The sequence below is a fragment of the Klebsiella sp. GW_Kp181 genome (assembly GCF_040062315.1).
Classification (GTDB): domain Bacteria; phylum Pseudomonadota; class Gammaproteobacteria; order Enterobacterales; family Enterobacteriaceae; genus Klebsiella; species Klebsiella oxytoca.
In genome coordinates this window covers 115,343-171,120 of sequence record NZ_JBEAFR010000083.1, presented here as the reverse complement: position 1 = coordinate 171,120, position 55,778 = coordinate 115,343, and the positions used below count along the sequence as shown (strand labels likewise).

At 56.1% G+C, this 55,778-nt stretch carries 54 protein-coding genes (2 of these 54 running past the window's edge); 36 read left to right on the top strand and 18 right to left on the bottom strand.

Annotated elements, in window-relative coordinates; genetic code table 11:
• The 4 genes in view from ulaC to ABLV11_RS24095 are tightly spaced (at most 12 nt apart) and all read left to right on the top strand, a layout consistent with a single transcriptional unit that may run on beyond the window.
• A protein-coding gene (gene ulaC, locus ABLV11_RS24110) for a PTS ascorbate transporter subunit IIA (RefSeq protein ID WP_004109090.1) crosses the window boundary here: on the top strand, positions 1 to 315 show its 3' portion. It extends 153 nt beyond the left edge of the window; only the last 315 of its 468 coding nucleotides appear in the window; its start codon lies beyond the left edge, outside the window; the stop codon is at positions 313 to 315.
• 12 nt (positions 316 to 327) lie between these two features.
• Complete coding sequence (gene ulaD, locus ABLV11_RS24105; RefSeq protein ID WP_126488236.1) at positions 328 to 978, top strand: 3-keto-L-gulonate-6-phosphate decarboxylase UlaD; 651 nt, start codon at positions 328 to 330, stop codon at positions 976 to 978.
• Positions 979 to 987: 9 nt separating this feature from the next.
• Positions 988 to 1,842 (top strand): L-ribulose-5-phosphate 3-epimerase UlaE, encoded by an 855-nt coding sequence (gene ulaE / locus ABLV11_RS24100; protein WP_016809363.1) that lies wholly within the window; start codon positions 988 to 990, stop codon positions 1,840 to 1,842.
• Positions 1,842 to 2,528 (top strand): L-ribulose-5-phosphate 4-epimerase, encoded by a 687-nt coding sequence (locus tag ABLV11_RS24095; RefSeq protein WP_017145080.1) that lies wholly within the window; start codon positions 1,842 to 1,844, stop codon positions 2,526 to 2,528. Before ulaE ends, ABLV11_RS24095 begins: the two co-directional genes overlap by 1 nt.
• A 62-nt stretch (positions 2,529 to 2,590) precedes the next feature.
• Here the strand turns inward: ABLV11_RS24095 and ABLV11_RS24090 are convergent, their stop codons facing one another.
• Both ABLV11_RS24090 and ABLV11_RS24085 read right to left on the bottom strand, forming a co-directional pair.
• Positions 2,591 to 3,784, bottom strand: coding sequence for an MFS transporter (locus ABLV11_RS24090; protein ID WP_004117432.1), 1,194 nt, complete (start codon positions 3,782 to 3,784; stop codon positions 2,591 to 2,593).
• A gap of 258 nt (positions 3,785 to 4,042) precedes the next feature.
• Positions 4,043 to 4,318, bottom strand: a complete 276-nt coding sequence (locus ABLV11_RS24085; RefSeq protein WP_004109070.1) for a DUF1471 domain-containing protein — start codon at positions 4,316 to 4,318, stop codon at positions 4,043 to 4,045.
• Positions 4,319 to 4,655: 337 nt separating this feature from the next.
• Here ABLV11_RS24085 and rpsF point away from each other — a divergent pair, with 337 nt between their 5' ends.
• The 5 genes from rpsF (at position 4,656) to ABLV11_RS24060 (ending at position 7,191) form a co-directional block, all read left to right on the top strand.
• Positions 4,656 to 5,051: a 30S ribosomal protein S6 gene (gene rpsF, locus ABLV11_RS24080; protein ID WP_004098001.1), complete on the top strand. Its 396-nt coding sequence runs from the start codon at positions 4,656 to 4,658 to the stop codon at positions 5,049 to 5,051.
• A 5-nt stretch (positions 5,052 to 5,056) separates the two neighbouring features.
• Entirely contained in the window at positions 5,057 to 5,371 is a 315-nt protein-coding gene (gene priB / locus ABLV11_RS24075) for a primosomal replication protein N (RefSeq protein ID WP_004098002.1), read from the top strand.
• 4 nt (positions 5,372 to 5,375) lie between these two features.
• Positions 5,376 to 5,603: a 30S ribosomal protein S18 gene (gene rpsR / locus ABLV11_RS24070; protein WP_000135199.1), complete on the top strand. Its 228-nt coding sequence runs from the start codon at positions 5,376 to 5,378 to the stop codon at positions 5,601 to 5,603.
• Between the two features lie 41 nt (positions 5,604 to 5,644).
• Positions 5,645 to 6,094 carry a 50S ribosomal protein L9 gene (gene rplI, locus ABLV11_RS24065; RefSeq protein WP_004109068.1) on the top strand — a complete coding sequence of 150 codons (450 nt, stop codon included), beginning with the start codon at positions 5,645 to 5,647 and terminating at the stop codon, positions 6,092 to 6,094.
• 146 nt (positions 6,095 to 6,240) lie between these two features.
• Entirely contained in the window at positions 6,241 to 7,191 is a 951-nt protein-coding gene (locus tag ABLV11_RS24060; RefSeq protein WP_126488238.1) for a DMT family transporter, read from the top strand.
• A gap of 18 nt (positions 7,192 to 7,209) precedes the next feature.
• On the opposite strand, the gene ABLV11_RS24055 is transcribed toward ABLV11_RS24060, so the two are convergent.
• The gene (locus tag ABLV11_RS24055) at positions 7,210 to 7,872 is read right to left on the bottom strand and encodes a LysM-like peptidoglycan-binding domain-containing protein (RefSeq protein WP_004117442.1); all 663 of its coding nucleotides are present in this window, start codon (positions 7,870 to 7,872) and stop codon (positions 7,210 to 7,212) included.
• A gap of 329 nt (positions 7,873 to 8,201) precedes the next feature.
• Here ABLV11_RS24055 and fklB point away from each other — a divergent pair, with 329 nt between their 5' ends.
• Positions 8,202 to 8,822, top strand: coding sequence for an FKBP-type peptidyl-prolyl cis-trans isomerase (fklB, locus tag ABLV11_RS24050; RefSeq protein ID WP_004109064.1), 621 nt, complete (start codon positions 8,202 to 8,204; stop codon positions 8,820 to 8,822).
• A 305-nt stretch (positions 8,823 to 9,127) separates the two neighbouring features.
• On the top strand, positions 9,128 to 10,531 hold the full coding sequence (gene cycA, locus ABLV11_RS24045; RefSeq protein WP_004109063.1) for a D-serine/D-alanine/glycine transporter: 1,404 nt from the start codon (positions 9,128 to 9,130) through the stop codon (positions 10,529 to 10,531).
• A 141-nt stretch (positions 10,532 to 10,672) separates the two neighbouring features.
• Here cycA and ytfE read toward each other — a convergent pair whose 3' ends face one another.
• The 4 genes from ytfE to ABLV11_RS24025 form a co-directional block, all read right to left on the bottom strand.
• Positions 10,673 to 11,335, bottom strand: coding sequence for an iron-sulfur cluster repair protein YtfE (gene ytfE / locus ABLV11_RS24040; RefSeq protein WP_004109062.1), 663 nt, complete (start codon positions 11,333 to 11,335; stop codon positions 10,673 to 10,675).
• Between the two features lie 82 nt (positions 11,336 to 11,417).
• Positions 11,418 to 12,389, bottom strand: coding sequence for a DMT family transporter (locus ABLV11_RS24035; RefSeq protein ID WP_070557043.1), 972 nt, complete (start codon positions 12,387 to 12,389; stop codon positions 11,418 to 11,420).
• Between the two features lie 75 nt (positions 12,390 to 12,464).
• Positions 12,465 to 13,289 carry an AraC family transcriptional regulator gene (locus tag ABLV11_RS24030; RefSeq protein ID WP_004109060.1) on the bottom strand — a complete coding sequence of 275 codons (825 nt, stop codon included), beginning with the start codon at positions 13,287 to 13,289 and terminating at the stop codon, positions 12,465 to 12,467.
• An 80-nt stretch (positions 13,290 to 13,369) separates the two neighbouring features.
• Complete coding sequence (locus tag ABLV11_RS24025) at positions 13,370 to 14,218, bottom strand: SDR family oxidoreductase (RefSeq protein WP_049593784.1); 849 nt, start codon at positions 14,216 to 14,218, stop codon at positions 13,370 to 13,372.
• 90 nt (positions 14,219 to 14,308) lie between these two features.
• On the opposite strand from ABLV11_RS24025, the gene ABLV11_RS24020 reads away from it, so the two are divergent.
• Complete coding sequence (locus ABLV11_RS24020; RefSeq protein ID WP_004098015.1) at positions 14,309 to 14,686, top strand: helix-turn-helix domain-containing protein; 378 nt, start codon at positions 14,309 to 14,311, stop codon at positions 14,684 to 14,686.
• A gap of 52 nt (positions 14,687 to 14,738) precedes the next feature.
• Here the strand turns inward: ABLV11_RS24020 and ABLV11_RS24015 are convergent, their stop codons facing one another.
• Positions 14,739 to 16,682: a bifunctional 2',3'-cyclic-nucleotide 2'-phosphodiesterase/3'-nucleotidase gene (locus ABLV11_RS24015; protein ID WP_064343640.1), complete on the bottom strand. Its 1,944-nt coding sequence runs from the start codon at positions 16,680 to 16,682 to the stop codon at positions 14,739 to 14,741.
• Positions 16,683 to 16,874: 192 nt separating this feature from the next.
• Between ABLV11_RS24015 and cysQ the strand changes: the two genes are divergently transcribed.
• Positions 16,875 to 17,618, top strand: a complete 744-nt coding sequence (cysQ, locus tag ABLV11_RS24010) for a 3'(2'),5'-bisphosphate nucleotidase CysQ (protein WP_004109048.1) — start codon at positions 16,875 to 16,877, stop codon at positions 17,616 to 17,618.
• Here the strand turns inward: cysQ and ABLV11_RS24005 are convergent.
• A complete protein-coding gene (locus ABLV11_RS24005) occupies positions 17,608 to 18,165 on the bottom strand; it encodes a YtfJ family protein (protein WP_348855899.1) in 558 nt (185 codons plus the stop codon). The genes cysQ and ABLV11_RS24005 overlap by 11 nt on opposite strands.
• 322 nt (positions 18,166 to 18,487) lie before the next feature.
• On the opposite strand from ABLV11_RS24005, the gene ABLV11_RS24000 reads away from it, so the two are divergent.
• Complete coding sequence (locus ABLV11_RS24000; RefSeq protein ID WP_004098023.1) at positions 18,488 to 18,694, top strand: DUF1107 domain-containing protein; 207 nt, start codon at positions 18,488 to 18,490, stop codon at positions 18,692 to 18,694.
• A 220-nt stretch (positions 18,695 to 18,914) separates the two neighbouring features.
• Here the strand turns inward: ABLV11_RS24000 and ABLV11_RS23995 are convergent, their stop codons facing one another.
• Positions 18,915 to 20,258 carry a hemolysin family protein gene (locus ABLV11_RS23995; protein ID WP_004109043.1) on the bottom strand — a complete coding sequence of 448 codons (1,344 nt, stop codon included), beginning with the start codon at positions 20,256 to 20,258 and terminating at the stop codon, positions 18,915 to 18,917.
• A gap of 185 nt (positions 20,259 to 20,443) precedes the next feature.
• Entirely contained in the window at positions 20,444 to 21,082 is a 639-nt protein-coding gene (gene msrA, locus ABLV11_RS23990; protein WP_126488244.1) for a peptide-methionine (S)-S-oxide reductase MsrA, read from the bottom strand.
• Between the two features lie 208 nt (positions 21,083 to 21,290).
• On the opposite strand from msrA, the gene tamA reads away from it, so the two are divergent.
• Genes tamA through ABLV11_RS23975 form a run of 3 tightly spaced genes read left to right on the top strand, consistent with a single transcriptional unit; the run spans position 21,291 to position 27,144 of the window.
• A complete protein-coding gene (gene tamA, locus ABLV11_RS23985; protein WP_004109036.1) occupies positions 21,291 to 23,024 on the top strand; it encodes an autotransporter assembly complex protein TamA in 1,734 nt (577 codons plus the stop codon).
• The gene (gene tamB / locus ABLV11_RS23980; protein WP_049593785.1) at positions 23,021 to 26,797 is read left to right on the top strand and encodes an autotransporter assembly complex protein TamB; all 3,777 of its coding nucleotides are present in this window, start codon (positions 23,021 to 23,023) and stop codon (positions 26,795 to 26,797) included. Before tamA ends, tamB begins: the two co-directional genes overlap by 4 nt.
• 2 nt (positions 26,798 to 26,799) lie before the next feature.
• Positions 26,800 to 27,144 (top strand): gamma-glutamylcyclotransferase, encoded by a 345-nt coding sequence (locus tag ABLV11_RS23975; RefSeq protein ID WP_004098039.1) that lies wholly within the window; start codon positions 26,800 to 26,802, stop codon positions 27,142 to 27,144.
• Positions 27,145 to 27,292: 148 nt separating this feature from the next.
• On the opposite strand, the gene ppa is transcribed toward ABLV11_RS23975, so the two are convergent.
• Positions 27,293 to 27,820, bottom strand: coding sequence for an inorganic diphosphatase (gene ppa, locus ABLV11_RS23970; protein WP_004109025.1), 528 nt, complete (start codon positions 27,818 to 27,820; stop codon positions 27,293 to 27,295).
• A 403-nt stretch (positions 27,821 to 28,223) separates the two neighbouring features.
• Here ppa and ytfQ point away from each other — a divergent pair, with 403 nt between their 5' ends.
• The 5 genes from ytfQ to ABLV11_RS23945 all read left to right on the top strand — a co-directional run bounded on the left by ytfQ (position 28,224) and on the right by ABLV11_RS23945 (position 33,518).
• A complete protein-coding gene (gene ytfQ / locus ABLV11_RS23965; RefSeq protein ID WP_004117462.1) occupies positions 28,224 to 29,180 on the top strand; it encodes a galactofuranose ABC transporter, galactofuranose-binding protein YtfQ in 957 nt (318 codons plus the stop codon).
• A gap of 186 nt (positions 29,181 to 29,366) precedes the next feature.
• On the top strand, positions 29,367 to 30,869 hold the full coding sequence (ytfR, locus tag ABLV11_RS23960; protein WP_004109019.1) for a galactofuranose ABC transporter, ATP-binding protein YtfR: 1,503 nt from the start codon (positions 29,367 to 29,369) through the stop codon (positions 30,867 to 30,869).
• 10 nt (positions 30,870 to 30,879) lie between these two features.
• A complete protein-coding gene (gene ytfT / locus ABLV11_RS23955) occupies positions 30,880 to 31,905 on the top strand; it encodes a galactofuranose ABC transporter, ATP-binding protein YtfT (protein WP_017145075.1) in 1,026 nt (341 codons plus the stop codon).
• Positions 31,892 to 32,893: a galactofuranose ABC transporter, permease protein YjfF gene (gene yjfF, locus ABLV11_RS23950; RefSeq protein WP_004109013.1), complete on the top strand. Its 1,002-nt coding sequence runs from the start codon at positions 31,892 to 31,894 to the stop codon at positions 32,891 to 32,893. Before ytfT ends, yjfF begins: the two co-directional genes overlap by 14 nt.
• A gap of 112 nt (positions 32,894 to 33,005) precedes the next feature.
• Positions 33,006 to 33,518 (top strand): DUF2569 domain-containing protein, encoded by a 513-nt coding sequence (locus ABLV11_RS23945; protein ID WP_049593786.1) that lies wholly within the window; start codon positions 33,006 to 33,008, stop codon positions 33,516 to 33,518.
• Between the two features lie 36 nt (positions 33,519 to 33,554).
• Here ABLV11_RS23945 and fbp read toward each other — a convergent pair whose 3' ends face one another.
• Positions 33,555 to 34,553 carry a class 1 fructose-bisphosphatase gene (gene fbp, locus ABLV11_RS23940; RefSeq protein WP_004109008.1) on the bottom strand — a complete coding sequence of 333 codons (999 nt, stop codon included), beginning with the start codon at positions 34,551 to 34,553 and terminating at the stop codon, positions 33,555 to 33,557.
• 175 nt (positions 34,554 to 34,728) lie between these two features.
• On the opposite strand from fbp, the gene mpl reads away from it, so the two are divergent.
• Positions 34,729 to 36,102, top strand: coding sequence for a UDP-N-acetylmuramate:L-alanyl-gamma-D-glutamyl-meso-diaminopimelate ligase (mpl, locus tag ABLV11_RS23935; RefSeq protein WP_004109005.1), 1,374 nt, complete (start codon positions 34,729 to 34,731; stop codon positions 36,100 to 36,102).
• 56 nt (positions 36,103 to 36,158) lie between these two features.
• Entirely contained in the window at positions 36,159 to 36,758 is a 600-nt protein-coding gene (locus ABLV11_RS23930) for a GNAT family N-acetyltransferase (RefSeq protein WP_047720435.1), read from the top strand.
• Between the two features lie 192 nt (positions 36,759 to 36,950).
• On the opposite strand, the gene ABLV11_RS23925 is transcribed toward ABLV11_RS23930, so the two are convergent.
• The 5 genes from ABLV11_RS23925 to yjgA form a co-directional block, all read right to left on the bottom strand.
• Positions 36,951 to 38,159, bottom strand: coding sequence for an aldose 1-epimerase family protein (locus ABLV11_RS23925; RefSeq protein WP_049593787.1), 1,209 nt, complete (start codon positions 38,157 to 38,159; stop codon positions 36,951 to 36,953).
• A gap of 325 nt (positions 38,160 to 38,484) precedes the next feature.
• The gene (locus ABLV11_RS23920) at positions 38,485 to 39,627 is read right to left on the bottom strand and encodes an iron-containing alcohol dehydrogenase (protein WP_004117483.1); all 1,143 of its coding nucleotides are present in this window, start codon (positions 39,625 to 39,627) and stop codon (positions 38,485 to 38,487) included.
• 261 nt (positions 39,628 to 39,888) lie between these two features.
• On the bottom strand, positions 39,889 to 41,400 hold the full coding sequence (locus ABLV11_RS23915; RefSeq protein WP_016809344.1) for a CoA-acylating methylmalonate-semialdehyde dehydrogenase: 1,512 nt from the start codon (positions 41,398 to 41,400) through the stop codon (positions 39,889 to 39,891).
• 108 nt (positions 41,401 to 41,508) lie between these two features.
• Positions 41,509 to 44,175 carry a bifunctional acetaldehyde-CoA/alcohol dehydrogenase gene (adhE, locus tag ABLV11_RS23910; protein ID WP_126488245.1) on the bottom strand — a complete coding sequence of 889 codons (2,667 nt, stop codon included), beginning with the start codon at positions 44,173 to 44,175 and terminating at the stop codon, positions 41,509 to 41,511.
• Between the two features lie 528 nt (positions 44,176 to 44,703).
• Complete coding sequence (yjgA, locus tag ABLV11_RS23905) at positions 44,704 to 45,255, bottom strand: ribosome biogenesis factor YjgA (RefSeq protein WP_016809342.1); 552 nt, start codon at positions 45,253 to 45,255, stop codon at positions 44,704 to 44,706.
• Positions 45,256 to 45,349: 94 nt separating this feature from the next.
• Here yjgA and pmbA point away from each other — a divergent pair, with 94 nt between their 5' ends.
• From pmbA to ABLV11_RS23845, 12 genes are all read left to right on the top strand, one after another.
• Positions 45,350 to 46,702, top strand: coding sequence for a metalloprotease PmbA (gene pmbA, locus ABLV11_RS23900; RefSeq protein ID WP_004108992.1), 1,353 nt, complete (start codon positions 45,350 to 45,352; stop codon positions 46,700 to 46,702).
• A gap of 36 nt (positions 46,703 to 46,738) precedes the next feature.
• Complete coding sequence (gene cybC, locus ABLV11_RS23895; RefSeq protein WP_004108991.1) at positions 46,739 to 47,125, top strand: cytochrome b562; 387 nt, start codon at positions 46,739 to 46,741, stop codon at positions 47,123 to 47,125.
• Positions 47,126 to 47,531: 406 nt separating this feature from the next.
• Entirely contained in the window at positions 47,532 to 47,870 is a 339-nt protein-coding gene (locus tag ABLV11_RS23890; protein ID WP_004108984.1) for a glycine dehydrogenase, read from the top strand.
• Between the two features lie 11 nt (positions 47,871 to 47,881).
• Positions 47,882 to 48,244 carry an SFCGS family glycine-rich protein gene (locus ABLV11_RS23885; RefSeq protein ID WP_004098072.1) on the top strand — a complete coding sequence of 121 codons (363 nt, stop codon included), beginning with the start codon at positions 47,882 to 47,884 and terminating at the stop codon, positions 48,242 to 48,244.
• Positions 48,245 to 48,246: 2 nt separating this feature from the next.
• Complete coding sequence (locus tag ABLV11_RS23880) at positions 48,247 to 48,546, top strand: DUF4312 family protein (RefSeq protein ID WP_004108982.1); 300 nt, start codon at positions 48,247 to 48,249, stop codon at positions 48,544 to 48,546.
• 21 nt (positions 48,547 to 48,567) lie between these two features.
• The gene (locus ABLV11_RS23875; protein WP_004098075.1) at positions 48,568 to 49,344 is read left to right on the top strand and encodes a DUF4311 domain-containing protein; all 777 of its coding nucleotides are present in this window, start codon (positions 48,568 to 48,570) and stop codon (positions 49,342 to 49,344) included.
• Positions 49,345 to 49,356: 12 nt separating this feature from the next.
• Positions 49,357 to 50,001 carry a DUF4310 family protein gene (locus ABLV11_RS23870; RefSeq protein WP_004098076.1) on the top strand — a complete coding sequence of 215 codons (645 nt, stop codon included), beginning with the start codon at positions 49,357 to 49,359 and terminating at the stop codon, positions 49,999 to 50,001.
• A gap of 42 nt (positions 50,002 to 50,043) precedes the next feature.
• Positions 50,044 to 51,177 (top strand): amidohydrolase/deacetylase family metallohydrolase, encoded by a 1,134-nt coding sequence (locus ABLV11_RS23865; RefSeq protein WP_134883213.1) that lies wholly within the window; start codon positions 50,044 to 50,046, stop codon positions 51,175 to 51,177.
• Positions 51,161 to 52,279 (top strand): DgaE family pyridoxal phosphate-dependent ammonia lyase, encoded by a 1,119-nt coding sequence (locus ABLV11_RS23860; RefSeq protein WP_004108979.1) that lies wholly within the window; start codon positions 51,161 to 51,163, stop codon positions 52,277 to 52,279. Before ABLV11_RS23865 ends, ABLV11_RS23860 begins: the two co-directional genes overlap by 17 nt.
• Complete coding sequence (locus ABLV11_RS23855; RefSeq protein WP_004108976.1) at positions 52,276 to 53,016, top strand: KDGP aldolase family protein; 741 nt, start codon at positions 52,276 to 52,278, stop codon at positions 53,014 to 53,016. Before ABLV11_RS23860 ends, ABLV11_RS23855 begins: the two co-directional genes overlap by 4 nt.
• Positions 53,017 to 53,183: 167 nt before the next feature.
• The gene (locus ABLV11_RS23850) at positions 53,184 to 54,335 is read left to right on the top strand and encodes a lactonase family protein (RefSeq protein ID WP_134883216.1); all 1,152 of its coding nucleotides are present in this window, start codon (positions 53,184 to 53,186) and stop codon (positions 54,333 to 54,335) included.
• Between the two features lie 22 nt (positions 54,336 to 54,357).
• Positions 54,358 to 55,778, top strand: the 5' portion of a protein-coding gene (locus ABLV11_RS23845) for a PRD domain-containing protein (protein WP_032728793.1). It continues 490 nt past the right edge of the window; the window shows 1,421 of its 1,911 coding nt (coding positions 1-1,421); its start codon is at positions 54,358 to 54,360; its stop codon lies beyond the right edge, outside the window.

The window sequence follows — 55,778 nt, the reverse complement described above, 5'->3', positions numbered from 1 at the left end:
GCTCAGCACGGCCCTTATTTTGTGATAGCTCCCGGCCTGGCGATGCCGCACGGTCGCCCGGAAGAGGGGGTCAAGAAAACTGGCTTTGCGCTGGTCACGCTGAAAACGCCGCTGGTTTTCAATCATGAGGATAACGACCCGGTCGACATCCTGATCACCATGGCGGCCGTGGATGCCAATACCCATCAGGAAGTGGGCATTATGCAGATCGTCAATCTGTTTGAAGACGAAGCCAATTTTGACCGTTTACGCGCCTGCCGCACCGCGCAGCAAGTGCTGGATTTAATTGATAACGCCACGGCGGCGGCCGTTTAAAAGGAAGAGAAAATGTCATTACCTATGTTGCAGGTTGCGCTCGATAACCAATCCATGTCTTCCGCGTATGAAACGACGCGCCTGATAGCCGATGAAGTGGACATTATTGAAGTCGGTACCATCCTTTGCGTGGCTGAAGGCGTTCGCGCCGTTCGCGACCTGAAGGCGCTCTATCCCAACAAAATCGTGCTGGCGGACGCTAAAATCGCCGATGCCGGTAAAATCCTCTCCCGCATGTGCTTTGAAGCCAACGCCGACTGGGTAACCGTGATCTGCTGTGCGGACATCAACACCACCAAAGGCGCGCTGGACGTGGCGAAAGAGTTCAACGGCGACGTTCAGATTGAACTGACCGGCTACTGGACCTGGGAGCAGGCGCAGGAGTGGCGCGAAGCGGGTATCCAGCAGGTAGTCTATCACCGTAGCCGCGACGCCCAGGCGGCCGGGGTGGCATGGGGCGAGGCGGATATTAACGCTATCAAACGCCTGTCCGATATGGGCTTTAAAGTCACCGTCACCGGCGGCCTGGCGCTGGAGGATTTGCCGCTGTTCCAGGGAATTCCGATCCACGTCTTTATCGCCGGGCGCAGCATTCGCGACGCCGCTTCGCCGGTGGAAGCCACCCGGCAGTTCAAACGTTCTATCGCCCAACTGTGGGGCTAAGGAGCGGCTATGCTGTCGAAACATATTCCGCTCGGCATCTATGAAAAAGCGCTCCCCGCCGGGGAGTGCTGGCTGGAACGCCTGCAGCTGGCTAAGGCGCTCGGTTTTGATTTCGTCGAAATGTCGGTCGATGAAACTGACGCCCGCCTGGCCCGACTCGACTGGAGCCGGGAGCAGCGCTTCGCGCTGGTTAACGCGATTGCCGAAACCGGGGTGCGCGTGCCCTCAATGTGCCTGAGCGCCCATCGGCGCTTCCCGCTCGGTAGCGAAGACGACGCGGTTCGGGCGCAGGGCCTGGAGATTATGCGCAAAGCGATTCAACTGGCTCAGGATGTCGGCATTCGCGTTATTCAACTGGCGGGCTACGATGTTTACTACCAGGAAGCCAACAACGAGACGCGCCGCCGCTTCCGTGACGGGCTGAAAGAGAGCGTCGAAATGGCAAGCCGCGCGCAGGTAACGCTGGCGATGGAAATCATGGACTATCCGCTGATGAACTCGATCAGCAAGGCGCTGGGCTATGCTCATTATCTGAATAATCCGTGGTTCCAGCTCTATCCGGACATCGGCAACCTTTCCGCCTGGGATAACGACGTGCAGATGGAGCTGCAGGCCGGGATGGGGCATATCGTGGCGGTGCATATAAAAGATACGAAACCCGGCGTATTTAAAAACGTGCCGTTCGGCGAAGGCGTCGTCGATTTTGAACGTTGTTTCGAAACGCTCAAGCAGACGGGCTACTGCGGCCCGTATCTAATTGAAATGTGGAGCGAAACGACCGACGATCCGGCCGCCGAGGTCGCGAAAGCACGCGATTGGGTGAAGGCGAGGATGGCCAGCGCCGGTCTGGTGGAGGCAGCATAATGCAAACACTAAAACGGCAGGTATTTGAAGCCAATATGGATTTACCGCGCTACGGCCTGGTCACTTTTACCTGGGGTAACGTCAGCGCTATCGACCGCGAACGCGGGCTGGTGGCGATTAAGCCCAGCGGCGTCGCCTACGAGGCCATGAAAGCGGACGATATGGTGGTCGTGGATCTGGAGGGGAGAGTGGTAGACGGGCGGTATCGTCCCTCTTCCGATACCGCCACGCATCTGGCGCTGTATCGCCGCTACCCGAGTCTGGGGGGCGTGGTACATACTCATTCGACGCACGCAACGGCCTGGGCGCAGGCGGGTCTGGCCATTCCCGCGCTGGGAACGACCCATGCGGACTACTTCTTTGGCGATATCCCCTGCACCCGGGCGTTGAGCCCCCGGGAAGTGGAAGAGGCTTATGAGCTGAATACCGGCCACGTGATTATCGAAACGCTGGGCGACGTTGAGCCGCTGCATACGCCGGGCGTCGTGGTCTATCAGCACGGGCCTTTTGCCTGGGGCAAAGATGCGCACGATGCGGTGCACAACGCGGTGGTGATGGAAGAAGTGGCGCGGATGGCGTGGATTGCTCGCGGGATCAACCCGCAGCTGAAGCCCATCGATAGCTGGCTGATGGACAAACACTTCATGCGTAAGCACGGGCCAAACGCCTACTACGGGCAAAAGTGAAATACGTGCTCCGGAGCATTTCATCTTTATGATGAATCAACCGGTCTGCTCCGGAGCCTTTTTTAACGTTGTTGATAAGCCGACGGCATACAGCGCATACCTATCAGCGTCACGACGCAAATTATCGCGCCAGCATAAAACGTCGAGGCGGCGCCCAACATTTCCCACAGCACGCCTGCACCGGCGCTGGCCAGCAGTAGCGCGATTCCGCTCATCAGGTTGAACATTCCGAACGCAGTGCCGCGCAGTTCAGGCGGGGCGGTATGCGCCACCATTGCCGCCAGTAGACCCTGCGTCATGCCCATATGAATACCCCACAGCGCGACGCCGGCTAAAAGCGTGCTCCAGTGGCTACTCAGCGCCAGCACGATATCTGCGGCAATCAGCACCAGCAGGCCCCACTGCAGCATTTTGCTGTGGCTCATCCTGTCCGATAATTTCCCGAAAGGATAGGCAGTCAGGCTGTAGACCAGGTTCATGGCGACCATTACTAGCGGTATGGCGAATAGCGGGATCGCCATTTGCTGGGCGCGTAGCACCAGAAAGGCTTCGCTGAAGCGGGCGAGGGTGAAAATCGAGCCAATAGCCACCACCCACCAGTAAGCGGCGGAAAGCTTCTTGAGATTCTCGCGGCGCAGGGGATTGGTACGTTTCTGGACGACCGATGTGTTGGGTTCTTTTAACCCAAAGCCCAACAGAGCGATTGAGAGGACGGCGGGAATCGCCGCGACCCAGAAAATCGACTGGAAATCGTTATCCCAGAGAAACATCAGCGCGACGGCAAGTAGCGGGCCCAGAAACGCGCCGATGGTGTCCAGCGCCTGGCGCAGCCCGTAGGCGGCCCCGCGAATTTCCGGGGGAGTGACGTCGGCAACCAGCGCATCCCGCGGCGCACCGCGTATTCCTTTGCCGATGCGGTCGATCATTCGAGCGCTAAACACCATGCCGGAGGTAGGGGCGATAGCAAAAAGAGGCTTACTCAGCGCTCCCAGACCATAGCCGAGCAGCGCCAGCCCTTTACGTTTGCCGACATAATCGCTGATGACGCCGGAAAACACCTTCAGCATCAGCGCGGTGGCTTCCGCCACGCCTTCGATAATGCCGATAATAATCACGCTGGCTCCCAACGTGGTGGCCATAAATAATGGGAGCAGGCTGTGGATCATTTCTGAGGAAACATCCATCAGCAAGCTAACGCCGCCCAGCACCCAAACCCCTTTTGGGATACGGCTGAGCGTGGCAAAACGCGGAACCATGAATCACTCCAGAGAATCATGCAGTTAAAGAGAGATTAAATCAGGTTACGCGCAGGCTGATAAGTCACGAGGAAAAATAATTCTCAATTGCATTAAGCAACGCTCTCTTCCGCGACGCGGCGGACGCCTTACTCAGTCAGGAAACGCCAGTCAAACATCAGGTTCTGTGTTTTGTGTCGAATTGAGCAACGTCGGCGGGCCGGGCAGGAGCATCGCTGACTTCCCCTGTTATTGGAAGAAGTCAGCGCTCCGGAGGCGTTAGCGGTAAATGACGGCGCTGGCGTGAATTTGCCCATCGCTTCCCGGTTCATGAATAAGGATTGGCTGGAAGTATTTCGCTCCCTGAACATCGCTCTGCTGGCTAAGCGCCTGGTCAGCTTCCTGCTCGGTGGCGATGTTATGGTTGATATAGATAACGCCGAGGCTCTGCACATCATCCATATTGCGGGCCTGGCGGGCATCGATTTTAATAGCAGCCAGCGCGTTGGCGCATAACAAAAGCGCTGCCATCATGGTTATGAGGATGTATTTCATCATCTACGCTCCTTATGACAGTCCTGACGTTCACCCGCTTCCCTGGGGTATGGATTGCTTCTGATCTAATTGTAATCGCTGCCTCTCTGGCGCATCGCGACCATTTCTGATGCAGTTGTTCAAAAAATTGTCGCTTCCGCTGTTGATTAATTTTAAATCACGGGCTTAGGGCCACTTTACGCTTAGTGCGAATTATTTGCACAATTCACTTGTCTTAAACCCCGCTCGCCCGTATTATGACGCGTCAATTTTTCAGCCGCCCTTTAACACGTTCCTTGCCTCCATGGGCCGCGGCTGACCCAGACAGGAGGCTGAATAATCCGTAAGGAGCAATTCGATGCGTCATTACGAAATCGTTTTTATGGTCCATCCTGACCAGAGCGAACAGGTTCCGGGCATGATCGAACGTTACACTGGTGCAATCACTGCAGCAGAAGGTACGATCCACCGTCTGGAAGACTGGGGCCGCCGTCAGCTGGCTTATCCGATCAACAAACTGCACAAAGCTCACTACGTTCTGCTGAACGTTGAAGCGCCGCAGGAAGCGATCGATGAGCTGGAAACTAACTTCCGCTTCAACGACGCCGTTATCCGCAGCATGGTAATGCGTACTAAGCACGCTGTTACCGAAGCATCTCCGATGGTTAAAGCGAAAGACGAGCGCCGTGAGCGTCGCGAAGATTTCGCTAACGAAACCGCAGATGATTCTGAAGCTGGGGATTCTGAAGAGTAATCCTGATGACCAATCGTCTGGAGCTGTCCGGCATTGTTTGCAGGACTCCACTTCGTAAGGTCAGCCCGTCAGGAATTCCACACTGCCAGTTCGTGCTTGAGCATCGTTCAGTGCAGGAGGAAGCCGGTTTTCACCGGCAGGCGTGGTGCCAGATGCCCGTGATAATCAGCGGACACCAGAACCAGGCCATTACTCACAGTATAACGGTCGGTAGCGCAGTAATCGTTCGAGGGTTCATCTCTTGCCACAAGGCAAAGAACGGCTTGAGCAAAATGGTTCTGCATGCCGAGCAGATTGAATTGATAGATTCTGGAGACTAGCCATATGGCACGTTATTTCCGTCGTCGCAAGTTCTGCCGTTTCACCGCGGAAGGCGTTCAAGAGATCGACTATAAAGATATCGCTACGCTGAAAAACTACATCACCGAAAGCGGTAAGATTGTCCCGAGCCGTATCACCGGTACCCGTGCAAAATATCAGCGTCAGCTGGCACGCGCTATCAAACGCGCTCGCTACCTGTCCCTGCTGCCGTACACTGATCGTCATCAGTAATCGGTCACGGTCCATTAATACGACTTTGAGAGGATAAGGTAATGCAAGTTATTCTGCTTGATAAAGTAGCAAACCTGGGTAGCCTGGGTGATCAGGTTAACGTTAAAGCGGGCTATGCTCGTAACTTCCTGGTACCACAGGGTAAAGCTGTTCCTGCTACCAAGAAAAACGTTGAATTCTTCGAAGCACGCCGTGCTGAACTGGAAGCCAAACTGGCAGAAGTTCTGAGCGCTGCTAACGCACGTGCTGAAGCAATCAACGCACTGGGCACCGTTACCATCGCGTCTAAATCTGGCGACGAAGGTAAACTGTTCGGTTCCATCGGTACTCGCGACATCGCTGACGCTGTAACTGCAGCTGGCGTTGCCGTTGCTAAGAGCGAAGTTCGTCTGCCGAACGGCGTTCTGCGCACCACCGGTGAGCACGAAGTGGACTTCCAGGTTCACAGCGAAGTCTTCGCTAAACTGGTTGTTAACGTTGTAGCTGAGTAATTTATTACTCAACTCACGTCGAGACGCCGGCCCTGTGCCGGCGTTTTGCTTTTCTGTATTTGCCTAATCTTTTCCTGGTATGGTGGCTATTCTTAGCAACTTTCTGGATAATAAAATAAAACACTATTTTATTTCTGGTAAAGTGAATGGACGCACCCTCAATATTTTCCCGCAAGAATGTGGCTTATGCCTGCGCAACCCTCTGCTGCCTGCTGTGGGGAAGCTCCTATCCGGCGATTAAAAGCGGCTATGAACTGTTTCAGATTGCCACTGATGATGTGCCGTCAAAAATCGTTTTTGCTGGCTATCGCTTCCTGTTTGCCGGAACCCTGCTGCTGCTCTTCGCGCTGGTGCAACGTAAGCCGATTGCTCGCTTAAATCCGCGTCAGTGCGGGCAGCTGGCGATACTGGGCGTTACGCAAACGTCTATCCAGTACGTTTTCTTCTACGTGGGCCTGGCGTTTACCACCGGCGTGAAGGGCTCGATTATGAACGCTACCGGAACCTTCTTCAGCGTCCTGTTGGCGCACTTCATCTATCAGAATGACAAGCTGAGCTATAACAAGGCCATCGGCTGCATTCTCGGTTTTGCCGGCGTCATGCTGGTGAACTTTAATCATTCATTGAGCGATTTTAGCTTTGCCTGGCAAGGTGATGGTTTTGTGGTGCTGGCGGCTTTTATTCTGTCGGCGGCGACGCTATATGGTAAACGCATTTCACAAACGGTTGACCCAACGGTGATGACCGGCTGGCAGCTGGCGTTTGGCGGTCTGGTGCTGGTTGGCGGCGGTTACCTGACCGGCGGAACCCTCGAGGTTCACAGCTCCGCAGCGGTGCTGGTTCTGGCTTATTTGACGCTGCTCTCTTCCATCGCTTTTGCTTTGTGGAGCGTGCTGCTGAAGCATAATCGCGTGAGCATGATCGCGCCGTTCAACTTTGTCATCCCGGTAGCCGGAACCGTGCTGTCGGCCATCTTCCTCGGCGAGAATATTTTTGAACCGAAATATGCGGTTGCGCTGGTGCTGGTGTGCGCCGGGATCTGGTGGGTAAATAAGCCGGGGGCAACATCCGGAAAATCTTCACAGCAGGCCGGGTAAGCTACCCGGCCGGAACGCTTAACGGACGCGAATAAAGCTACCGTTCGACTGGCGGGTAAACAGCACCTGCTGCCCGCCGCCGGTATCGATAGTCAGCCCGGTGACCACGCCGCTGGCATTCTGGCGGATCTGTACCGTCTGCCCGGTTTGCAGCGAGCTTAGCGGCTTACCGGCACCTTCAACCTGGGCCATGGCGTAAACGTCGGTCGGCGGCAGGTTGTGGTCGCGGAACAGCTGCGCGAGGGTTTTGCCGGATTCAATGCGGTAGGTCCGCCACTGCTGCTCAATGCCGGGAGTCGACTGCGGCTCCTGATAAGGCTGGGAAGCGGTCTGCTGCTGCGGCTGATCCGGCTGCTCATCCTGAATGGGCTCCGGCGCGACCGGCGCCACCTGATCGGCATCGTTGACCGGCGGCGTGTTGGTGATGGGCGGCAGTGGGACGGCCTGATTACCTGAAGACTGCGGCTGCGACTGAGATTGCAGGTCGAGATTCGCCTCGCGGCTGGCCTGAACTGAACTGCCGTTATCCTCTGAAGGGAGCAGAACGCCGATAACCACCAGCAGCGCTCCGGCAATAATACCGCGGCGATGCATCGGCGGTAGCGGATCCATGAGGCGAAAATGATCCGGGGCATGCCAGATCTTCTCCAGGGTAGATTTCAGTTCAAAGCGCCCGGGCATGGCTTTCCTCCTGCTCCGCATATTTTTATCCTGCTGTCTCTAGAGTATAGATGGCTAACTTTCTGAAGGACGAGACAAAGATATGTTTCGTGAGGTTAACCTTATCTCTCTATTGTTTCTGTTTCCGTCAGATTTGTCATCATCCTGCCGACAAAGTTTTACCCGTCGTGCTGTGGCTGATATGCTGCCCACCTCTTTATACCCGTCATACTTCAGGTTGCAGATGCGTTGGCTGCAGCTCGAATTATTTAGGGTATATGTTCCGGCTTTTCTGCTTATGCTGCGTGAAGCCGTGGAATATGAAATTCTCACCCAAAAAAGGAACAAAGATGGCAACCCCTACTTTTGACACGATTGAAGCACAGGCAAGTTACGGTATCGGCTTGCAGGTTGGACAACAGCTGAGCGAATCTGGCCTGCAGGGGCTGCTGCCGGAAGCGCTGGTCGCGGGTATTGCTGACGCGCTGGAAGGTAAACAGCCGCAGGTGCCGGTGGAAGCCGTTCACCGCGCGCTGCGTGAAATTCATGAACGCGCTGACGCCGTGCGTCGCGAACGTTTCCAGGAAATGGCCGCGGATGGCGAGAAATACCTGGAAGAAAACCGCGAGCGCGAAGGCGTGAACAGCACCGAATCTGGCCTGCAGTTCCGCGTACTGACCCAGGGTGAAGGCCCGATCCCGGCGCGTACTGACCGCGTTCGCGTTCACTACACCGGCAAACTGATCGATGGCACCGTCTTCGATAGCTCCGTTGCGCGCGGCGAACCGGCTGAGTTCCCGGTGACCGGCGTGATCGGCGGCTGGATTGAAGCGCTGACCCTGATGCCGGTAGGCTCTAAATGGGAACTGACGATTCCGCACAACCTGGCCTACGGCGAGCGCGGCGCGGGCGCATCCATTCCTCCGTTCAGTACCCTGATTTTTGAAGTTGAACTGCTGGACATTATTTAAACAGCAGGTGCTTCCTCTTCCGTATGGGGGAGGGAGCCGCTTTAAATAGTGTAAAACCCTTAAGTTGAGCATTTGCTGGAGCTTTATATTGCATATCTGCTGAATGGGTGTATTTTTGTGAGCTGTTTCGCGTAACCGGAGTGATATAACACTCACTTTAAACATAAAATTAACATTATCTCTAAATCATAGTATTCATCCCTCCGATTCTTACCTAATATCGATAAACCCTCGTTCCGGGGTTAATACGAATGAAGGGCCAATAGAGCCCGAACAACACAGACAGGTACAACAGGAAAAATCACATGGTAGATCAGGTAAAAGTCGTTGCCGACGAACAGGCGCCGACTGAACAGTCGCTGCGGCGAAATCTCACTAACCGGCATATTCAGCTTATCGCTATCGGTGGTGCGATAGGCACCGGGCTGTTTATGGGGTCAGGCAAAACCATCAGCCTTGCCGGGCCGTCAATTATTTTTGTTTATATGATCATCGGCTTCATGCTGTTTTTCGTCATGCGCGCCATGGGTGAATTACTGCTGTCGAATCTCGAATACAAGTCATTCAGCGATTTTGCCGCCGACCTGCTGGGCCCCTGGGCAGGTTATTTCACCGGCTGGACCTACTGGTTCTGCTGGGTGGTGACCGGGATGGCGGACGTGGTGGCGATCACCGCCTACGCGCAGTTCTGGTTCCCGGGACTCTCCGACTGGGTCGCCTCGCTGGCGGTCATCCTGCTGCTGCTGGGTCTTAACCTCGCCACCGTGAAGATGTTCGGCGAGATGGAATTCTGGTTTGCGATGATCAAAATCGTCGCTATCGTGGCGCTGATCGTGGTCGGCCTGGTGATGGTGCTGATGCACTTCCAGTCACCGACCGGCGTGGAAGCCTCTTTCGCCCATCTGTGGAATGACGGCGGCTGGTTCCCGAAAGGCATCAGCGGATTCTTTGCCGGCTTCCAGATCGCCGTCTTCGCCTTCGTGGGCATCGAACTGGTGGGAACCACGGCGGCGGAAACGAAAGATCCTGAGAAATCCCTGCCGCGGGCGATTAACTCGATTCCCATTCGTATCATTATGTTCTACGTCTTTGCGCTGATCGTCATTATGTCGGTGACTCCGTGGAGCTCAGTCGTGCCGTCAAAGAGCCCGTTCGTTGAGCTGTTTGTGCTGGTCGGGCTGCCGGCGGCGGCGAGCCTGATCAACTTCGTGGTGCTGACCTCGGCGGCTTCTTCCGCTAACAGCGGCGTATTCTCTACCAGCCGTATGCTGTTTGGTCTGGCGCAGGACGGGCAGGCGCCGAAAATGTTCGCCAAGCTGTCGAAACGCGCGGTACCGGCGAAAGGCCTGACCTTCTCCTGCATGTGTCTGCTGGGCGGCGTGGTCATGCTGATGGTCAATCCAAGCGTCATTGCGGCGTTTACCATGATTACCACGGTGTCGGCGATCCTGTTTATGTTCGTCTGGACGATTATCCTGTGCTCGTATCTGGCCTATCGCAGGAAACGTCCGCAGCTGCATGAGCAGTCCAAATATAAGATGCCGCTGGGCAAACTGATGTGCTGGGTGTGCATGGCATTCTTCGTCTTTGTGCTGGTGCTGCTGACGCTGGAAGCCGATACCCGCGAAGCGCTGATGGTGACCCCGCTGTGGTTTGTACTGCTCGGCGCGGGCTGGCTGTTTGCCGGCAAGAAGCGTCTGGCGAAATAAAAAATCTTCGGGAGAGATGTTTAACGTTGCTTGCAACGGCCCGAAGGGGGGGCAGGACGCCCGTCATAAAAAAGGCCACCCGGGGTGGCCAATAAGACTGACAATGTCGAGGGCGCCTGCGGGCGCCTTTTTTATTACTTGCTATTTACCTGCGAGGGCACGCGGGAACAGCACGTTATTTTCAAGGCTGATGTGCTCCATCAGGTCATCAATCAGCTCGTTGATACCGTTGTACATCGCTTTCCAGGTGGTGCAGGCTTCCGCCGGCGGCGTCACGTTCTGCGTGATGTGCTTAATCACCTCCAGCAGCTCGCCCGCTTCATCATGCTCGCTTTCCATCACGCTGATAGGACCGCCGGCCTGCGTTCCCATGCCCTGTTTGATCATCGGGAACAGAATCTGCTCCTCTTTCATCATATGGCTGGAAAGCTCCTGGTGCAGCATGGTCAGATACTTGGTTAAGCCTTTCGGAACGTTGGGCTTGTCGGCGTGAACGCGCTCGACTTTAGTGGCCTGTAAAATCAGCTCCGGCAGCTGCTCGCGATGCCTGTCGTGATAGCGAACGATAATGTGATCGATAATTTCCGCATAGGGCGCAACCCGCCAGTCGCGCTCTACCGGCTCTTCCGCCAGTTTTGCCAGCTCGGCTTCAATCACCGCGACATCCAGCTCTTTGCGAGATGCCGCGCGATCCAGCGTCTGTTTGCCGCCGCAGCAGTAGTCCATATCGTACTTACGGAACAGCGCGGAGGCGCGCGGAATCGTCAGCGCCAGCTCGCCTAAAGGTTGGTCACGGAAAGCCATAGCAGTTACCTCGTCATCAAGAATATAAGTTGTATTTTAAATGCATCTTATGTTCCAGGGAATACCCCTTTAGGGTACCAGGCTATTTTTTCTCGCTGACCAGTTTCTGCAGCACGGGTTTTTCCGGACGAGCACGCACGGCAGACACCACGCCGATCACCAGCAGCAGAATACCGCTTAGGGTCAGAAGCGGGGGCAGGCTCTGGCGCAGAATAAAGGTATACAGCAGTCCGGCAAGGGTTTCGAAGACGATCAGCGGCCCGAGGATCACCGTTGGCAGACGCTGGCTGGCAACGTTCCAGCACCACGCCCCAACCCATGAACAGAAGATAGCGATCGCCAGCATCAGGGTGACGAACACCGCCGGGCGCGGGCCGAAGGGGAGCGGGAAGTCCGGGTGCTGTCCATGCAGCCACCCGCAGGCGATAAGGTATCCGACCAGCGATACCGGCAGGGTCACCAGCGCCTGCGCGGTAGCCCACATCATCGGTGGTTTATCCGGGTTTTCCCGCAGCCAACGGGCGTTGCGCAGCGCGTACCAGGCCCAGCACACCACCGAGATCAACGCCAGCAAGATACCGGAGCCGTAGCGCCACGGGCTGAAATCGGGTAAGCCCTGATGCAGTTCAGCGATATTGACGCATGCCAGGCCGAAGGCAATACAGACCAGCGCCGGGAACAGTCGCCGCCACGGCAGCTTTCCATCGCGCTGGCTATAGAGCAGGTTGGCGAAAACCGGCAGCACGACCGGCAGAGTGCCGATAATCATGGTCGACACCGGCGCGCCGGTACGCTGAATCGCGCTGGCCAGGCAGACGTAATAGATTAAGTTGCCCATCAGGGTCAGTCCCAGCGCCGTCCACCAGTCTTTCCTGGCGAGCTGGCGCAGCCGTGCGCGGCCCAGCCAGGCCAGCGGCAGGGCGATCAGCCCCAGCGCCAGATAGCGCCCCATCGACTGTAAAACAGCCGGGTATTCCGGCACCAGTAAAGGGCCCACGAATATCAATCCCCACATCAGCCCTGCCAGCAGGGCGTACAGCACACCACTAATCATCATGCTTTCCATTACTCTTTTTGTTGGCGACAGTGTAGGAGAGGCTTTAGCGGGAATATTGTATGAGGTTGCGCATTAGCGCGGGAGAACCTGCTTTTGATAACGTACCGGGGTAATGCCGTAACGGCGGGTAAACGCGCGGGTCAGGTGCGACTGGTCGGTCAGTCCGGCGGCGAGAGCGACGTCGGCAGCGGGCATACCGTGGGTGAGAAACGCTTTGGCGCGCCACAGGCGAATGGCCATTAACATCTGGTGCGGCGTAACGTGGAAGTGCGCTTTGAACTGGCGCTGGAAATGGTACGGGCTCAGCGCCGCCACCTGCGCCAGCTCATCGAGGGTCACCGTACGCATATAGTTATCATGCAGATAGTCGCGCACCCGCTCGAAGCGGTGGCGAGCTTCGGGCAGCGCAGCGGCATGGTGAGCGAATGGCCGGAAGGTATCGATTAAATCCAGCAGCAGACCCTGCTGCGCGAGCGGATCGTCAGTATGCCACAGGCCGTAGATGAGATTGCCGATTTGCCGGGAGCGAAGCGGGTCCTGACGCACCACTTCGCTGAACCACCAGTGGCGCACGCCAGTCACCTTTTCCAGCGTATCCGGGTCGAGATAAATCATCCGATAGCGCCAGCCGTCGGCAGTCTCCGCCTCGCCGGTATGCAGTTCATCGGGATTCATGGTGACGATAGAGTTAACCGAAGCTACATGCTGGCTACCGCGATAGCGAAAACGCTCGGCGCCGAGCTCTATCGCGCCGATACCAAAGGCTTCATGGGTGTGCGGTTCAAAGGCGTAGCGGGAGATGTGGGCATGATACAGCTCAACGCCGGGCAGCTGCGCCAGATGGCGAAAGCGCGCGCTGTCTCTTTCATCATTAAACTGTTCCGGTACGCCTTGCATGCGATAACTCCCGACGGACATCCGTACATTATTGAGGATGGTCCGCCGGGATGCTACAAAAATTAACCAGCCTGTAACTTTTACAGGATGCCTTTGATGCTATCAGCGAGGGTGGTGGTCGGGCGGCCAATCAGCGCGCTCAGGGTGCGGCTATCGTCGAACAGCCCGCCTTTGGAGGCGCCGGTATCAGAATCCGCCAGCATATCAGCCAGGCCTGCGGGCAGGCCGACGCCCTTCAGCGCGGCGGCGAAGTCGGCTTCGCTGAGGTTTTGATACACCACGTTTTTACCGCTTTGTTTGCTCAGCTCAGCGGCGAGTTCGCTCAAAGTCCACGCCTCATCGCCCGCCAGTTCATACACTTTTCCGGCGTGGCCCTCTTCGGCGATAACGCGAGCGGCAGCGGCGGCGTAATCCGCGCGGGTAGCAGAGGCGATTTTGCCGTTACCGGCAGCGCCGATAAACACGCCGTGCTCAATCGCCGGCGGCGCGCTGGCGAGATAGTTTTCGGTGTACCAGCCGTTGCGCAGCAGGGCATATGCAATGCCGGAGTCGGCGAGCATCTGCTCGGTGGCGATATGTTCATCCGCCAGCCCCAACGGGGAGGTATCGGCGTGCAGCAGGCTGGTATAGGCGATAAATTTCACGCCGGCAGCTTTCGCTGCATTAATCACGTTGCGGTGCTGGACGGCGCGCTGGCCGACCTCGCTGGAAGAGATCAGCAACAGTTTGTCCACGCCCTGTAGGGCGGCGGTCAGGGCCGCTTCATCGCTGTAGTCGGCCTGACGAACCCCTATGCCCCTTTGGCTCAGCGATTCGGCTTTTGCCGGGTTGCGCACGATAGCCACAACCTGGCCCGCGGGGACGGTTTTTAACAGGTTTTCCAGGACGTGTTGGCCAAGCTGGCCGGTTGCGCCGGTAATTGCGATCATGGGTCTTCTCCTTCGTGTTCATTGGCAGTTATGGTAAGCTAACACCTTAACTAACTTTTAGTAAGTACGTACAAAAAGGTAAGTATGAATATGGCGAATCTGACGCTGAGCGAGCAGTTACGTAACGGCAACCTGTTTGCCGAACAGTGCCCCTCGCGGGAAGTGCTCAAACACGTGACCAGCCGCTGGGGCGTACTGATTTTGGTGTCCCTGCGCGATGGCACCCATCGGTTTAGCGATCTGCGGCGTAAGATCGGCGGCGTCAGCGAAAAGATGCTGGCCCAGTCGCTCCAGGCGCTGGAACAGGACGGCTTTCTTAACCGCGTGTCGTATCCGGTGGTGCCGCCGCACGTTGAATATAGTCTGACTCCGCTCGGTGAGCAGGTGAGCGAGAAGGTGGCGGCGCTGGCGGACTGGATTGAGCTGAACCTGCCCGCGGTTCTGGCGAACCACGAACAGGTAGCCTGAGGGTGATGTCAGGATAGCCCCGGTAAGCGCAGCACAACCGGGGAACCGGCAATTATTTACTCAAATCCAGCTGATAAATAGCAAAGCCGATATCGTCGGTAGCCACCTGGCGCATCGGGTATTGTGCTTTCTCTTTGATAAATGCCGCGGCCTTGTCGCCCGGTGAGGTTTCAAAGCGAATATCCAGCGGTACTGTGCTGTGGATCGGCGCCAGGCGCCAGTTGTTATCCGCCGCCGGATGGATCTCGCCGTTTTTCTTCGACTCCGCGCCAATCCACGCCGCCAGCACCGAGCGGTTTTCATCCGGTGAGGCGAACGCGATATGATCCTCGCCGGTGCCCTGGAATTTACCGCCGTAAGCGCGATAGTTGTTGGTCGCGACGAGGAAAGTGGCGTTCGGATCGATTGGCTTGCCGTTAAAGGTCAGATGCTTAATTCGCTCGGCCTGCGGATTAATGCTGTTGCATTCGCCGTCGTAGCGCGCCGGCTGGGTGATATCGATCTGGTAGTTCACGCCGTCAATCACGTCGAAGTTGTAGGTGCGGAAGCCGTCCCAGTTAATCAGCGACTGCGGCTTGCTGCTGGCGGGATCAATTTGATTGAACTGTCCGGCGGAGCACTCCAGCCACTCTTTAACCTCTTTACCGCTGACTTTCATCACCACCAGGGTGTTGGGATACAGGTAGAGGTCGGCGGCGTTGCGGAAGGTGAGCTGCCCTTTTTCCACTTCAACAAAGCTGGCCGGGTCATTTTTACGTCCGCCGACTTTAAACGGCGCGGCGGCGGAGAGTACCGGCAGTTTCGCCAGATCCGGGTCGCCCTGAATATAGTGCTCAACGTAGGCCTTCTGGGCCATATTGACCACCTGTACGGTTGGGTCGTCCTGCACCAGCGCCAGGTAGCTGTACATATTATCCGAGGATTTACCAATCGGTTTGCCGACAAACTCGCGGGTGGCGTCATGGTCGGCTTTTAATACCGCCACCATGTTGCTGTCTTCTGCCGCCAGCGATTTCTTCGCCACCGAGTCGTAGATCGGCCGCGCTTCGGCTTTCGCTGCGCTGACCTGCCATTTGCCGCTGTCGTTGTTCAGGACCAGATCGACCACCCCAAGGTGATCGCCCCACATGCCCGGCATCACTGCCGGTACGCCGTTCAGCGTACCTTTCGCGATATCCGCGCCTTTGATACCGGCAAAATCTTTGCTCGGGAAGACGGCGTGAGCGTGGCCGAACATAATGGCATCGACCCCAGGCACCTGGCTTAAATAGTAAACGGAGTTCTCCGCCATGGCCTGATACGGGTCGGCGGAGAGGCCGGAGTGGGCAATGACCACCACCACGTCCGCGCCTTTTTCGCGCATTTCCGGGACAAACTTGCGTGCGGTTGCGGTAATGTCGTTAACGGTCACCTTACCGCTAAGATTGGCCTTATCCCAGGTCATTATCTGCGGTGGTACGAAGCCGATATAGCCAATGCGCAGCGTCTGCGTTTTGCCGTCGCTATCCTTCACCTGGGTATCCTGAATCAGATAAGGCGTAAACATCGGTTTGCCGGTTTTGACGTCGATAATATTGGCGTTCACGTAGGGGAACTTCGCCCCTGCCAGCGCTTTATGCAGGAAGTCGAGCCCGTAGTTAAACTCGTGGTTGCCGAGGTTGCCCACGACATAATCCAGGGTATTCATCGCCTTGTAGACCGGGTGAACATCGCCCTCTTTCAGACCCTTTGCGGCCATATAGTCACCCAGCGGGCTGCCCTGAATAACATCGCCGTTATCGACCAGTACGCTATTGCTGACTTCCTGACGCGCTTTCTCAATCAAGGTTGCGGTACGCACCAGGCCAAATTTTTCCGTGGCGGCATCTTTGTAATAGTCAAAGTCCATCATATTACTGTGCAGATCGGTGGTTTCCATGATCCGCAAATCGACCGTTGCCGCATTTACGCTGGCGGCGATCAGCGTGGCCAGCAGCGTTGCGCTAAACTTAATCATCAGTGGCGTCCTTTTTATATGAGCAGTGGCACAGAAGAAAATGTATTTACATTCTGTTGCTTACAGAAATGTGAATCATGCCAGAAAAGCGGTGAAGGAAACCGCCATCGTTATCACAGATAGCGGAACTCACAATGATGCGATATAAATAAAACAACGAGTTAACGCCACTGTAACCAGACGAGGTGGAGAATGTTAGAACAAGTATGTCAGCTTGCACGGAATGCGGGCGATGCCATCATGGAAGTTTACGATGGAAAGCAGCCGATGGACGTTACCAGCAAGAAGGACGATTCTCCGGTCACGGCCGCAGATATTGCGGCGCACAAGGTGATTATCAGCGGCCTGCTGGCCCTGACGCCCGATATTCCGGTTCTGTCGGAAGAGGATCCGCCGGCCTGGGAGGTGCGTCAGCACTGGCAGCGCTACTGGCTGGTGGACCCGCTGGACGGCACCAAAGAGTTTATCAAGCGCAACGGCGAGTTTACCGTCAATATCGCCTTGATTGAAAACGGTAAACCGACCCTGGGCGTGGTCTACGCGCCGGTGATGAAGGTGATGTACAGCGCGGAAAAGGGTAAAGCATGGAAAGAGGAGTGCGGCGTTCGCAAACAGATTCAGGTCCGCGATGCGCGTCCGCCGCTGGTGGTGATTAGCCGTTCACACGGCAATGACCCGGAGCTGCAGGAGTATCTTGAGCAGCTTGGTGAACACCAGACTACCTCAATTGGTTCGTCGCTGAAGTTCTGTCTGGTCGCTGAAGGGCAGGCCCAGCTTTACCCGCGCTTCGGGCCGACGAGTACCTGGGACACCGCGGCCGGTCATGCGGTCGCCAGCGCCGCCGGGGCGCACGTTCACGACTGGCAGGGGCGTACTCTTGATTACACGCCGCGTGAATCGTTCCTCAACCCCGGCTTCCGGGTTTCTATTTATTAAGCAACTTGTGCAGCAGGCCCACTACCTGCTGCACCTCCTGCTGGCTGAGCGCGCCGTCTTTAGCCCACTGCACGCGACCCTCTTTGTCCAGCACCACGATGGCCGAACTCTCTTCTTCGAGCTGCCACGCTTTGCGCACCGCGCCGTTGCTGTCGACGATGAACTGTGACCAGGGGTAGAGCTGCTTATTGTTCTCGATACTGCTGCGGACAAACATTCCCGAGCCTGGGATAGCGTCATTGGTATTGACGATAGTCGTCGTTTGGTAGCGGTTGTGCGGCAGCTTCGCGCTTTTAATGGCTTCAATTAAGGTCGCGTTTTTTTCTTTTGCCGACGAGCGACCGGCAATGTGCATCACGACGCGCACTTTTCCCGCCAGCTGCGCGCTATTCCAGCTTTTATAGCTAAATTTATCGTTATCCAGCACCAGTTCTCCCCGATCCGCTACGCCGACCGGCGCAACGCGCTGACCGTCGACAAAGTTATGCGCCGAGGCCAACAGTGGGAACAGGAGACATGAAACGGCCAGTAATCTACGTATGGTCATGGTGTTTCCTTTTATTATCTTTGCAGGTGATCCGACCACTTGGTCTGCTTTAATCATAAGTGCGATTTATCGGCATTACCCGCAATGATGGTGCCAGTTTGCGTGTTGACGCACAATTCCGTCTAAAATCGGCGACTTATACTACCTTCATCGGATGCCTGAAACGAAAACTCTGAATTATTGTCATCATAAGGTAAATAAACTTATACAAACTGGGTATCACTCAGATTCTGGACTATAGTTTCAGGGCATTAAAATTTGCGATTCCGGTACGTGGGCTAACTGTGGCACCACAGGAGCGTAACCCTGGCAGGAGACAACAATGAAAATTTTCCAACGCTACAACCCGCTACAAGTAGCGAAGTACGTGAAGATCCTGTTCCGTGGACGTTTGTATATCAAGGACGTTGGCGCTTTTGAGTTTGATAAGGGCAAAATCCTTATCCCGAAGGTTAAGGACAAGCTGCATTTGTCAGTGATGTCCGAAGTCAACCGCCAGGTCAGCCGTCTACAAACAGAGATGGCATAACCTGAAAAGTGGTATGACTACACGGTAAAAAGGCGGCTCCCCCAGGGAGCCGTTGATGTTTCTGGACCCGGCATCAGCCCCAGATTGGTCGGCATACGCAGACTTAAGTGTATATCGATGGGCAATGCGTAATCTGACGAGATTGCGATCTTTATTGGCCGGGCAAGGCGTTAGCCGCCGCCCGGCAACAGGGGGGAAGAACAGCGTTCGCGAGAAAGCGTTACGCTGACTCTTTATCACTGTTCGCCGCGTCCGGCAGCTTGGGCACCAGCACCGTCGGCTTATTGTCGATGCGGGTCACCAGCAGCTGATCGATGCGGTAGTTGTCGATATCCACCACCTCGAATTTATAGCCGGAGAACTTCACCGCGTCGGTCCGCTTGGGAATTTTACGCAGCATAAACATCATAAAGCCGCCAATGGTCTCGTAATTTCCGGACTGTGGGAAATCATCGATATCCAGCACCCGCATCACGTCGTCGATCGGCGTGCCGCCGTCAATCAGCCAGGAGTTCTCATCGCGTGCGACGATCTGCTCTTCCAGCCCCTGGCCGACCAGATCGCCCATCAGGGTGGTCATCACGTCGTTAAGGGTGATAATCCCGACGACCAGCGCATACTCGTTCATGATCACGGCGAAGTCTTCACCGGCGGTTTTAAAGCTTTCCAGCGCTTCAGACAGCGTCAGGGTATCCGGGACAATCAGCGTATTGCGAATCTGCACGCCGCCGGTCAGCACCAGGCTTTGGTTCGCCAGCACGCGGTTCAGCAGGTCTTTGGAGTCAACGTAGCCGATGATGTGGTCGATATCTTCGTTACACACCAGGAACTTAGAGTGCGGATGCTCTGCAACCTTATTCTTCAGGCTCTGTTCATCTTCATGGAGATCGAACCAGATGACGTTTTCACGCGAAGTCATGGACGAAGGCACGGTGCGCGACTCCAGCTCAAACACGTTCTCAATCAGCTCATGCTCCTGCTTACGCAGCACCCCGGCCAGCGCGCCGGCTTCCACTACGGCGTAAATATCATCGGAGGTAATGTCGTCTTTACGCACCATCGGAATTTTGAACAGGCGGAAGATGTTGTTGGCCATGCCGTTGAACAACCACACCAGCGGGCGGAAGAGAAACAGGCAGAAGCGCATCGGGTTGATGATGCGTAAAGCGACGGCTTCAGGCGCAATCATACCGATGCGTTTCGGGGTCAGGTCAGCAAACAGAATGAACAGGCTGGTGACCAGGGTAAAGGAGATAATAAAGCTCAGCTGCTCGGAGAGCTCGGGGGACATATAGCGACTAAAGAGGCCGTGAAACGCCGGCGAAAATGCAGCATCGCCGACGATACCGCCGAGAATCGCTACCGCGTTGAGGCCGATTTGCACCACGGTAAAGAACATACCGGGGTTTTCCTGCATCTTCAGCACGCGTTGAGCGTTGACGTTGCCGTCATCGGCCAGCAGCTTGAGTTTGATTTTACGTGATGCGGCCAGCGAGATTTCCGATATCGAAAAGAACGCACTGACGGCTATCAGACAAAGTATTACTAAAATACTGTTTAACATATCTTATCTGACCGTTGAGATCAGATCCTCGGAAGGGAAGTGGATAACGCTAAGTGGAATTCACAAAAAGCCGGTCCGAAGGCTCTGGACCGGCGATAACACGGCGTAGTATAGCGTAAGGTACTGTAAAGCCGCCAGAGCGTAAATTATTCAATCCGGCAGCCTGCCATTACGGGTCAACGGCATCAGGGCTGCGGCGGTAAACAAACCCCAATCCCGCCGATACCGCAGTATCCGTAGGGGTTTTTATGCAGATACTGCTGATGATCGTCTTCCGCATAATAGAACGGCTTTGCCGTGGCGATCTCGGTGGTGATAGTGCGCGGGTCGTTGGCTTGCTTCATTGCCGCCTGGAAACGCGCGAGGCTGGCTTTCGCGGCTTCGCTCTGTTCCGGCGTCAGCGGATAAATAGCGGAACGATACTGCGTGCCGCGGTCGTTACCCTGCTGCATGCCCTGCGCCGGGTCGTGATTTTCCCAGAAGACCTGAAGCAGCTGCTCATAGCTGATAACCTGCGGATCGTAGACCACGCGCACGGCCTCAGCATGGCCCGTCTCGCCGCTGCAAACTTCACGATAGGTGGGGTTTGGCGTGTAGCCGCCGGTGTAACCTGCGGCGGTGCTATAAACGCTGGGCAGTTGCCAGAACAGGCGTTCGACGCCCCAGAAACAGCCCATGGCGAACAGAGCGACTTCCATTCCGGCGGGGACGTTGGTCATCGAATGGCCATTGACGGCGTGGAGCGTAGCCACCGGCATCGGCGTATTGCGTCCCGGCAGCGCGTCCGCTTGGGCGACAAGATGCGTTTTATCAAATAGACTCACGGTGGGCCTCTCTAACAGAAAATGTGGTTAAGGTTGTAACCAAGCGTGACTTTTAACACAATAACCACGCTTAATACGTCTAGATTTAAACATAAGAATTATTTGGGTTAACGTCTATTTTTCAACCCTTAGTTGTTAGGGTTTTGTTAAGCCGTGGAGCGGCACTTTCGTTTCCTTCGGGGGGAAACAAGGATATTCAGGAGAAAACGTGCTACAAATCCGCCAGTTATGTATCACCAGCCTTTTGCTGGTCAGCGGGGTCGCCAGCGCAGCGAACGTGCGTTTGCAGGTTGAGGGGTTATCCGGGGAACTGGAAAAAAACGTCCGCGCCCAACTCTCTACGATCCAGAGCGATGAAGTTACGCCGGACCGGCGCTTTCGCGCGCGCGTGGATGATGCTATCCGTGAAGGTCTGAAAGCGCTCGGCTACTATGAGCCCACCATCGATTTTGATTTACGTCCGCCGCCGGCGAAGGGGCGCCAGGTACTGATCGCCAAAGTCACGCCCGGCGAACCGGTGCGCATTGGCGGCACTGAAGTCATTTTACGCGGCGGAGCCCGAACCGATCGCGACTATCTGGATTTGTTAAACACGCGACCGGCCATCGGTACCATCCTCAATCACGGTGATTATGATAGCTTTAAAAGCTCTCTGACCCGGGTCGCGCTGCGTAAGGGCTACTTCGATAGCGAGTTTAATAAAAGCCAGCTTGGGGTTTCTCTCGACCGTCATCAGGCCTTCTGGGATATCGACTACAACAGCGGCGAGCGCTACCGCTTTGGCCCGGTGACCTTTGAGGGCTCGCAAATTCGCGACGAATATCTGCAAAATCTGGTGCCGTTTAAGCAGGGCGACTATTACACCTCGCAGGATCTCGCCGAACTCAACCGCCGCCTGGCGGCGACCGGCTGGTTCAGTTCCGTCGTCGTGGCGCCGCAGTTTGAGAAGTCCCGCCAGACGAAAGTGTTGCCTTTGCAGGGCGTGGTTTCTCCGCGCAAAGAGAATACTGTTGAGACCGGGGTCGGCTACTCAACCGACGTCGGGCCGCGCGTCAAAGGGACCTGGAGAAAGCCGTGGATGAACTCCTACGGCCACAGTCTGACCTCCAGCCTCAGCCTGTCCGCTCCTGAACAGCAGCTTGATTTCAGCTACAAGGTACCGCTGCTAAAAAGCCCGCTTGAACAGTACTACCTGATGCAGGGCGGCTTTAAGCGTACCGATCTCAATGATACCCAGGCGGATTCTACCACCCTGGCCGTGTCGCGCTATTGGGAGATGTCGAGCGGCTGGCAGCGCGCGCTGAACCTGCGCTGGAGTCTCGACCACTTTACCCAGGCCAACGTCACCAATACCACGATGCTGATCTATCCCGGCGTGTCGGTGAACCGGACCCGTTCTCGCGGCGGCCTGATGCCGACCTGGGGCGATTCACAGCGCTATTCGGTGGACTACTCCAACACCATGTGGGGCTCGGATATTAACTTTATCGTGATGCAGGCGCAGGACGTCTGGATCCGCACCCTTTATGACCGCCACCGCTTCGTGGTACGCGGCAACCTTGGCTGGATTGAGGCCGATAACTTCAGCAAAGTCCCGCCGGATCTGCGTTTCTTCGCCGGTGGCGACCGCAGCATTCGCGGTTATAAATACAAATCTATCTCGCCAAAAGATGATGACGGCAAGCTGATGGGGGCTTCGAAGCTGGCCACCGGCTCGCTGGAGTATCAGTACAACGTGAGCGGCAAATGGTGGGGCGCGGTGTTCGTCGATAGCGGCGAAGCGGTGAGCGATATCCGCGAAAGCAACTTTAAAACCGGCGCTGGCCTCGGCGTACGCTGGCAGTCCCCGGTCGGTCCAATCAAGCTGGATATCGCCAGACCGATCGGTGACAAAGAAGAACACGGTTTACAGTTTTATATCGGCCTGGGGCCTGAATTATGAGTTTATGGAAGAAGATAAGCCTCGGCGTACTGATTTTTCTGGTGCTGCTGCTGGGGACGGTAGGATTCCTGGTGGGGACGACGACTGGCCTGCATCTGGTTATCAAAGCCGCCGATCGCTGGGTCCCTGGGCTGGAAATTGGCAAAGCCACCGGCGGCTGGCGCGATCTGACGCTGGAGAACGTGCGCTTTGAGCAGCCGGGCGTGGCGGTCACCGCCGGGCAGTTCCACCTTGGCGTTAAACTACGCTGCCTGTGGGATAGTAGCCTGTGCGTCAACGATATTTCTCTGCGCGATATCTATGTGGCGATCGATACCAGCAAAATGCCGCCAGCGGCGCCGGTTGAAGAAGAAGATAGCGGGCCGCTGAATCTCTCCACGCCTTACCCCATCACCCTGAGCCGGGTGGCGCTGCATAACGTCAACGTGAAAATTGACGATACGGCCGTTTCGCTGCGCGATTTTTCCACGGGGCTTAACTGGCAAGAGAAAAACCTGACCCTGACGCCAACCTCGCTGCAGGGGCTGCTTATCGCGCTGCCGAAGGTGGCGAAAGTGGCCCAGGAGCAGGTCGTTGAGCCGAAAATTGACAATCCGCAGCCGGAAGAAAAGCCGCTCGGCGAGACGATGAAAGACCTGTTCTCGAAGCCGGTGCTGCCGGAAATGACCGATGTCCATCTGCCGTTGAATCTCAATATTCAGGAGTTTCGCGGCGAGCAGCTGCGTCTGACCGGCGATACCGATATGACCATCTACTCGCTGCTGCTCAAAGTCAGCAGCATTGATGGGCAGATGAAGCTGGACGCGCTGGACGTGGATTCTGACCAGGGCAAAGTGACGGCTTCCGGTAATGCACAACTGCAGGATAACTGGCCGGTCGATATCACCCTCAACGGTACGCTGAATATTGACCCGCTCAAGGGCGAGAAAGTGCAGCTCAAAGTGGGCGGCGAAGTGCGTAAAAAGCTCACGCTCGGCGTGGATCTGAACGGCCCTGTCGCCATGACGCTGCGCGCCGAAACGCAGCTGGCGGAGGCCGGCCTGCCGCTGGATATGGAGGTGAAAAGCAAGCAGCTTTACTGGCCATTTACCGGCGAGAAAGCGTATCAGGCTGACGACCTACTGCTGAAATTTAACGGCAAGATGACCGACTACACGCTGGCCTTCAGCACCGCGGTGAAAGGGCAGTCGCTGCCGCCAGCGAAAATTAGCCTGAACGCGAAGGGCAACGAGCAGCAGGTGAATCTCGACAAGCTCACCGTCGCCGCCCTCGAAGGAAAAACCGAGTTGAAAGCGCTGCTCGACTGGCAGCAGGCGATCAGCTGGCGCGGCGAACTGACGCTTAACGGTATCAACACCGCTAAAGAGGTACCGGACTGGCCGTCGAAGCTCAACGGACTGATTAAGACCCAGGGCAGCCTGTACGGCGGCAGCTGGCAGATGTCGGTACCGGAGCTGAAAATCACCGGTAACGTGAAGCAAAACAAAGTCGACGTGAGCGGTTCGCTGCAGGGCAACAGCTATATGCAGTGGAAAATCCCCGGCCTGCATCTGGCTCTGGGCCCCAACAGCGCCGACGTGAAAGGCGAGCTGGGAGTTAAAGATCTTAACCTCGACGCCACCATTGACGCGCCTCATCTCGATAACGCCCTGCCGGGCCTGGGCGGGACGGCGAAGGGATTAGTAAAAGTTCGCGGCACCGTCGATGCGCCGCAGCTGCTGGCGGATATCACCGCCCGGGCGCTGCGCTGGCAGGAGCTATCGGTGGCTCAGGTGAACGTGAAGGGCGATGTGAAATCCACCGACCAGATTGGCGGTCATCTTGACGTACGCGTGGACCGCATTAGCCAGCCGGGCGTGAATATCAGCCTGGTGCAGCTCAATGCGAAGGGCAACGAGAAACAGCACGACCTGCAGCTGCGGGTGCAGGGCGATCCGGTTTCCGGACAGCTGTCGCTGGCAGGCAGTTTTGACCGCAAAGAGGAGCGCTGGAAAGGCACGCTGAGCAATACCCGCTTCCAGACGCCGGTAGGGCCGGTGGCGCTGACGCGCAACATCGCGCTGGATTACCGTAACCTCGAGCAGAAAATCAGCATTGGACCGCACTGCTGGACTAACCCGAATGCCGAACTGTGCGTACCGCAGACCATTGACGCCGGCGCGAGCGGGCGCGCGGTAGTGAATCTCAACCGTTTCGACCTGGCGATGCTGAAGCCGTTTATGCCGGAAGAGACGCAGGCCAGCGGCGTGTTTAGCGGCAATGCCGACGTGAGCTGGGACACCACCAAAGAGGGGCTACCGCAGGGCAAGGTCACCCTGAGCGGACGTAACGTGAAGGTGACCCAGACGGTCAACGACGCGCCGCTGCCGGTGGCGTTCGATACCCTGAATCTTACGGCCGATCTGCACAACAATCGCGCCCAGCTGGGCTGGCTGATTCGCCTGACCAACAATGGTCAACTGGATGGGCAGGTGCAGGTCACCGATCCGCAGGGCCGACGTAATCTGGGCGGGAACGTGAATATCAGCAACTTCTCGCTGGCGATGATCAACCCTATCTTCTCGCGCGGTGAAAAGGCGGAAGGGCGGCTCAATGCGCGTCTGACGCTGGGCGGCAACGTACAGAGCCCGCAGCTGTACGGCCAGATGCAGCTGAATGGCGTGGATATTGACGGCAACTTTATGCCGTTCGATATGCAGCCGAGCCAGCTGGCGATGAATTTCACCGGTACCCGCTCGACCCTACAAGGGACGGTGAATACCAGCCAGGGCCATATTGCGCTCAGCGGTAACGCCGACTGGACGCAGATTGACAACTGGCGCGCGCAGATTGCCGCGAAGGGCAGCCGGGTGCGGATAACCGTGCCGCCGATGGTGCGCCTGGATGTTTCGCCAGATGTAGTCTTTACCGCCACGCCAAGCCTGTTTAACCTGGATGGTAGCGTTGACGTGCCCTGGGCAAGAATCGTCGTCAATGAAGTGCCGGAAAGCGCCGTTGGGGTCTCTTCTGACGAAGTCATGCTGGATAAAAATCTGCAGCCGATTAAGCAGCAAAGCGCCGGTATTCCGATTAACAGCAACCTGACGATTCATGTAGGCAACAACGTTCGCCTCGACGCCTTTGGTCTGAAAGCGCGTCTGACCGGCGATTTGAAAGTGGCTCAGGATAAACAGGGGCTGGGCCTCAACGGGCAGATTAATATCCCGGAAGGCCGCTTCCATGCCTACGGCCAGGATCTGATCGTGCGTAAAGGCGAACTGCTGTTCTCCGGACCGCCGGATCAGCCGCTGCTGAACATCGAAGCCATTCGTAATCCGGATGCCACCGAGGACGACGTGATCGCCGGCGTTCGCGTGACCGGTTCGGCCGATCAGCCGAAAGCGGAGATTTTCTCCGATCCGGCCATGTCGCAGCAGGAAGCGCTCTCTTACCTGCTGCGCGGGCAGGGTTTGGGCAGCGGACAGAGCGATAGTGCGGCAATGACCTCCATGCTTATTGGTATGGGGGTTGCACAAAGTGGTCAGGTTGTGGGTAAAATCGGCGAGACGTTTGGCGTAAGTAATCTGGCGCTGGATACCGAAGGGGTGGGCGACTCCTCCCAGGTGGTGGTCAGCGGCTACGTGCTGCCGGGTCTGCAGGTAAAATATGGGGTAGGGATCTTTGACTCCCTGGCGACGTTGACGTTACGTTATCGCCTGATGCCTAAGCTATATATGGAAGCCGTGTCTGGCGTAGACCAGGCTCTCGATTTGCTCTATCAGTTTGAGTTTTAGCAATGCGAATATTTGTTTACGGCAGTTTACGACGCAAACAAGGCAACAGCCACTGGATGACCAACGCTCAGTGGCTGGGCGATCATAGTGTCAATGATTATCAACTGTACAGCCTGGGCCACTATCCAGGCGCGGTGCCCGGCGATGGCACGGTACATGGTGAGGTCTATCGTATTGACGCATCGACGCTGGCTGAATTGGATGCGCTGCGTACTAAAGGCGGCGAGTATGCTCGTCACCTGATCCAGACGCCCTACGGTAGCGCCTGGATGTATGTCTATCAGCGCCCCGTTGAGGGCTTCACGCTGATAGAAAGCGGCAACTGGTTGGACAAAGACCAGTATTAATAACGATAACGCCACCTTCGGGTGGCGTTGTTTTTTATGGGGGGATGTTGTCGGCCCGCTAAGGCATCAGCCGCCGCTCAGCAATAGAGCAACGCCCAAAAAAAACACCGCCGGAGGCGGTGTTTTTGCGAACCTGAGTGCGGCAGAATTACTTCTTAGCGCGCTCGAAGGAAGCCACGATTTCGGCTTTCGCCGCTTCAGCGTTGTCCCAGCCGTCAACTTTAACCCATTTGCCTGCTTCGAGGTCTTTATAGTGCTCGAAGAAGTGGGTGATCTGCGCTTTCAGCAGTTCCGGCAGGTCGTTCACATCTTTGATGTGATCGTATTCTTTGCTCAGCTTGGTGTGCGGTACCGCAACCAGTTTCGCATCTTCACCGGATTCGTCGGTCATTTTCAGTACGCCAACCGGACGGCAGCGGATAACGGAACCCGGCTGCAGCGGGTACGGCGTCGGGACCAGAACGTCAACCGGGTCGCCGTCCAGGGACAGGGTGTGGTTGATGTAGCCGTAGTTGCACGGATAGAACATCGCCGTGGACATGAAACGGTCAACGAACAGTGCACCGCTCTCTTTGTCGACTTCGTATTTGATAGGATCTGCGTTCGCCGGGATCTCGATCACGACGTAGATGTCTTCCGGCAGATCTTTGCCCGCAGGTACGTTGAGTAAGCTCATGTCTGTTTCCTTTAAAATGTATGGCAAACAAGTGCCCGGTATTATAGCCAACTCACATCGAATGTCTTCGCTTCTTTTTCCCCAGAACGGGTGGGTGGAGTCCGAATTTTTCGGCGTAATACAGCCTGAAAATCCATAAACATAGCCGCATACTGAATAAAATTATGTAACCGTTTTCATTGCATATGCTTGATATCTCAAAGCGCGCAAAATTTCGTCATAAACGGCGAAGCTCGCGCGGGTCGCGAAGCCTCACCGGCTCTCCGCTGAAGAGTAACGCATCGATTAACATCTAATTAACTTTTTTGAAGTGTGATGTAACGCATTCAGTTACATCTCCGATTGTCTATAGTTTGTCCGCTGGTGAGGCTTTATCCAACAATAACCCTACGAGGATCCTCTTATGTGGAAGCGCTTACTTCTTGTCACCGCAGTTTCCGCAGCTATGTCGTCTATGGCCATGGCTGCCCCTCTGACCGTGGGTTTTTCACAGGTCGGCTCTGAATCCGGCTGGCGTGCGGCAGAAACCAACGTCGCGAAGGAGGAAGCCGCGAAGCGCGGTATCACTCTGAAGATTGCCGACGCGCAGCAAAAACAGGAAAACCAGATTAAAGCCGTCCGCTCTTTTATCGCTCAGGGCGTCGATGCCATCTTCATCGCTCCGGTGGTGGCGACCGGCTGGGAACCGGTACTGAAAGAAGCGAAAGAGGCCAAAATCCCGGTATTCCTGCTCGACCGCTCCATTGATGTTAAAGATAAAGACCTCTACATGACCACCGTGACCGCCAACAACGTGCTGGAAGGCCAGCTGATCGGCGAGTGGCTGGTGAAAACCGTCGATGGCAAACCGTGTAACGTTGTTGAGCTGCAGGGGACCGTAGGCGCCAGCGTGGCGATTGACCGTAAGAAAGGCTTCGCCGAAGCCATTTCTAAAGCCTCTAATATCAAAATTATCCGTTCCCAGTCCGGCGACTTTACCCGCAGTAAGGGCAAAGAAGTGATGGAAAGCTTTATCAAAGCGGAGAACAACGGCAAGAACATCTGCATGGTTTACGCCCATAACGACGACATGGTGATTGGCGCTATTCAGGCGATTAAAGAAGCCGGGCTGAAGCCGGGCAAAGATATCCTCACCGGCTCTATCGACGGCGTGCCGGATATCTATAAAGCGATGATGGCCGGTGAAGCTAACGCCAGCGTCGAGCTGACGCCGAATATGGCCGGCCCGGCTTTCGATGCGCTGGAGAAATACAAAAAAGACGGCACCCTGCCTGAAAAAGTCACCATCACTCAATCGACGCTCTACCTGCCGGATACGGCGAAAGAAGAGTTAGAGAAGAAGAAAAATATGGGCTACTGAGTCGTAGCTAAGAACAGGCCACGTTCCCGGTGGCGCTACGCTGACCGGGCTACAGTTTCACCGCCGTCTGCGGAGCGGGTAGCCCGGACAGGCGCGCAGCGCCGCCTCCGGGATTTCCCCGGTCGCTATAGCACGGCTGATTTCCCTCTCCTCCCCTCGGGGAGAGGGCAAAGGTGAGGGGAGAGCATGAACGGCGAATCGCATCAGGAAATCCTTCGTACGGAAGGGCTCAGCAAGTTTTTCCCCGGCGTGAAAGCGCTGGATAACGTTAATTTCAGCCTGCGCCGGGGCGAAATCATGGCTCTGCTAGGCGAAAACGGCGCGGGTAAATCTACCCTGATTAAAGCGCTGACCGGCGTCTATCACGCCGACCGCGGGACAATCTGGCTGGAAGGCCAGGCGATTTCGCCGAAAAACACCGCCCATGCCCAACAACTGGGGATTGGTACCGTCTATCAGGAAGTGAACCTGCTGCCTAACATGTCGGTGGCGGATAATCTGTTTATCGGCCGTGAGCCCCGGCGTTTTGGCCTGCTGCGGCGTAAAGAGATGGAAAAGCGCGCCACCGCGCTGATGGCATCCTACGGTTTTTCCCTTGATGTACGCGAGCCGCTGAACCGCTTTTCGGTGGCGATGCAGCAGATTGTCGCCATCTGCCGGGCGATCGACCTGTCAGCAAAAGTGTTAATTCTTGATGAACCGACCGCCAGCCTGGATACCCAGGAGGTGGAGATGCTCTTCACCTTGATGCGCCAGCTGCGCGATAGCGGGGTCAGCCTGATTTTCGTCACCCATTTCCTCGACCAGGTTTACGCCGTCAGCGATCGTATCACCGTGTTGCGCAACGGCGGTTTTGTCGGCTGCCGGGAAACCCGCGAGCTGCCGCAAATTGAGCTGGTGAAGATGATGCTGGGCCGCGAGCTGGAGCATAACGCCCTGCAGCGCGCGGGCCGCACCCTGCTCAGCGATAAGCCGGTGGCCGCCTTCGAAGATTTTGGCAAAAAAGGCACCATTGCACCGTTTAGTCTGCAGGTCCGTCCCGGTGAAATCGTCGGCCTGGCGGGTCTGTTAGGCTCGGGGCGCACGGAAACGGCGGAGGTAATCTTCGGCATTAAACCCGCCGACAGCGGCAAAGCGTGGATCAAAGGCAAGCCGCAAACCCTGCGCTCGCCGCATCAGGCATCCTGCCTCGGGATCGGCTTCTGCCCGGAGGACCGCAAAACCGACGGCATTATCGCCGCCGCCTCGGTGCGGGAAAATATTGTTCTCGCGCTACAGGCGCAGCGCGGCTGGCTGCGGCCGATTGGGCGGCGCGAACAAAATGAGATTGCCGAACGTTTTATTCGTCAGCTGGGTATTCGTACCCCCAGCGCCGAACAGCCGATCGAATTTCTCTCAGGCGGTAATCAGCAAAAGGTACTTCTCTCCCGCTGGCTGCTGACGAAACCGCAGTTCCTGATCCTCGATGAACCCACCCGCGGTATTGACGTGGGTGCCCACGCCGAGATCATCCGCCTGATCGAAACCCTGTGCGCCGATGGTCTGGCGCTGCTGGTTATTTCTTCAGAGCTGGAAGAGCTGGTGGGTTACGCCGATCGGGTGATTATCATGCGCGATCGCCAGCAGGTGGCGGAGCTGGCTCTGAGCGAGCTCTCCGTGCCGGCGATCATGAACGCTATTGCGGCATAAGGAGTAACCGATGATGCCTCAATCTGTTCCGAAAACCGGCCAGCCGAAACGGCGCGTTAACTGGCCCAAAGGGATGCCGCAGATCGTTGCGCTGCTGCTGGTGCTGGTGGTTGACAGCCTGGTCGCCCCGCATTTCTACCAGATCGTGCTCCAGGAGGGGCGACTGTTCGGCAGCCCGATTGATATTTTGAACCGCGCCGCGCCGGTGGCGCTGTTGGCGATCGGCATGACGCTGGTTATCGCCACCGGCGGGATTGACCTCTCCGTCGGGGCGGTGATGGCGATTGCCGGCGCAACGGCGGCGTCAATGACCGTGGCGGGACACAGCCTGCCGGTTGTGCTGCTGGCTTCGCTGGGAGCCGGCGCGCTGGCGGGCCTGTGGAACGGTATCCTTGTGGCGGTGCTGAAGATCCAGCCGTTTGTCGCCACGCTGATCCTGATGGTCGCCGGACGCGGCGTGGCGCAGCTGATCACCTCCGGGCAGATCGTCACCTTTGACTCCCCGCCGCTGGCCTGGTTGGGCAGCGGATCGCTGCTGCTGTTCCCGACGCCGGTGATAATCGCCATCGTGACGCTGGTGCTGTTCTGGCTGTTTACCCGCAAAACCGCGCTGGGGATGTTTATCGAAGCGGTGGGGATTAACATTCGTGCGGCGAAAAACGCTGGGGTAAATACCCGCATCGTCGTGATGCTGGCCTACGTGCTGAGCGGAGTATGCGCGGCCATCGCCGGCATTATCGTCGCGGCGGATATTCGCGGCGCGGATGCCAATAACGCCGGGCTATGGCTGGAGCTGGATGCTATTCTGGCGGTCGTTATCGGCGGCGGCTCGCTGATGGGCGGGCGCTTTAATCTGCTGCTCTCGGTTGTCGGGGCGCTGATTATCCAGGGCATGAATACCGGGATCCTGCTGTCCGGTTTCCCGCCGGAGCTTAATCAGGTAGTCAAAGCGGTGGTGGTGCTGTGCGTACTGATCGTCCAGTCGCCGCGCTTTATCAGCATACTGAAGGGGATGCGCGGCCATGATAAAACGTAATTTACCGTTAATGATTACCCTCGCGGTCTTCGTACTGGGATACCTTTACTGCCTGACGCAGTTTCCCGGCTTTGCCTCGACGCGGGTGATCTGCAATATCCTGACCGACAATGCTTTTCTCGGGATCATCGCCGTCGGCATGACGTTCGTGATCCTCTCCGGCGGGATCGATCTGTCGGTGGGGTCGGTGATCGCCTTCACCGGGGTATTCCTCGCCAAAGCGATCGGTTTCTGGGGGATCTCGCCGCTGGTGGCATTTCCGCTAGTGCTGGTGATGGGCTGCGCTTTTGGCGCCTTTATGGGGCTGCTCATCGATGCGTTGAAGATCCCGGCGTTTATCATCACGCTTGCCGGGATGTTTTTTCTGCGCGGCGTCAGCTATCTGGTTTCGGAGGAGTCGATTCCCATCAATCATCCGGTGTATGACGCGCTTTCCGGACTGGCATGGACCATCCCCGGCGGCGGTCGTCTGAGCGCCATGGGGCTGTTGATGCTGCTGGTGGTGATCGGTGGTATTTTTATGGCCCACCGCACCCGCTTTGGCAATCAGGTTTACGCCATTGGCGGTAACGCGACGTCGGCCAACCTGATGGGGATCTCCACGCGGAGCACGACGATTCGCATCTATATGCTCTCTACCGGTCTGGCGACGCTGGCGGGGATCGTCTTCTCTATTTATACCCAGGCGGGTTATGCGCTGGCAGGGGTTGGCGTCGAGCTGGACGCCATTGCTTCGGTGGTGATCGGCGGCACGCTGTTAAGCGGTGGCGTGGGCACGGTTCTCGGCACCCTGTTTGGCGTCGCCATTCAGGGGCTGATTCAAACCTATATCAACTTCGACGGTACGCTTAGTTCATGGTGGACCAAGATCGCCATCGGTATTCTGCTGTTTATCTTTATCGCGCTGCAGCGCGGCCTGACGGTGCTGTGGGAGAATCGGCAGAGTTCGCCGGTGACAAGGGTAAATGTGCGTGCGACTGCTGAGTAGTATTCTGGTTTTTCGCTCAACTTATGTACCTACTCGCCACGTTCATCCATGATAGGTGCCTGATACAACAGGCACCCTGAAAAGGGATATTTTGAGCAAAGGAACGCTATTAATGGATATGGTTGAAGGTGAAGGATTATCAGGCAAGTGCGCCAGCTGTGGGCAAAAGGTATTGCCTCCGGCGCGTTATTGTAAAACCTGTAAGGATAAAAAATATACCGGTATCGGCGGCTGGCTTTATCTGCCGGCTTTAACCCTGACGCTCAGCTCGCTTTTACAGATCGTCGGGATATGTAATACGGTAACGGTTTTTCTGGATGTTGAAGAGGAGTTTAGAGCGTTTGCGCTGTTTGAAGCGGCTGGGGCACTATTTCTTTGGTTATTGGTAGTTTATACGACGATGTTGTTTTTCAGGAAGAAACGTCAGTTGCCAAATTATTATACTGTCTGGGTTCTGTTCACCACGATTCTCTACGCCATCGACTGCTGGATTGCTGCGCATTTTTATGGTGTAGGGCTGGAGGTTGAAGATATAAAAATTTTGGCCTCATGCGCGCTGCAGATAATCATCTGGATACCTTATTTCCACCTGTCGAAACGCGTCAAACTCACCTTCGTGAACTAAAGCAAATAGACGCCGGAATTATCCGGCGTCTGAATATTACGCGTCCGGGAACTCTTTAATAAAGTTCTCGACGTCTTCGACCATATGGTTATTGCCGACGAAGAAAGAGCGGCGCTGGTGCAGGCTTTCCGGGATAATATCCAGAATGCGCTCTTTACCGTCGCTGGCCTTGCCGCCCGCCTGTTCAGCGAGGAACGCCATCGGGTTGCACTCGTACAGCAGACGCAGTTTACCGTCCGGGTGGCTGGCGGTGCTCGGGTAGAGGTAGATGCCGCCTTTGAGCAGGTTGCGGTGGAAATCCGCTACCAGCGAGCCGATATAGCGCGAGGTATACGGGCGCTGGGTCTCTTTATCTTCTTCCTGGCAGTACTTGATGTACTTCTTCACGCCCATCGGGAACTTGATGTAGTTACCTTCGTTAATCGAGTAGGTATTCCCCTTTTCCGGGAAGCGCATGCGTTCCTGGCACAGGCAGAACACGCCAAGGGACGGGTCGTAGGTAAAGGCGTGGACGCCGCAGCCGGTGGTATAAACCAGCATCGTCGAGGAACCGTAAACCACATAGCCGGCGGCGACCTGGCGGTTACCCGGCTGCAGGAAGTCTTCTTCGGTGACGGGAGTACCCACCGGCGTGACGCGGCGATAGATAGAGAAAATCGTCCCGACGGAGACGTTAACGTCGATGTTAGAGGAGCCATCCAGAGGGTCCATCAGCACCACGTATTTGGCGTGTTCACAGCCTTCAAAGACGACGATTTCATCTTCTTCTTCAGAGGCGATCCCGGCAACAATATCGCGTGCTCGCAGTGCGGCTTTCAGCTTTTCATTGGCAAACAGGTCGAGTTTTTGCTGCACCTCGCCCTGAACGTTTTCAGCACCGCTGGCACCCAGGATATCGACCAGACCGGCCTTGTTGATATCGCGGTGGATGATCTTGGCGCCTAACTTTATCGCCGACAACAAAGCAGTCAGCTCGCCCGTTGCGTGAGAGAACTCGTGCTGCTTTTCGACAATAAATTCACCTAACGTTTTCATAACCCGTTCCCTGCATGTTTATGTGAAGTAAAACGAACAAAACAATCTTAACAAAGAATAAAAAAAGTTCGCACAGGTGAATCGCGCCAGCAAAATACGGATTCCCCTGAAATGCATTTCTTTCAGCCCCAACATCCCGGTAAACTGTGCTTCAGATAAGAGAAGGAAATGACGAATGCGCATTCATATTTTAGGAATCTGTGGCACGTTTATGGGGGGGCTGGCGATGCTGGCGCGTTCCCTCGGTCATGAGGTAACGGGGTCGGATGCAAACGTCTATCCGCCAATGAGTACCCTGCTGGAAACCCAGGGAATTGAGTTAATTCAAGGATATGATGCCAGCCAGCTGGATCCTCAGCCGGATCTGGTGATCATCGGTAACGCGATGACGCGCGGCAACCCGTGCGTGGAAGCGGTGCTGGAAAATAACATCCCGTATATGTCCGGGCCGCAGTGGCTGCACGACTTTGTCCTGCGCGATCGCTGGGTGCTGGCGGTTGCCGGGACGCATGGTAAAACCACTACTGCCGGAATGGCGACCTGGATCCTTGAAGCCTGCGGCTACAAGCCGGGCTTTGTCATCGGCGGCGTACCGGGCAACTTTGAGGTGTCCGCGCGCCTTGGCGACAGCCCGTTCTTCGTGATTGAAGCCGATGAATACGACTGCGCTTTCTTCGATAAGCGCTCTAAGTTCGTTCACTACTGCCCGCGTACGTTGATTCTCAATAACCTTGAGTTCGACCATGCGGACATTTTTGACGACCTGAAGGCCATCCAGAAACAGTTCCATCATCTGGTGCGCATTGTGCCGGGCAAGGGCAAAATCATTCTGCCTGAGAACGACATCAACCTGAAACAGACGATGGCGATGGGCTGCTGGAGCGAGCAGGAACTGGTCGGCGAACAGGGCCACTGGCAGGCGAAAAAGCTGACCACCGATGCTTCCTCATGGGAAGTGTGGCTGGACGGCGAGAAAGTGGGCGAGGTGAAATGGGCGCTGGTCGGCGAACATAATATGCATAACGGCCTGATGGCCATTGCCGCCGCCCGTCATGTCGGCGTGCTGCCTGCCGATGCGGCCAATGCGCTGGGTAGCTTTATCAACGCCCGCCGCCGTCTGGAACTACGCGGCGAAGCCAACGGCGTCACCGTATACGACGATTTTGCCCACCACCCGACGGCGATTCTGGCGACTCTGCAGGCGCTACGCGGCAAAGTTGGCGGTACCGCGCGAATTCTTGCCGTGCTTGAACCCCGTTCCAACACCATGAAAATGGGCATTTGCAAAGACGACCTGGCGCCGTCTCTCGGTCGTGCCGACGAGGTCTTTCTGCTGCAGCCGCAGCATATTCCGTGGCAGGTAGCTGAAGTAGCTGACGCCTGCGTACAGCCCGCGCACTGGAGCGCCGATGTCGATACGCTGGTGGATATGATTGTGAAGACCGCGCATCCTGGCGACCACATTCTGGTCATGAGCAACGGTGGTTTTGGCGGCATTCATCAGAAGCTGCTCGATAAGCTGGCGAAAAAAGCCGAGGCGGCCGAATAGGCCATTCTCCGCGTTGGTCCGCCCTCCGCGTGAGGGCGGATAGTTACGGATGGTTCATGTTGATTTCACAAAGAGTGACCTCTACCGATTCCGCTTATTTTCCCGCGCTGGACGCCCTGTACGGCAGGGCCTTCCCGTGGCACGAACAGCGTGAAGCCGAGGCTAAACAGCAGGCGCTTGATAATCCCCATTATGTACTGGAAGCCTGGTTCGATGATGGTCTGTTTATCGGCCTGAGCGGCTGCTGGCGGTTTGCTGACTATAGTTACATTGAACATCTGGCCATCGACGATACGTTACGATCGCGTGGCTACGGCAAGCGGCTGTTAGCTGAAATACTTCAGCGTGCGCCGCTGACCATTCTCGAAATCGATCCGCTGACCAGCGAGATTGCCCATAAGCGTCTGCGCTTTTATGAAACCATGGGGTTTTGCGCGAATCCCTGGGCGCATCGCCATCCGACCTATCATCAGGGTATTGCCGATCATGAATTGATCGTGTTGAGCTACCCGCAGCCGATTGATGAGGCGCGGTATCAGCGCTTTGCGCGGGATTTGCGTTTGGTGGTCATGGCTCAGGCTGGTGCGATCGAGGTATTGTCGCCCGGACAAGGTGCGCCAGGCGCCGCCTCCGGGAAAATCCCCGGTTGCGGCTGATGCCTGAGCTGGGCTAAAGGTCCGTGTGTTTTGAGTTTTTGTCGTCCGGACAAGGCGCGTCAAGCGCCGCCTCCGGGAAGCCGTGCGCAATACGGCCTCCGCTTTTCTTCCGGTTCGCGCTGCGCTTAGCCGGACGACAAGTTCACCGTCGTCTGCGTGTTTTGTCGCCCGGAACATGCTTAACGCGTTAAATTACTCTTTCGCGATAGGCGTTTCGTTTTCTGCCACTTTGCTATCGCCCTGAATAGCCGCGATTTTCTTCTCCACCTCGGCAACCTGCTCGCTGCTGTGCAGCAGCGTATAGGTCAGATCAAACTGGGCGCTTTCCCCGGGCTGAAGCTGCTTAACGCGTTTTTGCTCCCGCTCGATAGTGACCGGATAGGCGTAGCTGGTGCCTGGCTCAATACCGGTGACGTAACCCTGTTTCTCGGTATCGGTATTTTTCCACAGGGTCAGCACCGGTAGCTGGCGGGTATCAAACTGAATAGATGCCCCTTTATCGCCGGCTTTGTTGACCACTGCGGCCAGCGTTTGATGATTTTGATCCGCCAGAGGCTGCATATTAAACACCATTTCATCGAAATCTTTCGTTGGTCCGGCGTAGGTTTGCCAGCTTTTTAAGCCCGCTTTGGCGTAGTCGTTGAATGGACTGATGCTGGCGATCGGGGCCAGGAAGCGGGCGCCTTCTTCGAGGATCGGCTTGCCAAAGTTGCTGTGATAGATAATTTGATAGTCATGCGGATAGTCGGCATGGTTGGTCAGGACATCGTGCAGGCTAAAGCTATTGCTGCCTGGCACGTAGCGCAGTTCGGTCATGGTCTGCAAATCTGCTTTCTTGAAGGTGCTCTCCTTCACCAGTCCACGAACGCGAATTTCATATGGCGCGGTATCCGCCACTTCAACTTCTACCTGGGAAGCCGGCGTGTTGCCGACTTTGCCGTGCAGGGTGTAAATCTGCCCATCGGCGGTCACCGGGTGGCCTGTCCATTCGTAGCCGCAGCGTACCATCATTTCATTGAAACCCTCCAGCCATCCCAGTCCGTTACGGCTTTCGAGGTTAATAAAGGCGGGATTAACCACTTCTTTGACCGGCGAATCCCAGCCCATTCGCGATCCAAAGCCTTCGATTTTTAGCAGGTTCATGCCGCGGGTCGGGCTAAGCGCGATGGTCAGGCCGTCTTTACTATGGATCACAAGGATTTTACTGCCTTCTTGTTTACCGCCGTGAAGGACTTTTTGCTCAATGCTGAAGTTATGCTCTTTTATCTTCAGCTGATCGCTGGTTATTTGCCAGTTTCCTTTATCTATGCCGCTTTCAGCGCTTGTCAGCACCCACGTTTTTGCCATTACCGGCGTAGAAATAAGCGCGGCAATGGCCGTCAAAGCTAATGTCTTTTTCATTTTTCATCCCTTTTGCTGAATCGATTGTGTCACTGATGCAGGGAATTTAGTTGCAAGTGGATTATGAAAATGTGAAGTGTCTCACCTGGTGAGAAAACAGGCGTTTTTATATTTTTAAATGAGATATAAATCTCTTTTCGTCAGTAATATTGAATTTCGTTGCTGAAATTATGTGATTACTATCGTCTTTTGCTTTAACGATTCAGCTTGGGTTCATTGCAGAAATACCGAGGCGGGATAAAAGGGATGGCTGCAGGGAGTCGCTATTCCCTGCAGCCTTAGGCAACGTGGCTTTACCGTTCACAACATCGCAGCGCTGAGGCTATCAAGCGCCGTAGAATGCCAGGGTGTACAACCCTTTAACGTCCTGAACTGACGGATAGTTAGGATTGGTTAACGTACAGGGATCGTCGACGGCATGGCGACTCATTCGGTCGAGCACATTAACAAAGGTCACTTCATTGATTTCCACTTCGTCACACTGGCTCAGCGTTTTCGGGACGCCCAGCCGTTGATTCAGCGCATTGATCGCGGCAATTAAATTATCCATACCTAATGCGGCTTCCAGCTGACGATATTTTTTGGTGAACTTCGCATTATATTGAATGATATACGGCAACATAATCGCATTCGCCAGACCGTGAGTAATGCCAAATTCGCCGCCAATTTTATGCGCCATCGAATGCACTAATCCCAGTGACGCATTGGTGAAGGCGATTCCCGCCAGCGCGGAAGCATTATGCATATGCATGCGGGCATTTAAATCATCGGGTGAGCGCCAGGCGGTTTCCAGATGCTTAAATACCAGCCGAATGGCCTCTACCGCATAAGGGTCGGTAAACGAGTTGGCTGCAGTGGAGACGTAGGCTTCAATCGCATGGGTCAAAACGTCCATGCCGGTGTGAACCGTCACGTGGGGCGGCATTTTTGCCGGAATAGTGGGGTCGAGAATGGCGATATCCGGCACCAGATCGGCGGCAACAATCGGGTATTTGATATGATTTGCCGTATCGGTGATCACCGAGAAGGCGGTGATTTCGGACGCGCTGCCGCTGGTGGAGGGGATCGCCACAAACCGTGCTTTGCTGCGCAGCGGCGGCATGGCACCGACGGGAATAATATCCTCAAACTTCAACTGCGGATGTTCATAGAAACACCACATAACTTTAGCGGCATCCAGCGCGGAACCGCCGCCAATGGCCACTATCCAGTCAGGTTCAAAGGCCAGCATCGCTTTGGCTCCGCGCCAGACGGTTTTAATGGACGGATTGGGTTCAACATTATCGATAATAATGCACTCCATACCCGCTTTATTGAGTTCGCTGACGGCTTTATCCAGAAAGCCAAAACGCTTCATTGAACTGCCGCCGGTGACTAATGCGGCTTTTTTTCCGCTCAGAGTGGAAAGATGCTCTAAAGCATTTTCGCCATAAATAATACTGCGAGGAATTGAGAAGGCCTGGGTCATAGGAAACTCCATTTAATATTAAGGATTTTTTTAGTGTGCAGTCGTTATTAACGATTCAGCGACACGTGCAGAATAAAAAAATCGAATTAATGCTCCAGATACTGCCGGAGCAATATCTGGAGGGAGCTGGCCGTCATATTTCAAGCTGCTTGTACGTTGCCCGCATTTGTTGACCTCAGCCATTTACGCCAGTAAATGTCTGAGGATTCGCTGGGTTGCTACTTGTCCCGCAACTCGTTATATGTTGGGTTTAAATGGCTATTAAATCGTACCGTCCCAGGAGTCGACTTTTTCGCGTTTTGCTTCTTCTTCATCAAACCAGCGCGAAGTCACGCATTTGGACTCTGTATAGAAACGAACGCCATCTTTGCCCAGGCAGTGCAGGTCGCCGAAGAACGACTGTTTATGACCTGAGAAGGGGAATACGCCGACCGGCACCGGGATGCCGACGTTAATACCGACCATACCGCCGTGGGTGCGTTTCTGGAACTCGCGGGCGTAGTAGCCGCTTTGGGTGAAAATAACCGAGCCGTTGGCAAACGGGTTATTGTTCATTAATTTCAGACCTTCTTCGAAGGTTTTTACCCGCTTAAAGCACAGGACCGGCCCGAAAATTTCCTGCGTCCCGACGCTCATCTCCTCGGTCACGCCATCGAGTATAGTCGGCCCGACATAGAAGCCTTTTTCCTGGCCCGGCACCTTAATATCGCGACCATCGAGCACCAGCTTCGCACCCTCTTCGATGCCTTTATTAATCCAGTTGATGACGGATTGTTTATGGTCTTTAGAAATCACCGGACCCATGTCGGTATCGCGCAGATAGCCGGGGCCGATTTTCAGCTGTTTGGCTTTTTCGACGACGGCGGCAATCAGCTTGTCGGCAATCTCTTCCTGCACCACGACGACCGGCAGCGCCATACAGCGTTCGCCCGCGCAGCCGAACGCGGCGTTGATAATGCCGGCGGCGGTACGGTTAATTGGCGCATCGGCCAGCACCAGGGCATGGTTTTTTGCTTCGCACAGCGCCTGGACGCGTTTGCCGTGGGCGGCGGCTTTGGAGTATACGTGCAGGCCGACGGACGTCGAGCCGACGAATGAGACGCCGTTAACGTCCGGATGAGTCAGCAGAATATCGGCTTCGTTACGTGAACAGGTCACGATGTTAATCACGCCATCCGGTACGCCCGCTTCCTGATAGAGTTTGGTGATTTCCATACAGGTCATCGGCGTCATACTGGCCGCTTTAATCACCATAGTGTTACCGGATGCGACGCATAGCGGCGCCATCCATCCCATCGGAATCATCGCCGGGAAGTTAAACGGCACAATGCCGGCGAACACGCCAATCGGCTCACGGTAAAGGTTGGTGTCGATCCCGGCTGACGCGTCCATCAGATTTTCACCCGCCAGCAGAGTCGGGATAGAGCAGGCAAGCTCGGTGCCCTCTTTCGCTTTTAATACATCGCCCTGAGCATCTCCCCAGGCTTTACCGTTTTCTTTCGCCACCAGCTCGGTTAAGCGATCCTGATGCTGGATTAATAATTCACGAACGCGAAACATAATTTGCGAGCGTTTAATCGCCGGAGTATCTGACCACGCCGGAAAGGCTTTGCGCGCCGCGGCAACGGCATCCAGCACTTCTTGCTCGGTGCAGCAGGGGGCCTGAGCCATGACTTCCCCGGTACTTGGGTTATAGACGTCCATATAGCGTTCGGTCTGCGAAACGCGCCATTGACCATCAACGAAATATTTCAGTCTTGGTACAGTAGTCATATTTTTCTCCATGATAATATCTGTCGACTTTCTCTCATAATCAGCCTCTGAGCGGCGGTAAATCACTTACCGCCGGGTCAGCCACTTTCTTGAATATTGAATAAGCGCTTATTTCCGGACAACGGCCTCCGCTTTTTGCGATTTTCCGGCTGCGGTCGGTGATTTTTCAGCGTATTGATTGCCGTAGAAGCTGTCTGTCAGCAGCTGTTTCAATTCAGAAATCAGCGGATAGCGCGGGTTGGCGCCGGTGCACTGGTCATCGAACGCATCTTCCGCCAGCTTATCGACGTGGGCGAGGAAATCGGCCTCCTGCACCCCAGCCTCGCGGATGGATTTTGGTATGCCCAGTTCAGTTTTGAGTGCTTCCAGCCAGCCAAGGAGTTTTTCGATTTTCGCTGCGGTGCGGTCACCCGGTGCAGTCAGACCCAGGTGGTCGGCGATTTCCGCATAGCGACGACGGGCCTGCGGGCGGTCATACTGGCTGAATGCCGTCTGTTTGGTCGGGTTGTCGTTGGCGTTATAGCGAATGACGTTGCAAATCATCAGCGCGTTCGCCAGGCCGTGAGGAATGTGGAACTGTGAACCCAGCTTGTGCGCCATCGAGTGGCACACTCCGAGGAAGGCGTTGGCAAAGGCAATACCGGCGATAGTCGCCGCGCTGTGCACGCGCTCACGCGCTGCCGGGTTCCTGGAACCTTCATGGTAAGACGCCGGCAGGTTATCTTTCAGCAGCTTCAGCGCCTGCAGCGCCTGGCCGTCAGAGAACTCGGAGGCCAGTACGGAAACGTAAGCTTCCAGCGCATGGGTCACCGCATCCAGACCACCGAAGGCGCACAGGGACTTCGGCATCTCCATCACCAGGTTGGCATCAACAATCGCCATATCCGGGGTCAGGGCATAGTCAGCCAGCGGGTACTTCTGCCCGGTGGCGTCATCGGTAACAACGGCGAACGGCGTCACTTCCGAGCCGGTACCAGACGTGGTGGTGATCGCCACCATTTTGGCTTTAACCCCCATTTTCGGGAACTTGTAGATACGTTTACGGATATCCATAAAGCGCAGCGCCAGCTCTTCGAAGTGGGTTTCCGGATGTTCATACATGACCCACATGATTTTCGCCGCGTCCATCGGGGAGCCGCCGCCCAGGGCGATAATCACGTCCGGTTTGAAAGCGTTCGCCAGCTCAGCGCCTTTACGGACGATGGTCAGAGTCGGGTCAGCTTCCACTTCAAAGAAAACTTCTGTTTCAACGCCAGCCGCTTTCAGTACGGAAGTGATCTGATCCGCGTAGCCGTTGTTAAACAGGAAGCGGTCGGTGACGATCAGCGCGCGTTTGTGACCATCGGTGATCACTTCGTCCAAAGCGACTGGCAGTGAGCCCCGACGGAAGTAGACAGATTTCGGAAGTTTGTGCCACAACATGTTTTCAGCTCGCTTAGCCACGGTTTTCTTGTTAATCAGGTGCTTCGGCCCGACGTTTTCCGAGATCGAGTTGCCGCCCCAGGAGCCGCAGCCGAGGGTCAGGGAAGGGGCGAGGCTAAAGTTGTAGAGGTCGCCGATCCCGCCGTGGGAGGTCGGGGTGTTGATCAGGATGCGCGCGGTTTTCATCTTTTCGCCAAACAGCCTGACGCGATCCGCCTGGTTATCCTGGTCGGTATACAGGCAGGAGGTGTGGCCGATGCCGCCCATATCCACCAGCTTCACCGCTTTCTCCACGGCATCGGCGAAATCCTTCGCCCGGTACATGGCGAGCGTGGGCGACAGCTTTTCGTGGGCAAAAGGCTCGCTGTCGTCGATGTCCCGGACTTCGCCAATCAGGATTTTGGTGTCCGCAGGCACCGCGATCCCGGCCATTCCGGCAATATTGACCGCTGACTGCCCGACAATAGCCGCGTTGAGCGCACCGTTTTTCAGCAGAATCCCCTGCACGGCCTTCAGCTCCTGGCCCTGCAGCAGGTAGCCGCCGTGGCTGGCGAAACGTTCGCGTACCGCGTCGTAGGCCGCGTCCACCACCACCACCGACTGCTCGGAGGCGCAGATGACGCCGTTATCGAAGGTTTTTGACATCAGAATCGAAGCCACAGCGCGCTTCACGTCGGCGGTTTCATCGATCACCACCGGGGTGTTGCCCGCGCCGACGCCAATCGCCGGTTTACCGGAGCTGTAGGCCGCTTTGACCATGCCCGGCCCGCCGGTGGCGAGGATCAGGTTGATGTCCGGGTGGTGCATCAGGCGGCTGGACAAATCCACGGTCGGCTCGTCAATCCAGCCAATGATATCCGGCGGCGCGCCGGCCTCTACCGCCGCGCGCAGCACGATCTCCGCCGCACGGTTGGTGGCGTTTTTCGCCCGCGGGTGCGGGGAGAAAACGATGCCGTTGCGGGTTTTGAGGCTAATCAGCGACTTAAAAATGGCGGTGGAGGTCGGATTGGTGGTGGGGACAATCCCGCAGATCAGGCCGATGGGTTCGGCAATGGTCATAGTGCCAAAGGCGTCATCTTCAGACAGCACCCCGCAGGTTTTCTCATCTTTATAGGCGTTGTAGATATATTCGGAGGCAAAGTGGTTTTTGATGACTTTATCTTCCACGATGCCCATGCCGGACTCGGCAACCGCCATTTTGGCCAGCGGAATGCGGGCATCGGCGGCGGCCAGCGCGGCGGCGCGGAAGATTTTATCGACCTTCTCCTGAGAAAAGCTGGCATAGGCCTGTTGCGCCTTTCGTACCCGTGCGACCAGGGCATCGAGGTCGTCATTACTGGTGATGAGTGACATAAGTTTTCTCCGTAAGGGATTGAATTCTCTTAAGTAAAACATGTGCCTTTCCTGTAATGACGCCAAACCTTCCGCCACTGCAGATGCCTGGTTTTAATTAACAGAACTGACTGACCAGAAACTTCTCGGGTACCGTTGCGTTTATTCGCTCGCTAATGAAATTAATTTTTCATTATAATGATGTATGAAATACAAAAACCGTTTTGAGAGATGGATCAAAGATAAGCAAACTGCTGTTAAAGGCAGCCTGTTAAAGGCGAGGTAATATGATTTAATTCATTAAAATCATGTTGTTATAATTTTAATTTTTCAAGGGTGGTGAAAAGAGAGCGGTTGGCTGTCTTGCCGTGTCAGGTTTTATTGTGAAATAAAGGTTAAAATTAAACGCTTATTTGAAATTAAAATGAAAAATTAAAACCAATCAGGATGCAGAGGAAAGAAGAAGGGAGAGATCGATGATGTCGCTTGTACGGGAGGGCGGGTCGCCCGGATCGGGCAAGCGCCGTAATCCGGGGGAGTTATGCAGAATTAGCCTTCGTTTTCGGCCAGTTCACGCAGATACTGGAAGATAAGCCGCGCGGATTTCGGCGGTTTATTACCTTCTTTCTCTTTTTGCGCGTTGCGGATAAGCGAACGCAGCTGCTGACGGTCGGCGTCAGGCCACAGGTTCAGCACTTCCGCAACGGCGTCATCACCATTATCAATCAGACGATCGCGGATCTGTTCAAGCTTATGGAACAGCGCAACCTGCTGGTTGTGGCGGTTCTTCAGCTTGTCCAGCGCCTGACGGATCGGCTCGACGTCACGGCTGCGCAGCATTTTACCAATCAGCTGCAGCTGGCGGCGGCGGCCTTCTTTCTTGATACGCTGTGCGAGCTCAATCGCGTCGCGCAGGTCGGTATCCAGCGGGATTTTATCGAGCGCGTTTTTACCCAGCTCGACCATTTCCGCGCCAAGACGCTTCAGTTCTTCGGCGTCGCGCTTAATTTCACTTTTACTGACCCAGATAATTTCATCGTCTTCATCTTCGACGTCATCACCAGGGACGTCGTCGAGCCAGTCTTCGGGCTGCTTTGTCATCTCAGGCTCCTTAAAAAAGAGACTAATGTTACCAGTTAAGGCGCGCACTGAAAAACGGTTCTCTGTTAGACTTCAGTTAACTCCTTCTTACATTATGGCATTAGCGATGAAAGTCATCTCTCAAGTTGCACAACAGCGTAAGACGCTGGAAGAGGCCGTGACCACGGCGCTGGAACTGGCGGCAGGCAAATCCGACGGCGCGGAAGTCTCCGTCAGCAAAACCACCGGTATCGGCGTTAGCACCCGCTACGGCGAAGTGGAGAACGTAGAATTCAATAGCGATGGTGCGCTAGGCATCACCGTTTATCATCAGAATCGTAAAGGCAGCGCCTCTTCGACCGACCTTAGCCCGCAGGCCATTGCCCGCACGGTGCAGGCGGCGCTGGATATTGCCCGCTACACCTCGCCGGACCCGTGCGCGGGCGTGGCGGATAAAGAACTGCTGGCTTTTGATGCCCCGGATCTGGACCTGTTCCATCCGGCTGATGTTTCCCCGGATGAAGCCATTGAGCTGGCCTCCCGCGCGGAACAGGCGGCGCTGAAAGCTGATAAACGCATCAGCAATACCGAAGGCGGTAGCTTTAACAGCCATTACGGCATCAAAGTGTTTGGTAACAGCCACGGCATGCTGCAGAGCTACTGCTCGACTCGCCATTCGCTCTCCAGCTGCGTGATTGCTGAAGAGAATGGCGATATGGAGCGCGATTACGCTTACACCATTGGCCGGGCGATTGGCGATCTGCAATCGCCGGAGTGGGTTGGCGAGGAGTGCGCCCGCCGCACCCTGTCGCGCCTGGCCCCGCGTAAGCTATCGACGATGAAAGCGCCGGTGATTTTCGCCAATGAAGTGGCTACCGGTTTGTTTGGTCATCTGGTCGGGGCGATTGCCGGCGGTTCGGTTTACCGTAAATCCACCTTCCTGCTTGATGCGCTGGGAACCCAGATCCTGCCGGACTGGCTGACCATTGAAGAGCATCCGCATCTGCTGAAGGGGCTGGCCTCTACGCCGTTTGATAGCGAAGGCGTTCGTACGGAACGCCGCGATATCATTAAAGACGGCATACTAACCCAGTGGCTGTTGACCAACTACTCGGCGCGCAAGCTGGGATTGAAGAGCACCGGCCACGCGGGCGGCATTCATAACTGGCGTATTAACGGTCGCGGCCTGAGTTTTGCAAAGTTGCTTAAAGAGATGGGGACCGGTCTTGTCGTCACGGAACTGATGGGGCAGGGTGTAAGCGGCGTCACCGGCGACTACTCACGCGGCGCATCCGGCTTCTGGGTAGAAAACGGCGAAATTCAGTATCCGGTCAGTGAGATAACCATTGCAGGAAATCTGAAAGATATGTGGCGTAATATCGTGACCATCGGCGACGATATCGAAACGCGCAGCAACATTCAGTGCGGTTCTGTACTGCTGCCGGAGATGAAGATCGCCGGTCAATAACACCTGTGTGCTTAATAATAAAAAAGGAAGTGAGCAATGCGTAAAAAACTGTTAGCGATGCTGGCCGTATCGGCTTTTGCGCTTGGTTCGGCATCGGCTTTCGCCGATCTGGGCGAAGATATGGATACCCTTGCCGAGAACCTGCAAGTGGTGCAGAAAACTTCAGATGCCGGTGAGCTGAAAGCGGCGCTGAATAAGATGCGTACAGCGGCGGTTGACGCCCAGAAAGAGACGCCGCCGAAGCTGGAAGGTAAAGCGGATGACAGCGCGGAAATGAAGGACTATCGTCACGGTTTTGATGTGCTGATCGGCCAGATTGACGGCGCGCTGAAGCTGGCTGACGAAGGTAAAGTCAAAGAGGCTCAGGCCGCAGCGGAAGAGTTTAAAACCACCCGCAATACGTATCATAAGAAGTATCGTTAATCGTCTGCAGATTTCGGGTATTTCTGCCGGGCGGAGGCTGACGCCTTGCCCGGCCTACCAGACCCCAAATCTAAACCTGAATCCTCGGTCGGTAACCTCAAGCCCTGTTCCCATCCTCAACCTTGATCCTAACCTTTTCCGCTTTCCCGGCAGCCTGGCGGGCGGATAAAAAACCTGTTCCATCACATTTCTGCGTTTTTCTCTTCAGGTCGTTCCGCGCCGCCAGCGCTGCGATTATGTGATATTCATCACGCGAATTTGGCTAAATGAACACATTCTCTGTGGTTATGTGAAATGAATCACACATGCCGTCGTTCTTTCCACTTCGAAGTGGAAAACAACTCGCTACAAACTCTTATCCCCCGGCATTAGTGTTATCCCCAGAGACATCAACGGGGTAAATCAAGTGAATAACGGAGCGGTAACACACGTCCCAGAGGAGCAGGCCACGCTAACCGAACAGCTGGCCGACAGGATGCTGCAGCAGGTTTTCGCGCTATTAAGCCGCCGCAACATCGTTCCCAACGACGTTCAGGAGCAAATGCTGACTTCCCACGTTCGGGCGATGGCCCATCGGTCAATCAGCGGCGAGCCGCTGCCGGAAGTGGATGCCAGCCTGTTCGAAGAGATCTCAGAAGATTCAATGATGCTGGCCCGCGAAGTGGTCGCGCAGTTCGGCAATCTGCCAGATGAAGAAGCCTGGCTGCTGTCCGTCCACTTCGAAGTCGCGAAAGATAACCTGTAAGGAGCATACAAATGGAACAAATCACCGTTGTTATTGGCGATCGCCTGGGTAAAGGTCAAAAAGTTGCCGCAGGTGCGGAAAAAGCTGGCGCTCGCGCCGTTGTCGTTCCGGGCGTTGCTGCGGATATGAAACTGGGCGACATGATGAAAGCCGAAAACGCTACCTTCGGTATCTCTTTCTGCGGCAGCGGCGGCGCAGGGGCAATCACCGCGCAGAATAAGCATGGCTACAAAGCAAAATATGGCATGCGTTCCGTTGATGAGGGCGTCACCGCGATCAACGAAGGCTACAACGTACTGGGCTTCGGCTTTATGGATAAAGAAGAACTGGGCGAACGCCTGGTGGAAGCCTGGAAGAAGAAATACGGCGCGTGAGTATGAAAGAGCAATTCACCACCACGGTGAGCGTTACCGGCAAAGGCGAGAGCAAAACGCGTGCTTTCGCCGATGCCCTGAACCATGTCCAGGCGGCGGTGATGAAAACGTCGCCGCACATCTTACTGCGTATTGAACCACAGGATGTGGAGGTTGTTCATGCGCGTGAAGCGGTACGGAAAGAGGCATTTTTATTCTTCTTTCTGCGCCGTGAGCGACGGACCTACAGCGTGGAGCTGAACGTTACCGTCACCGTGACCGCCATTAATCTCGATAAAGTGGATTTCGTCACGCAAACCTGATTTTCACCAAAGGGTCAGACTATGTTCCTGATAATTTTAATAAAATCGCTCATCATCGGCGGCCTGGTCGGCGTCGGCGTAGGCGCCGGAGCGGCACGCATGTTTCATGCGCCCACCACGCAGGGGATGGGGGCGTTTCGTACCTTGGGCGAGCTGAATTCATGTGAAGGCGATCCGGCTTCACACTTCTCTTTTGGTCTGGGCTTCTTCTTCAACGCCTGGGCCTCTTCCGTCGCGGCAGGCTCCTTCACTCAGGACGTTGACCACCGCATCATCCCCAACTGGGGGGCGGCAGCGCTGATGATCAAAAACCGCAACGTCGGCGAGACGCTGCACGATCCGAAAAAGATGGCCATCGCTTGCGGCATTATCGGCATGATCGTTGTGGCTTTCCTCAACCTGACCGCCTCTTCAGTACCGGAAGCGCTACAGGTGACGGCGGTCAAAGTGCTGGTTCCGGCGGCAAACCTGCTGGTGAACACGGTGATGCCGGTCATCTTCTGGCTGGCGGCGATTGATGCCGGCAAAAAGTCGGGCTTTTGGGCGACGATTTTCGGCGGCGCGGCGCAGCTGATTATGGGTAACGCCGTCCCGGGCCTGGTGCTGGGCATCCTGATCGGGAAAGGCGTGGAAGAGAGCGGCTGGCACCGCGTCACCAAAGTGATGATGGTAGCAATCGTCGCGCTGTTCGTTCTGAGCGGCTTCTTCCGCGGTTTCGACATGAAGATGATTGAATCCTTCCATCTGACCGTGCCGAACTGGCTGGAACTGATCCACAACTCGCTCAGCGGTAAATAACAGGGGCCTCTCATGGAACAAAATAAAGGTTTTTGGTATGCCGACTGGTCGTTCCCGATCTTTGTTGGTCTGCTCTCCGCCGGCGTTTTTGCCGGGACGCATATGTACTACCTCTACGGCATCGGCGCGTTTAACGAAGTCGCCTTCGTGGCGATGCTGAAAGCGGGAATTGATACCGGTGCCTACGGCGCGGTCGCGGCGTTCGGCGCCAGCTTCCTGTTCGCGCGTATTATCGAAGGCTCACTGGTGGGGATTCTGGATATCGGCGGGGCGATCCAGACCGGCGTCGGCTTAGGCGTTCCGGCTCTGCTGCTCGGCGCGGGCTTTGTTTTCCCGGTCGCCAACTTTGCCGCCTCGCTGGTCACCGGCCTGGTGCTGGGGCTCGCCATTGGCTACATCATTATCCTGGCGCGCAAATTCACCATCAACCAGAGCGACTCCACCTACGGCGCGGACGTCATGATGGGGGCCGGTAACGCCTCAGGCCGCTTCCTCGGACCGTTGATTATCCTCAGCGCCATGACCGCTTCTATTCCAATCGGCATCGGTTCCCTGGCGGGCGCGCTGCTGTTCTACATCTGGCAGAAGCCTATCACCGGCGGCGCGATCCTTGGCGCCATGCTTCTTGGGTCAATCTTCCCGGTGGCGATTAGTTAAGTCCTGCGGGCGCCTCGGCGCCCGCGTTAACAGGAGAGAGATATGTTTGATTTACTCCTGCGCCGTGCGCGCCTCGTCGACGATACCCTGACCGATATCGCCATCCGGGACGGTAAAATAGCGGCGCTTGGCGAGATTAGCGCGCCTGCGCGCAAAACCCTTGAACTGGACAGCCGCTATTACGTCAGCGCAGGCTGGATTGACTCTCACGTTCACTGCTATCCGAACTCGCCGATTTACCATGATGAGCCGGACAGCGTGGGGGTTGCTACCGGCGTGACCACCGTGATTGACGCGGGCAGCACCGGTGCGGACGACGTTGATGACTTCTACCAACTGACCCGTAAAGCCGCGACCGAGGTTTATGCCCTGCTTAACATTTCCCGCGTCGGGCTGATTGCCCAGAATGAACTGGCCAATATGGCGAATATCGACGCAGAGGCGGTGAAGCAGGCGGTCAACCGCTACCCGAACTTTATCGTCGGCCTGAAGGCGCGGATGAGCAGCAGCGTGGTGGGTGAAAACGGCATTACGCCGCTGGCGCGCGCAAAGGCAATTCAGCAGGAAAACGGCGGCCTGCCGCTGATGGTGCATATCGGCAACAATCCGCCCGAACTGGATGAAATCGCCGATCTGTTGACCTCCGGCGACATTATTACTCACTGCTATAACGGCAAGCCCAACCGCATTCTGACGCCGTCCGGCGAGCTGAAGAGTTCGATTACCCGCGCGCTACAGCGCGGCGTGCGCCTTGATATCGGCCACGGCACCGCCAGCTTCAGCTTCGAAGTGGCGCGCCGGGCGATTGCCATGGGCATTCTGCCGCACACCATCAGCTCCGATATTTACTGCCGCAACCGTATCGACGGTCCGGTGCGCTCGCTGGCGCTGGTGATGTCGAAATTCCTCGCTATAGGGATGTCGCTGCCGCAGGTTATCGACTGCGTGACCGCCAACGCCGCGGAAGGCCTGCATCTTTCCCATAAAGGGCGGCTGGAAGTGGGCTATGACGCTGACCTGACGCTGTTTACTCTCGCGCAGACGCCAACGGTGCTGGTGGATGCTGAAAAAGAGAGCCTTCAGGCCGACAAGATTCTGCTGCCGCTTGCCGCCATTCGCGCGGGCAAGGGCTATCTGACCGAACAAGGGAGCGCGGAAAATGCCTTCGATTTTTGAGAAATATGATTTAAAGCAGGTCATTAACACCTCCGGGCGCATGACCATTCTCGGCGTCTCGACGCCGCGACCGGAAGTCGTGGAAGCCGCGATGGCGGGGATGAACCAGTACTTCGAGATGAAAGATCTGGTCAATAAAACCGGCGCGTATATTGCGAAGCTGCTGGACGTGGAAGGGGCGACCGTTGTCTCCTGCGCCTCGGCTGGCATCGCCCAGTCGGTGGCGGCGGTGCTGGTAAAAGACAGCGACTGGCTGCTGGAAAACCTGCACGTGACGCCGATTGAAAACAACGAAATCGTGCTGCCTAAGGGCCACAACGTCAACTTTGGCGCGCCGGTGGGCACCATGGTAGCGCTGGGCGGCGGCAGGCTGGTGGAAGCGGGCTACGCCAACGAATGTTCCGCCGGGCAGCTGGCGGCGGCTATCACCCCGCGCACCGCGGCCATTCTGTATATCAAATCCCACCACTGCGTACAGAAAAGCATGCTCAACGTGGCGCAGGCGGCAGCGGTGGCGAAGAGCCATAATCTGCCGCTGATTGTCGATGCGGCGGCGGAAGAAGACCTCCAGGCCTACTATCGCGCCGGCGCGGATCTGGTGATTTATAGCGGCGCGAAGGCGATAGAAGGGCCGACCAGCGGGCTGGTTATCGGCAAAACCCAATACGTTGAGTGGGTCAAACGCCAGTCGAACGGCATTGGCCGGGCGATGAAGGTGGGTAAAGAGGGGATCCTCGGCCTGACCTGCGCCATTGAACACTATCTGACGGCGAGCAAAGAGAGCGGTGAAGAGATGGTGGCGAAGATGACGCCGTTTATTCAGCAGCTTAATACGCTCGATGGCGTCACCGCGCGCGTGGTCTGGGACAGCGCCGGCCGCGATATCGCGCGGGCGGAGATTAAGTTTGATGAAGCAGTGACCGGCGTCAACACCGGCGATCTGGTCAATGCGCTGAAGCAGGGCGAATACGCCATCTACTTCCGTGGCTATAAAGCAAATGAAGGCATTATTGAAGCTGATGTCCGCAGCGTGAACGCGCAGCAGCTGGAGATTGTCTCCCGTCGCATCGCAGAGGTTTTGAACAAGGAGAAAAACGCATGAAACTGACCCCTAATTTTTATCGTGACCGCGTCTGCCTGAACGTGCTGGCGGGAAGCAAAGAGAACGCCAGCGAGATTTATGAGGCGGCGGAAGGTCATGTACTGGTGGGCGTGCTCTCCAAAAATTACCCGGACGTCGCCAGCGCGGTTGCCGATATGCGTGAATACGCGCAGCGGATTGATAACGCGCTCTCCGTGGGGCTGGGCGCGGGCGACCCGAACCAGTCGGCGATGGTCAGCGAAATTTCGCGTCAGGTGCAGCCGCAGCACGTCAACCAGGTATTTACCGGCGTGGCGACCAGCCGCGCGCTGCTGGGCCAGAACGAAACCGTGGTTAACGGCCTGGTGTCGCCAACCGGTACGCCGGGAAGGGTGAAGATCTCCACCGGCCCGCTCAGCAGCGGCGCGCCGGACGGCATCGTGCCGCTGGAAACCGCGATTGCGCTGCTGAAAGATATGGGCGGCAGTTCGATCAAATACTTTCCGATGGGCGGGCTAAAGCATCGTGACGAGTTTATTGCGGTGGCCGAGGCCTGCGCCCGTCATGATTTCTGGCTGGAGCCCACCGGCGGGATCGATCTGGAAAACTACGGCGAGATCCTGCAGATCGCGCTGGACGCCGGCGTGAGTAAAATTATCCCGCATATCTACAGTTCGATTATTGATAAAGCCAGCGGTAATACCCGCCCGGCGGACGTGCGTCAGCTGCTTTCGATCACCAAACAGTTAGTACAATAGCGCCGATTGCCCCTCCACCCCGGCCCTCTCCCTGACAGGGAGAGGGAGAAAAGCAGAGACGGAGCCTTTTGCGCCGATCGCGCGAAGAAATACCGAACTGCGCCCTCGGCCCTATGGGCGAGGATTAGGGTAAGGGGAAACCTCCACCGAACCATCAAGGAGTCACCATGCCAACCGCTCGTCACCTGCTTGTTGCTTCACTCTCTCTGCTCGCCGCCGGCGCCGCTGCGCAAACCCAGTACGCCTGGGTCGGTACCTACAACCCCAATGGGGAAGGCCTGTATCGCTTTACCGTCGATAACCAGACTGGGGAACTGCGCGATAAAGCGCTGGTCGCTAAGCTACCTAACCTGGCCCAGCTCACCGTTTCGGCGGATGGCAAAACCCTGTACGCCGCCAGCGAAGTGGAAAAGGGTGTGGTGCAGGCGTGGCGCATCGGCAGTAACGGCGAACTGAGTGAGCTGAATCAGGTCGCTTCCGGCGGCGCCGGGCCGGTTTATCTCTCCCTGACTTCCGATGGACGCCATCTGCTGGTGGCAAACTACGTCAGCGGTAGTATCGCCGTGCTGCCGGTGAAAGAAGATGGTAACCTGGGCGAGGCGGTGGACGTGCATCAGGATCAAGGCCCTGCGGGTGCGGAACGCCCGGCGGCAGCCGTTGAAGGCAGTTTTGCCATTAGCGATCATAACGGCCCCCACGCCCATATGATCGCCGCCGATCCCAGCGGTAAGTTCGTTTACTCCACCGACCTCGGGCTGGATCGGATCTATCAGTACCGGCTGGATAACGCCACCGGGAAGCTAACGCCGAACGATCCGCCGTTTATTGCGGCCTCATCTCCCGGCGCCGGACCGCGCCATTTTGTGTTTACGCCGCAGGGCGACGGGCTATGGTTAATTAACGAAGAGGCGTCGACGCTCACTTTCTATCATCTCGATAAGCAAAGCGGCCTGTTGCGCGAGGGGAAAACGGTCTCGGCGCTGCCGGAAGCGTATAAGGGCACCAGTTTTGCCGCCGGTCTGGTTCTGAGCCGCGACGGCAAGCAGCTGTACGTTGCCAATCGACTGCATAACAGCATCGGCCACTTTACGGTGCTGGCAGACGGTAGCCTGCGCCATCAGGACGATATCTGGACCCGCGGCGACTATCCGCGCACGCTGACGCTCGACAGTCAGGGGCAGTGGCTGTACGTCATGAACCAGCGTAGCGACAACATCACCCGCTTTCGCGTCGCGCCGAAGGATGGCAGGCTGACGTTCTCTCCGGACTATACCCCGGTTGGCAGCCCGTCGCAGATGGTGATATCCGCTCAACCCTGAGCCGTAAGAAAAAGGAACTGACATGCGATTTCCCAATCAACGTTTAGCGCAGCTGTTTACCCTGTTGCAAAACGAAACGCTGCCCCAGGAGGAGCTGGCGCAGCGGCTGTCGGTTTCTACTCGCACGGTGCGCGCGGACATCACCGCGTTGAATGCGCTGCTGCAGCACTATGGCGCGCAGTTTATCCTCACCCGCGGCAGCGGTTATCAGCTGGTGATTCACGATTCGTCGCGCTATCAGACGCTGGAAGAGAGTGCGCCGAAAGCGCAGCATATCCCGCGAACCGCGGCGGATCGCATCCACTTTTTGCTGGTGCGCTTTTTAACTTCCGCTTTCTCAATCAAGCTGGAGGATCTGGCCGATGCGTGGTTCGTCAGCCGCGCCACCTTACAGGGCGATATGGTTGACGTACGCGAGCGCTTTCAGCGTTATCAGCTCACCCTTGAGACCCGGCCGCGTCACGGTATGAAGCTGTTCGGCAGCGAGGTCTCCATTCGCGCCTGCCTGACCGATCTGCTGTGGGAGCTAAGTCAGCAGGGGCCGCTGAACCCGCTTATCGGTGAAGAAGCGTTTGATGCCAGCGTACCGACGCTGCTGGCTGGCGTGCTGCAGGAAACGCTAACCCGCCATCACGTTCGCCTGACCGACGCCGGGGAGCGCTTTATTTGCCTGTACGGCGCGGTTGCCGTGCGCCGAGTGAGCGAAGGATATCCTTTAGCCGATTTTAGCGCCGAGGATGTCGCGCAAAACGTACGCGATGCCGCCCGCGAGCTGGCAAATACGATGCAGCAGCTGGCGGGCAAACCGCTTGCTCCGGCGGAAGAGGAGTGGCTGTGCGTCCACCTTGCCGCCCGCCAGGTGCAGGATGTCGATCCGGGGACTATCAGCGCCGACGACGACGAAGCGCTGGTGAACTACATCCTGCGCTATATCAATCAGCAATATAACTATAATTTGCTGGAGGATGCCCAGCTGCATGCGGATTTGCTGACCCATATTAAGACCATGATCACCCGCGTGCGCTACCAGATAATGATCCCCAACCCGCTTCTGGAAAATATCAAACAGCACTACCCCATGGCGTGGGACATGACCCTGGCGGCGGTATCCAGCTGGGGAAAATATACCCCCTACGCCATCAGCGAAAACGAGATCGGCTTTCTGGTGCTGCATATCGGCGTCGGGCTGGAGCGCCATTACAATATCGGCTACCAGCGCCAGCCTCAGGTGCTGCTGGTCTGCGATACCAGCAATGCGATGGTGAGGATGATTGAAGCCATCCTGCAGCGTAAGTATCCGCAGCTGGAAATTGCCGCCACCCTCTCGCAGCGCGAATATGAACAGCGGGAAGAGATCGCGGAAGATTTTGTCATTTCCACCGTGCGCATCAGCGAGAAAGATAAGCCGGTAGTTACCATTGCGCCATTTCCTACCGACTACCA

What these genes read in the sequence shown, in the direction of transcription:
- rpsF (WP_004098001.1), top strand. Translation starts at nt 4,656, where the DNA reads ATGCGTCATTACGAAATCGTTTTTATGGTCCATCCTGACCAGAGCGAA.
- ABLV11_RS23930 (WP_047720435.1), top strand. Translation starts at nt 36,159, where the DNA reads ATGTTGATTTCACAAAGAGTGACCTCTACCGATTCCGCTTATTTTCCC.
- mpl (WP_004109005.1), top strand. Translation starts at nt 34,729, where the DNA reads ATGCGCATTCATATTTTAGGAATCTGTGGCACGTTTATGGGGGGGCTG.
- fklB (WP_004109064.1), top strand. Translation starts at nt 8,202, where the DNA reads ATGGCAACCCCTACTTTTGACACGATTGAAGCACAGGCAAGTTACGGT.
- cybC (WP_004108991.1), top strand. Translation starts at nt 46,739, where the DNA reads ATGCGTAAAAAACTGTTAGCGATGCTGGCCGTATCGGCTTTTGCGCTT.
- ABLV11_RS23920 (WP_004117483.1), bottom strand. Translation starts at nt 39,627, where the DNA reads ATGACCCAGGCCTTCTCAATTCCTCGCAGTATTATTTATGGCGAAAAT.
- ABLV11_RS23975 (WP_004098039.1), top strand. Translation starts at nt 26,800, where the DNA reads ATGCGAATATTTGTTTACGGCAGTTTACGACGCAAACAAGGCAACAGC.
- ytfT (WP_017145075.1), top strand. Translation starts at nt 30,880, where the DNA reads ATGATGCCTCAATCTGTTCCGAAAACCGGCCAGCCGAAACGGCGCGTT.
- ABLV11_RS23875 (WP_004098075.1), top strand. Translation starts at nt 48,568, where the DNA reads ATGTTCCTGATAATTTTAATAAAATCGCTCATCATCGGCGGCCTGGTC.
- ppa (WP_004109025.1), bottom strand. Translation starts at nt 27,820, where the DNA reads ATGAGCTTACTCAACGTACCTGCGGGCAAAGATCTGCCGGAAGACATC.
- ulaE (WP_016809363.1), top strand. Translation starts at nt 988, where the DNA reads ATGCTGTCGAAACATATTCCGCTCGGCATCTATGAAAAAGCGCTCCCC.
- ABLV11_RS24005 (WP_348855899.1), bottom strand. Translation starts at nt 18,165, where the DNA reads ATGACCATACGTAGATTACTGGCCGTTTCATGTCTCCTGTTCCCACTG.
- rplI (WP_004109068.1), top strand. Translation starts at nt 5,645, where the DNA reads ATGCAAGTTATTCTGCTTGATAAAGTAGCAAACCTGGGTAGCCTGGGT.
- yjgA (WP_016809342.1), bottom strand. Translation starts at nt 45,255, where the DNA reads ATGACAAAGCAGCCCGAAGACTGGCTCGACGACGTCCCTGGTGATGAC.
- ABLV11_RS23855 (WP_004108976.1), top strand. Translation starts at nt 52,276, where the DNA reads ATGAAACTGACCCCTAATTTTTATCGTGACCGCGTCTGCCTGAACGTG.
- ABLV11_RS23915 (WP_016809344.1), bottom strand. Translation starts at nt 41,400, where the DNA reads ATGACTACTGTACCAAGACTGAAATATTTCGTTGATGGTCAATGGCGC.
- pmbA (WP_004108992.1), top strand. Translation starts at nt 45,350, where the DNA reads ATGGCATTAGCGATGAAAGTCATCTCTCAAGTTGCACAACAGCGTAAG.
- ABLV11_RS23880 (WP_004108982.1), top strand. Translation starts at nt 48,247, where the DNA reads ATGAAAGAGCAATTCACCACCACGGTGAGCGTTACCGGCAAAGGCGAG.
- yjfF (WP_004109013.1), top strand. Translation starts at nt 31,892, where the DNA reads ATGATAAAACGTAATTTACCGTTAATGATTACCCTCGCGGTCTTCGTA.
- ytfQ (WP_004117462.1), top strand. Translation starts at nt 28,224, where the DNA reads ATGTGGAAGCGCTTACTTCTTGTCACCGCAGTTTCCGCAGCTATGTCG.
- adhE (WP_126488245.1), bottom strand. Translation starts at nt 44,175, where the DNA reads ATGTCACTCATCACCAGTAATGACGACCTCGATGCCCTGGTCGCACGG.
- ABLV11_RS24055 (WP_004117442.1), bottom strand. Translation starts at nt 7,872, where the DNA reads ATGCCCGGGCGCTTTGAACTGAAATCTACCCTGGAGAAGATCTGGCAT.
- ABLV11_RS24025 (WP_049593784.1), bottom strand. Translation starts at nt 14,218, where the DNA reads ATGATCGCAATTACCGGCGCAACCGGCCAGCTTGGCCAACACGTCCTG.
- fbp (WP_004109008.1), bottom strand. Translation starts at nt 34,553, where the DNA reads ATGAAAACGTTAGGTGAATTTATTGTCGAAAAGCAGCACGAGTTCTCT.
- cycA (WP_004109063.1), top strand. Translation starts at nt 9,128, where the DNA reads ATGGTAGATCAGGTAAAAGTCGTTGCCGACGAACAGGCGCCGACTGAA.
- ABLV11_RS24000 (WP_004098023.1), top strand. Translation starts at nt 18,488, where the DNA reads ATGAAAATTTTCCAACGCTACAACCCGCTACAAGTAGCGAAGTACGTG.
- ytfE (WP_004109062.1), bottom strand. Translation starts at nt 11,335, where the DNA reads ATGGCTTTCCGTGACCAACCTTTAGGCGAGCTGGCGCTGACGATTCCG.
- ABLV11_RS23995 (WP_004109043.1), bottom strand. Translation starts at nt 20,258, where the DNA reads ATGTTAAACAGTATTTTAGTAATACTTTGTCTGATAGCCGTCAGTGCG.
- ABLV11_RS24095 (WP_017145080.1), top strand. Translation starts at nt 1,842, where the DNA reads ATGCAAACACTAAAACGGCAGGTATTTGAAGCCAATATGGATTTACCG.
- ABLV11_RS23865 (WP_134883213.1), top strand. Translation starts at nt 50,044, where the DNA reads ATGTTTGATTTACTCCTGCGCCGTGCGCGCCTCGTCGACGATACCCTG.
- ABLV11_RS24020 (WP_004098015.1), top strand. Translation starts at nt 14,309, where the DNA reads ATGGCGAATCTGACGCTGAGCGAGCAGTTACGTAACGGCAACCTGTTT.
- ytfR (WP_004109019.1), top strand. Translation starts at nt 29,367, where the DNA reads ATGAACGGCGAATCGCATCAGGAAATCCTTCGTACGGAAGGGCTCAGC.
- ABLV11_RS23945 (WP_049593786.1), top strand. Translation starts at nt 33,006, where the DNA reads ATGGATATGGTTGAAGGTGAAGGATTATCAGGCAAGTGCGCCAGCTGT.
- ABLV11_RS23860 (WP_004108979.1), top strand. Translation starts at nt 51,161, where the DNA reads ATGCCTTCGATTTTTGAGAAATATGATTTAAAGCAGGTCATTAACACC.
- ABLV11_RS23870 (WP_004098076.1), top strand. Translation starts at nt 49,357, where the DNA reads ATGGAACAAAATAAAGGTTTTTGGTATGCCGACTGGTCGTTCCCGATC.
- rpsR (WP_000135199.1), top strand. Translation starts at nt 5,376, where the DNA reads ATGGCACGTTATTTCCGTCGTCGCAAGTTCTGCCGTTTCACCGCGGAA.
- ABLV11_RS24015 (WP_064343640.1), bottom strand. Translation starts at nt 16,682, where the DNA reads ATGATTAAGTTTAGCGCAACGCTGCTGGCCACGCTGATCGCCGCCAGC.
- ulaD (WP_126488236.1), top strand. Translation starts at nt 328, where the DNA reads ATGTCATTACCTATGTTGCAGGTTGCGCTCGATAACCAATCCATGTCT.
- ABLV11_RS24035 (WP_070557043.1), bottom strand. Translation starts at nt 12,389, where the DNA reads ATGATTAGTGGTGTGCTGTACGCCCTGCTGGCAGGGCTGATGTGGGGA.
- ABLV11_RS24090 (WP_004117432.1), bottom strand. Translation starts at nt 3,784, where the DNA reads ATGGTTCCGCGTTTTGCCACGCTCAGCCGTATCCCAAAAGGGGTTTGG.
- ABLV11_RS23850 (WP_134883216.1), top strand. Translation starts at nt 53,184, where the DNA reads ATGCCAACCGCTCGTCACCTGCTTGTTGCTTCACTCTCTCTGCTCGCC.
- tamB (WP_049593785.1), top strand. Translation starts at nt 23,021, where the DNA reads ATGAGTTTATGGAAGAAGATAAGCCTCGGCGTACTGATTTTTCTGGTG.
- ABLV11_RS23885 (WP_004098072.1), top strand. Translation starts at nt 47,882, where the DNA reads ATGGAACAAATCACCGTTGTTATTGGCGATCGCCTGGGTAAAGGTCAA.
- cysQ (WP_004109048.1), top strand. Translation starts at nt 16,875, where the DNA reads ATGTTAGAACAAGTATGTCAGCTTGCACGGAATGCGGGCGATGCCATC.
- ABLV11_RS24060 (WP_126488238.1), top strand. Translation starts at nt 6,241, where the DNA reads ATGGACGCACCCTCAATATTTTCCCGCAAGAATGTGGCTTATGCCTGC.
- priB (WP_004098002.1), top strand. Translation starts at nt 5,057, where the DNA reads ATGACCAATCGTCTGGAGCTGTCCGGCATTGTTTGCAGGACTCCACTT.
- ABLV11_RS24030 (WP_004109060.1), bottom strand. Translation starts at nt 13,289, where the DNA reads ATGCAAGGCGTACCGGAACAGTTTAATGATGAAAGAGACAGCGCGCGC.
- ABLV11_RS23925 (WP_049593787.1), bottom strand. Translation starts at nt 38,159, where the DNA reads ATGAAAAAGACATTAGCTTTGACGGCCATTGCCGCGCTTATTTCTACG.
- ABLV11_RS24085 (WP_004109070.1), bottom strand. Translation starts at nt 4,318, where the DNA reads ATGAAATACATCCTCATAACCATGATGGCAGCGCTTTTGTTATGCGCC.